Consider the following 56,009-nt stretch of genomic DNA (forward strand, 5'->3'; position numbering starts at 1 on the left):
CCCCGTGCAGTCCCACGGGGCGCGCGGCGCGTCCGGGCGTGGTTCCCGGCCACGTCCGGACCCTTCCGGCGGCGAATGTCTGATCATTGGTCCATTCCACTGACGCGCCGCAGGCCCGGACGCCACCGCCGCGAAACTCCGTCATACCCGCGCTGACGTGCGAAATCCCTTCCATGCCCGATGATTGACGGATCGTCCGGGAGCCGATACCCCTGGAGGTCCAGTCGGCCCGGCAGGCCATTCGCGCACCACCCGTCACTGGAGGCTGCATTGGAAGGTTCCGTCCCCCCACGACCGAGATTCCCGCGTGGTCGGGCGCTGCGAGCGGGGGGTGTCGTCGCTTCCGCGGCGCTGCTGCTGCCCCTGGTCTCGGCCGCTCCGTCCGCCACCGCGGAACAGCCGGGATCCGGCGCGTTGCAGCGTGAGTTCGCCGCCGCTGCCGCGCGGTATCACGTGCCGCAGAGCGTGCTGCTCGGTGTCTCGTATCTCCAGTCCCGCTGGGACACGCACAGCGGCGCCCCGAGCGTCACCGGCGGCTACGGCCCGATGCATCTGACCGACGCCAGGACCGCGCTCGCCGACGCACCGCACCACTCGGAGGGTACGGAGGACCCGCGCGGCGACACCTCGCGCGCGGTGAAGACCGTCACCGAGGCGGCGCTGCCCACGGCGTCCGAACTGCCCGCCCGGCTGCGCACCCTGGACCGCGCCGCCGAGCTGACCGGGCTGCCCGCCAAGGAGCTGCGGCGGAGCCCCGCCGCCAATGTCCTGGGTGGCGCGGCGCTGCTGGCCGAGGCCCAGCGGGAGCTGGGGCAGCCGCTGAGCGGTGATCCGGCCGACTGGTACGGAGCGGTGGCCCGGTTCTCCGGGGCGGACGACTCCGCGACCGCCGCGACGTACGCCAATGATGTGTACGACGTGATCAGGAACGGCGAGCGCCGTACGACGGACAGCGGCCAGCGGGTGGCGCTGCGCGCGGCCCCCCGGGTCTCCCCCGACACCTCGCAGACGGCGCGGCTCGGTCTGCGCACGGCCGACGCGGGACAGGCCGAGTGCCCCAGCTCGGTCGCCTGCGAGTGGATCCCGGCGCCGTACGCGGAGTTCGGCGAGGACGACTACGGCAACCACGACAAGGCCGACCGGCCGGCCTCGCAGTCGATCGACTACATCATCATTCATGACACCGAGGGCTCCTGGGACACCACCCTCAAGCTGATCCAGGACCCGAAGTATGTGTCGTGGAACTACACGCTGCGTTCGTCCGACGGGCATATCGCCCAGCATGTGGCGACCAAGGATGTCGGCTGGCACGCCGGTAACTGGTACATCAACTCCAAGTCGGTGGGGCTGGAGCACGAGGGCTTCCTCGCCGCGCCGGACGCCTGGTACACGGAGGCGATGTACCGCACCTCCGCGCGGCTGGTCGGGTATCTGGCGAAGAAGTACGACATCCCGCTGGACCGCCGACACATCCTGGGCCATGACAATGTGCCCGGCACGACCACCGCGACGATCCCCGGGATGCACACCGACCCGGGCCCCTACTGGGACTGGGCGCACTACTTCCAGCTGCTCGGCAAGCCGTTCACGGCGACCGCGGGGCCGGCCGCGTCGGTGGTCACGATCCGTCCGGACTACGCGGCCAACCAGCCGTCGTACACCGGCTGCGAGAAGCCGGGCCAGGCCTGCGCCCCGCACGGCTCGGGCGCCGTACGGCTGCACACCGCGCCGGCCGAGGACGCGCCGCTCGTGAAGGACATCGGGCTGCGGCCCGGCGGCCAGGACTCCACCATCGACGTCAACGACCTGGGCGCCCGTGCCTCGACCGGCCAGCAGTACGCGGTCGCCGGGCGCGAGGGCGAGTGGACGGCGATCTGGTACCTCGGCCAGAAGGCGTGGTTCCACAACCCGCGTACGAGCCCGACCGCCGTCGGTGCCAAGGCGGCGGTGCTGACACCCAAGGCCGGGCTGACGGAGATCCCGGTGTACGGGCGGGCCTTCCCGGAGGCCGCGGCCTATCCGGAGGGGGTCCCGGTCCAGACGGTCTCGGCGTTCCCCTACAAGCTGCTCGCGGGCCAGCGTTATGTGATGGGCGCCGAGGCACCGGGCGAGTACTACTTCGCGCCGACCTTCGCCACCGCCGGACACCGGGTGGTGCGGGGCAAGGACACGTACTACGAGATCCAGTTCGGGCACCGGGTCGCCTATGTGAAGGCGGCCGATGTGCAGGTGCTTCCGGCGCGCTGATACCGAACCGGCGGGAAAATGCCGGGCGTCACCGGTCACGGGGGAGCCGGTGACGCCCGGCTCCTGTCCGCGCGGGTACGCGTGTGTACCGGTGCCGGAGACCGGTACCGGAGCCGGGTCAGTAGCGCAGGACGGCGGCGATGCGGTCGTGGGCGGCGAGCGCGTCGTCCGGGAGGAACACCACCTCGGCGCCGCCGTCCAGGGCCGCTTCGACGAGTTCGTCGACGATGTCCTCGTGTACCTCGGGGCCCACGGCGGCCTCGCCGTCCACCGGGATCAGATGGCCGTCGCTGACCCGGACCGTACGGCGGTAGTGCTCTTCGAGCGCGACCAGGTCGGCCCGCTTCTCACGCACCGATTCCCAGACCTCGTCGAGTCCGGCGGCGAAGGTGCGCCGGCCCTTGGCGTCGTTGAGCCGGGTCAGTACCTCGGCCATCTCCCGGCGCGCGTACTCCTTGACCACGGGCTGGAGTTCCTTCAGCAGCACGGGGGCGGGACCTTCCGTCAGACCGCCCTTGACCAGCCGTCCGACGGCCGTGTGCGTGGCGTTGCCCGCCTCCTCCAGCAGGGCGAGCGCGGGGGCGAGGCCGACCAGATGGAGCGGCCGGGGCCGACGGGCCAGCACCGCGCCCATGGCCTCGTCGACGGACCGCAGAAAGCGGCGGGTCTCCTCGTCGGTGAAGGTGCTCGGGGTGTCGCCGATCCGTTCCTCGCGTTCGACGTCCCAGGTCTCCTCCGGCGGCGTCATGGGAAAGCCGTCCTCGCGGTGCTCGCGCAGGGACTCACCGGCTCCGCTCCACAGCGTCGCGCGGTCGGCGGCGATCGCCAGCGCCCAGTACGGCCGTGACTGCGCGGTGGCGGCCACGAGGTTGCGGGTCAGATAGGTATCGGAGAGAACGACGCGCTCGGGCACCTCGCGCGGCAGGTACCAGACCCGGAACTCCCCGGCGTCGGCGAGCAGCAGCAGTCCGTCGAGCAGATGGCGCAGATCGACCTCGGCGACGGCCTTGTCGAGCTGCCCTCTGACCGCGGCACGGGCCCGCTTGTCCAGATCCGGTTCGGCCTCCAGCCGCCGCCCTGCCTCGGCGAGCAGATTGCGCAGCCGTACCGCGTCCTGCTCGTGGCGGGGCCCGCGGCGGTCCGTGGGCATCGTCAGGGACACGGCCGGATAGGTGCGCTGTGCACGCAGTTCCCGCAGGACGTCGGAGTTCAGACCATTGCTGTCCATGCTGTCCCTTCGCTCGATGAAGGTCCGGCGGCGGGCGGACAGCCGCGTGCCGGCCCCCAGTCGTGCATCCATCTTGCGTGATTCCGCCCGGTTCCGCAGGAGGGACGGTCCACACGGCGCCAAGGCCCCACCGGCCGTGCGGCGGGCGGGGCCCCGGTCTGGGACGTGGACCTGAATCTGGACCTACGGGGTGAATTCGTAGGTCTGTCCCGCGGTCGCCCGGAAGATCCGCTCACCGCCCGGCAGCAGCGTGCTCCGCAGGGTCAGGTCCCCCGTACGGCTCGCGCGCAGCGTGATCCGGCTCGCCCTTCCGCCGCTCCAGCTGATGTCGAGCGTGACACCGCCGCGCGCCCGCAGCCCCGTCACCCGGCCGTTCGGCCAGGAGGCCGGCAGGGCGGGCAGGATCTCGATCGGGCCGTGCTGGCTCTGCACCAGCATCTCGGCGACCCCCGAGGTGGCGCCGAAGTTGCCGTCGATCTGGAACGGCGGATGGGTGTCCCAGAGGTTGGGCAGGGTGGAGCTCTTGAGCTGCTCCGAGAGCATCTTGTGGGCGTGGTTGCCGTCCTTCAGCCGCGCCCAGAAGTTGATCTTCCATGCCTTGCTCCAGCCGGTCCCGCCGTCACCGCGCGCGGTCAGCGAGACCTTGGCCGCCTCCGCCCAGTTACTGCCCGCGACGATCTGCCGGCCCGGGTGGAGCCCGAAGAGATGCGAGACATGGCGGTGGTCGTCGGTCCGGCTGTCCACGTCGGTCTTCCACTCCTGGAGCTGGCCCCAGGAACCGATGCGGAGCCCGGGGTCGAGGCTGCCGAGGGCGGTCTCCAGCCGGGCGCGGAAGTCGGGCGCGTCCCCCAGGGTTCTGGCGGCCTCCAGGGTGTTGGTGAACAGATCGTGCACGATCTGCTGGGACATCGCCGCGCCCACCGTGAAGTCCCCGTGCTCCGGTGAGTAGCTGGGCGTGACGACGAGCTTCCCGTCGCGCGGGTCGGTGCGGAGATTGGCGAGCCAGAACTCCGCGGCCTCCTTCATCACCGGGTAGGCGGTGGAGCGCAGATAGTCGGTGGAGCCGTTGAACCGGTAGTGGTCGTAGAGCTGCTGGGTGAGCCAGGCCGCGGCCTCCGGGAACCAGAACGAGGTGGCCCAGTTGTGCACGCCGGTGAAGCCGAACGGGTTGGTCTCGTTCTGTACGACCCAGCCGGCCGAGCCGAAGATCTCCCGCGCGCTCACCCGGCCGGGCGCGCGCATCGCCTCGACGTAGCGGTCGTAGGGCGCCGTGGTCTCGGCGAGGTTGGTGACCTCGGCGAGCCAGTAGTTCATCTGGAGGTTGATGTTGACGTGATAGTCCGCCGACCAGGGCGGGTTGGTGACGTTGTTCCATACGCCCTGGAGGTTCGCGGGCAGGGAGCCGGCCCGCGAGGAGGCGATGAGCAGGTAGCGGCCGTACTGGAAGAACAGCGCTTCGAGCGCCCGGTCGGCGGCGCCGGAGCCTCCCGTGTACTGCGTCAGCAGCTGGTTGGTGGGCAGGTCGGGGAGTTGCTGGCCGATGTCGAGCGAGACGCGGCCGAAGAGGGCGCCGTGGTCGTTCACATGGTCGGTGCGCAGGGCGTCGTACGAGCGGGCGGCGGCCGCGTCGACGGCGCCGGTGACGGCGCCGTGCGGGTCGGCGCCCCGGTAGCGCGGATAGGTGTCGGCGTAGTCCGTACCGGCGGCGAGGACGAACCAGGCGCTGTTGGCGCCGGTGACGGTGAGGGTGCCGTTCGACCCCGCGCTGACCCGGCCACCGTCGGTCCGTACCCGGATCTGGGTCTCGAACCGCATCCCGTTGTCCTGGAGCGCGCCCCTGACGGTGAGCCGGTCGCCGCTCGCCGTGGCGGTGAAGTCGGCGCGCGGCGAGGTGTAGCGCAGGGTGAAACCGATCTTCCCCGGCTGGTTGGCGGAGAACCGGCCCACGATGACCTTGCCGGGGTAGGAGGCGAAGAACTCCCTTGTGTACGCGACGCCTTGGTGGGTGTACGTGACGGCGGCGAGCGCGGACGCGAGGTTGAGCGTACGGCGATAGGAGCCGTCGGGGGCCGACGGGGCGCCCGGTACGGCCAGTTCGAGATCGCCCAGTACCTGGTACGCGCCGAAGCCGCGCTTGGGCTGGCCGAGTTCGGAGGCGACGGCCTCCGGGGTGAGCTTGCCCTCGGTGTCGAGGCGGCGCTGTACGGAGGCGAGCACTCCGGGCCGGGGCTGGGTCCAGTTGCCGTGGTCGTATCCGCCGGAGGCCCCGGGGCCGCCGGTCCACAGGGTCTTCTCGTTGAGGGTGAGGCGTTCGGTGGCGAGGGTGCCGAGCACGCTCGCACCGAGCGCACCACTGCCGATGGGCAGCGACTCGCGCTCCCAGTCGGCGGCGGGTGTGTGATACCTGAGCGTCAATTCATCGGAGGGGTTAACGGCGGCTGCGGCTCCGGATATCGCCGGAATGCCCAGCGTCAGTGCGCCCGTTACCCCGAGCGCGGACTTGATCGTGGTTCTGCGGCTCATCCCAGGGGTCATGGCAGGCACGGTAAAAGTCCGATGACTGAAATGGCAAGGGACATGACAAATTCGCTCCCGCCGGTACGGACCTGGCCGATACCGGCCGTTCGTCCTTACCGTGCGGGAGCGATCGGCTCCTGATTCGGCGCTGCCGTACCCCCGACTCAGCCCTGCTGGAACAGCTCCGCGGGCAGCGGCTTCAGCAGCGCGTAGAGATCGTCCGTGATCGGCCGGTCCCAGCTGGCGATGGTCACCAGCACATCGTCGCTGCGGTCGAACTGGACGCAGGAGATCCGGCTCTCCGAGAGCTTGAGGCGGCGCACGATCAGGAGGTTGTCCCCCTGCATCACCGGGATGTCCTCGGCGCCGGTCACCTCGACCGGCTCCTCGTTCTCCAGCGCCAGCAGCAGCTGTGCCACCTCGAACGGAATCTGCCCGTCGGCCAGCTCGCGGGCGGGCGACCCCGCGGGCAGATTGCCGATGATCATCGCGGGGCCGCGGCCACCGAACAGGTCGTACCGGAGGAAGACACCCTGGCAGCTGCCATCGGGCGCGGGCAGCAGCCCCGCCCCCAGATTGCCGGGCCAGTCACCCGGGTCCATGGCCAGGACATCGAAGTCCGGGCCCGCGGGGGTGGCGGCGCTGCGGCGGCGGAGAAAGGACATCCCACCATGGTACGGGTTCGCGCCACTTCACCGGAGCCGGCCGCCCACGCTCCGCCGGCCGGGACGCGCTCCGTCCGTTTCGCCCGCCGCGTCGGGTCCGTTCCGTCAGGTGAGGTCGAACTCCCCGTCCCGCGCGTTGATCACGAAGGCCCGCCATTCGGCCGGGCTGAAGATCAGCGACGGGCTCTCCGGCCGGCCGCTGTTGCGCATGGCGATGAACCCCTCGACGAAGGCGATCTGGACGTCACCCGTACCCCGGCTGCTCGACTGCCAGTCCGCGTTGCTCAGATCGAGTTCCGGCTTGTCCCAGCCCGAAAGCGGCTTATGGGTGGTGGTGCTCTCAGCCACGTCCTGCTCCTCCCGCTGCGTCGTCCCTGGGTCACCCTATCGACCGGCGCCGGTCCCGGACAGGCCGCGACGGCAGGCGCGGGCGGCACGGGTCATGGCCGGCGGACGGAGCCGGGCGAGCGGGGCGACGCCGCCATATGCGCCGCGACCAGCGGCAGTTCGCCACCCGCCGGAACCGCCGGGGCACGGGCCGTGCGGTTTCCGGGCGCGGGGCGGCGGGGCGGCCGGTGTGCGGAGAGTCGCCACGTGGGCCCTGTCGTGGCTCTTGACGCTCGTCGGCACTCCTGAATTACTGATCCCGGGACGATCAACCGAATGATCGGTCGATCGGATGACCGCACTGTCCGAAGGACCGGGAGAGCGCCCATGACACCTCTGCTGGACGCGGCGGAACAGCTCAGCCGCGAGGAGCTGGCCGCCCTGCAACTGGAGCGGCTGCGCGCCACACTGCGGCACGCCTACGAGAACGTCGGCCACTACCGGCTGGCCTTCGACCGGGCGGGGCTGCGTCCCGAGGACTGCCGTTCGCTCGCCGATCTGGCGCGCTTCCCGTTCACCGCCAAGGCCGATCTGCGGGACAACTATCCGTTCGGGATGTTCGCCGTGGACCAGTCGGAGGTGCGGCGCGTCCACGCCTCCAGCGGCACCACGGGCCGGCCGACCGTCGTCGGCTACACCCAGCGGGATCTGGACACCTGGGCCGATGTGGTGGCCCGCTCGATCCGCGCGGCCGGCGGGCGCCCCGGGCACAAGGTCCATGTGGCGTACGGCTATGGGCTCTTCACCGGCGGGCTCGGCGCGCACTACGGCGCGGAACGGCTCGGCTGTACGGTGATCCCCGCGTCCGGGGGCATGACAGCCCGCCAGGTCCAGCTGATCCAGGACTTCCGCCCCGAGATCATCATGGTGACGCCGTCGTACATGCTGACGCTGCTCGACGAGTTCGAGCGCCAGGGCGTGGACCCGCGTACGACCTCCCTCCAGGTGGGCATCTTCGGCGCCGAGCCGTGGACGGAGGAGATGCGGCGCGAGATCGAGGAGCGGTTCGCGATCGACGCGGTCGACATCTACGGGCTGTCGGAGGTGATGGGTCCGGGGGTCGCCCAGGAGTGCGTGGAGACCAAGGACGGTCTGCACATCTGGGAGGACCACTTCTATCCGGAAGTGGTCGATCCGTTCACCGGGGAGGTCCTGCCGGACGGCACGGAGGGCGAGTTGGTCTTCACCTCGCTCACCAAGGAGGCCATGCCGGTGATCCGCTACCGGACCCGGGACCTCACCCGGCTGCTGCCCGGTACGGCCCGGGTCTTCCGCCGGATGGAGAAGATCACGGGCCGCTCCGACGACATGGTCATCCTGCGCGGGGTGAACCTCTTCCCCACTCAGATCGAGGAGATCGTGCTGCGTACGCCGGGGGTGGCCCCGCACTTCCAGCTCCGGCTGACCCGCGAGGGCAGGATGGACGCGCTGACGGTACGGGCCGAGGCGCGCGCGAACGCGACCTCCGCGCAGCGCGCGGACGCGGTGCGGGCGATCGCCGCGGCGGTCAAGGACGGGGTCGGGGTCTCGGTGGGGGTGGAGGTCGTGGATCCGGAGACCCTGGAGCGCTCGGTGGGCAAGATCAAGCGGATCGTGGACCTCAGACCGCGCTGAGCCCGGCGGACGCCACGGAGCCCCGGCGGATGCCACTGAGCCCCGGTCCACGGCTCAGGGCCCGCCGAGGCTGTCCCGCAGCTCGCGCTTGAGGATCTTCCCGCTGGCGTTGCGCGGCAGGGCCGTCACGAACACGATCCGCTTCGGGGCCTTGAAGTGGGCGAGCTTCTCGCGTGCGTGGGCGAGGAGTTCGGCCTCGGTGACCTCGCCGCGCGGGACGACGACGGCCGTGACGGCCTCGATCCAGCGGTCGTCGGGCAGCCCGACGACCGCGGCCTCGGCGACACCGGGATGGGTGTAGAGAGCGTCCTCGACCTGCCGGGACGCGACCAGCACCCCACCGGAGTTGATGACGTCCTTCACCCGGTCCACCACCGTGTAGTAGCCCTCGGCGTCCCGCACGGCGAGATCCCCGGAGTGGAACCAGCCGCCGTGGAACGCCTCCGCCGTCTCCTCCGGCTTGTCCCAGTACCCGGCGCAGAGCTGCGGCGACCGGTAGACGACCTCGCCCGCCGTACCGTCCGGGACCTCTTCGCCGCCCTCGTCGACGACCCGTGCCTCGACGTGCCGGACAGTTCTGCCGCAGGAGTCCATCCGGCCCTCGTGCTCGTCGGGTCCGAGGACCGTGGCGAGAGGGCCGATCTCGCTCTGGCCGAAGCAGTTGTAGAAGGCGAGGGAGGGCAGTCGCGCGCGCAGCCGTTCCAGTACGGGCACCGGCATGACCGAGGCGCCGTAGTACGCCTTGCGCAGCGCGGTCAGATCGCGCGTGGTGAACTCGGGGTGCTGCGAGAGGCCGATCCATACGGTGGGCGGCGCGAAGAGGCTGTCCGCGCGGCCCGCGCCGATGAGATCGAAGATCGTCCCCGGATCCGGTGCGTCCAGGATGGTGTTCTCCGCGCCGACCGCGAGATACGGCAGCAGGAAGACATGCGTCTGGGCGGAGTGGTAGAGCGGCAGCGAGTGCACCGGCCGGTCGCTCTCCCGCAGGTCCAGGGCGGTGATGGCGCTGGCGTACGCGTGCACCTGGGCGCGGTGCGTCATCATGGCGCCCTTGGGCAGCGCGGTGGTGCCCGAGGTGTAGAGCAGCTGGGACAGCTCGCCCGGGTCGCCGGCGCGTTCGTACGGCCTCGGTGTGGCCAGCGCGGCGAGCAGCGAGCCGTCGGCGTCGCGCAGCGGACGGACCGGCACGCCCCCGGGGACCCGTCCGGCGAGGCCCGGATCCGCGAGGACGAGCGCGCTGCCCGACTGCTTCACGAGATAGCCGAGGTCGTCGCCGGTGAGGTGCTGATTGACCGGTACGTGGACGAGCCCGGCCCGCGCGCAGGCGAGATAGGCGATCAGATAGACGTCCGAGTTATGGCCGTAGGACGCCACCCGGTCGCCGTCCTCAAGGCCGTGACCGCGCAGTTCGGCGGCGGCGGTGGAGACGGCCGCGTCCAGCTCCGCGTAGGTCCAGGTGCGGTCCGCGTACCGTACGGCCACGCGGTCGGGCACCCGGGCCGCGGTCCGGCGCACCACGCCGTCGACGGTGCTGTCGAGCAACTCCCGGAGGAAATCGCCGGACTCGGGCGCGGTCTGGTCCTCGGCGGTCATGGCGCGATCCTCCGGGCAGCCGCGCGGCGGGTCAATCCCCCCGGACGCTCTCGTCCGGGTCATGGGCTGATGGCCAGAAAGACGAACGCGGCGAAGATCCCCAGATGCACCCCGCCCTGGAGCAGCGTGGCCCGGCCCGGGGCGACGGTCAGGGCGCCCACCACCACGGTCAGCGCGAGCAGCACCATATGGATGGCCCCCAGCCCGAGCACCAGCGGCCCGCTCAGCCAGATCGAGGCGAGCGCGATGGCCGGGATCGTCAGACCGATGCTGGCTATGGCGGAGCCGAGCGCCAGATTGAGGCTCGTCTGCACGCGCTCGCGGCGGGCCGCGCGTACGGCGGCGAGGGTCTCGGGGAGCAGCACCAGCAGGGCGATGACCACACCGACCACGGCCTGGGGCAGCCCGGCCGCCGCCACCCCCGACTCGATGGTCGAGGACACCGCCTTCGCGTCCCCGACGACGGCGACCAGCGCCACGATCAGCAGCACCAGGCTCAGGACGGTCGCCCGGCGGGTGGGCAGCGGGGCGTGCGAGTCCTCCTCCAGCACGCCCCCCTCCGGGGTGACGGGCAGGAAGTAGTCGCGGTGACGCACGGTCTGTACGGCGACGAAGAGCCCGTACAGGACGAGCGAGGCGACCGCGGCGAAGCCCAGCTGCGCGGGGGAGAACTCGGGGCCCGGCTTGCTGGTGGTGAACGTCGGGATCACGAGCGTGAGCGTGGCCAGGGTGGCGACGGTGGCCAGCGCGGCGCCCGTGCCCTCGGCGTTGAACACGGCGACCCTGGCGCGCACCGCCCCGACCAGCAGACAGAGGCCGAGAATGCCATTGCAGGTGATCATGACGGCGGCGAAGACCGTGTCACGGGCGAGCGAGGCGGTCTTGTCGCCGCCGTCGATCATCAGCGTGACGATGAGCGCCACTTCGATGACCGTGACCGCGACGGCGAGGACGAGTGAGCCGAAGGGCTCCCCCACTCTGTGGGCGACGACCTCGGCGTGGTGCACGGCCGCGAGCACGGCGCCCGCGAGACAGAGGGCGACGAGCGCGACCGCGAAGCCCGGCAGGCTGCGCCCCCAGCTGAGCACCAGCGCGACCAGCGCGATCAGCGGCACCACCACGGCCCACTGGGACACCAGTGACCTGATGCCGACGCTCGTCCTCATGCGCCACACGCTGCCAGAGGTGCAGATGGCGCGCGCGGCGGCGACGCCGGACGGGCGGGTCCGTCGCGTCGCCCGTGATGCGGTGTCAGTTCCGCTGTGGTAAGAGGTCCTGACGGTGAGTACCCGGGAGACACGACGTTCAGGGGAGGGCTGCCGCATGGCGCAGGACCGGGCGGACGGACGGGGAGCGGACGGACGGGAAGCGGACGGTACGGAGGGCGGCGCGGGGGACGGCGCGCGGGGCGGCTCGCGCGCCGGCGGGGCCGGTAGGACCGGTGGGGCCGGTAGGACCGGTGGGGCCAGTCGGACCGGTGGGGCCAGTCGGACCGGTGGGGCCGGTGGGATAAGCCGGCGCAGGCTGGGCGGCGGCGTGCTGGCCCTGGGCGGGGCGCTGGCCGTGGCACCGATCCCGTTCGCCGAGGGCTCGGCCCGCGCCACCACGGCAGGCCCACGTGGCGGGTCCGGTGGCGCGAGACGGACGACGCTGCGGCACGGTTCCGCCGAGCGGGCCGGCCTCCTGCCCGGCGAGCTGGACCGGCTGGTCGACGAAGCGACGGCCTTCCTCGGCCCTTCCCCCGCGCACCCCTGGTACGCGGGCGCCGTCCTGCTCGCCGGGCGCGGGGGGACGGTCGCGCTGCACCGGCCGCTCGGTGCGGCCGTGCGCTACGCGGCGTACGACGAGAAGACCGACACCGGTGTGGAGCTGCCTCCGGAGCGGCGGATCGCGATGTCCGAGGACACGGTCTTCGATCTCGCCTCCCTCTCCAAGCTGTTCACCTCGATCCTCGCCGTCCAGCAGATCGAGCGGGGAGCTCTGGAGCTGGCGGCGCGCGTCACCACGTATCTCCCGGAGTTCGGGCGGGCGGGCAAGCAGGACATGACCGTGCGCCAGTTGCTGACGCACACCTCCGGCTTCCGCGCCTGGGTCCCGCTCTATACGGCGCCGACGTACGAGGGCAAGCTCCAGCTGCTGTGGAACGAGGCGCCGGTGAGTCCGCCCGGCACGGCCTATCTGTACTCGGACCTCAATCTGATCTCGCTCCAGCTGATCCTGGAGCGGATCACCGGTCGCACCTTGGACACCCTGCTCCACGACGAGATCACCGCTCCACTCGCGATGCACCGCACGCGCTTCAACCCGCCCGCCTCCTGGAAGCCGGAGATCGCCGCCACCGAGGACGCGCGCCGGCCGTGGTCGGGGCTGGACCGGGGGCTGGTGTGGGGCGAGGTGCACGACGAGAACGCCTACAGCCTCGGCGGGGTCGCGGGCCACGCCGGGGTCTTCTCCCGCGCCTGGGACCTGGCGATCCTCGCCCGTACGCTGCTCAACGGCGGCGCGTACGGCCGGGCCCGGATCCTGCGGCCCGAGTCCGTGGAGCTGATGTTCACCGACTTCAACTCCGGCTTCCCCGGCGACGCCCACGGACTGGGCTTCGAGCTCTACCAGCACTGGTACATGGGCGCGATGGCCACCCCGAGCACGGCGGGCCACACCGGGTTCACCGGCACGAGTCTCGTCCTCGACCCGACGACCGACTCCTTCCTGATCGTGCTCGGCAACTCGGTGCACCCCGTACGGAGCTGGCGGTCCGGCAGCGCGCCGCGCGTCGCGGCGGCGAACCGGATGGCGCGGGCCGTCGCGGTGCGGCCCGCCCACGGCCGTACCGCGTGGTTCTCCGGCATGGCGAGCGCCACCACGGCCACGCTGACGCTGCCGCCGGTCACGGCCCGCGCCGGGGTGCTGCGCTGTTCGCTGTGGTGGGACACCGAGCCGGACGCGGACGCGCTGTTCCTGGAGGCGTCGGCCGACGCCGGGAGCGGCTGGCGGCCGGTGCCCTTCACGACCGTACGCACCGGGCAGGAGCCGCTGGCGCATCCGGCGGGTTCGGCCACGGGCTGGTCGGGACGCGACTGGCACCGGCTGACCGCGGACCTGGCGGCCTGGCGCGATACGGAGGTACGGCTGCGCTGGCGGTACACGACGGACCGGCTGTACGTGGGAAGGGGCGCGTACGTGGACGGGCTGCGGGTCGAGGACGGCGGGCGCCCGGTCTTCGACGAGGCACGGCGGAAGGACGCGGCGCGTATCGAGGCGGTCGGCTGGGTGGTATCGCGGAACTGACCCGCGCCGCCCGGGGGTGGTATCGCGGAGCTGCCCTGCGCCGCCCCGGGGTGGTATCGCGGGGCTGACCCCGCGTCCCCGGGGCGGCGGTGCCGGACCGACCTCGTCGCCCCGGGCGGCGGTGCGGGACCGATCCGCGCCACCCCGGGCGGCGCACCCGCACGCGCGCGCCGCGGGGCGATGACCGGTACGCGCTCAGCGGCCCCGGGTGCCGTGCTGCTGGCGCAGCGCCGCGACCTGGCGGTACAGCTCCACCGCCTCGGCTCCCCGGCCCAGCTGCTCCAGGCAGTGCGCCTCGTCGTTCCTGGCCGCCAGGGTGTCCGGGTGGACGGGTCCCAGGACCCGGTGCCGGGCCTCGGCGACCCTGCGGTAGACGGTCAGGGCCTCGGGCCAGCGGTCCAGCCAGCCCAGGCCGACGGCGATCTCCCGGCGGCTGACGAGCGTGTCGGGGTGGTCGGGGCCCAGGACCTGTTCCCGGGCCGCGCACACCTCACCGGCCTCCGCCAGCGCCTCGTCCCAGCGGGCGAGGCGGCCCAGGTTGACCCCGAAGCCGTGCCGGGCCCGCAGGGTCTCCGGATGCAGCGGCCCCTGGACACGGACGCGGTCGGCGACGAGCCCGCGGTACAGATCGAGCGCCTCCTCGCTGCGGCCCAGCCGACCCAGGCTGATGCCGATCTCGTAGCGGGCGGAGAGCGTGTCGGGGTGGTCGGGGCCCAGCGCGCGGGCGCGCACCGCGGCCACCTCACGGTAGGCGCCCAGCGCCTCCGGCCAGCGGCCGAGCCGCCCCAGCCCGTAGGCCACCTCGTACTGGCTGACCAGCGTGTCGGGATGGTCGGTGCCGAGCACCCGGGCGCGGGCCACGGCGACCGTGTGGGCCAGCCGGTACGCGTCCTCCAGCCGTCCGAGCCGGCTGAGGTTGTACGCCAGGTTGTGGCGGCAGCGCAGGGTGTCCGGATGGTCGGGGCCCATCGTGCGTTCACGCGAGGCGAGCACCGAGGCGAACACGTCGTGGGCCTCGAAGTGCCGGCCGAGCTGCCCCAGTACATACGCCACCTCCTGGCGGGCGGCGAGCGTGTCCGGATGGTCCGGGCCCAGCGCGCGGGCGCGCCCCTCCGCGACGCGGGTGAACTCGCGCAGCGCGTCGGCCGTACGCCCGGTCCTGCCGAGCGTGAACCCGACCTCGTACCGGCTGGCGAGGGTGTCGGGGTGGTCGGGGCCGAGGGCGTGCTCACGTTCCGCGGCGACCGCGCGGTGCACCTCGCCCGCCTCCTCCCAGCGGCCGAGCCGGCCGAGGCTCAGACCGGCGTTGTGCCGGCTGACGAGGACCGCGAGCTGCTCGGGGGACGGGGTGGGCCGCGCGGCGGCCGGATACGTTCCGGTGGTGGCGCGCGGATCGGCCGGGCGGGTCCACTCGCCGGTGAGGCCCGCGGTGTGGTCGGGCGGGGTGGGCCGCAGCCCGGACACGCCGGTCGCCTTGTGTCCGGTGGTCATGGAGCGGGCCCAGGACGGCAGCCGGGAACCGTCCGACGGTGGTGCCGAGCCGTCCGGGTGGTAGGGAGCGGATCCCCCGTCCCGCGCGGGTCCCCCGTCCCGCGCGGGGAACGCCGGGGGTGGCTGCGGACCGGTTGCCAAGGGACCCGGGCTCCCCAGCCCCGTACCCCCCGGGAACGTGCCCGCCCGGCCCGGGGCGGTGCGCGCCGCGCCGATCCTGCGCCGCATGTCCCCCGCGTCGGCGGGCCGCTCCTCCGGTGTCTTGGCGAGCAGATCGAGGACGAGCCGGTCGAAGAACTCCGGCAGCTCCGACCGGTGCTTGCGCGGCGGCTCCGGGATCGTGTCGCGGTGGCCGACCAGTACCGCCCAGGTGTCACCCAGGTCGAACGGCGGGGCACCGGTGGCGATCTCGTACAGCACGCACCCCAGCGAGTAGAGATCGCTGCGGTGATCGACATGGCCGGCGCCGATCTGCTCGGGCGACATGTAGTGCGGGGTGCCCATCGCGATCCCCGTGCCGGTCAGCCGTGAGGTGAAGCCGATGTCATGGCCGAGCCGCGCGATGCCGAAGTCGCAGATCTTCACCGTGCCGTCGGTGAGCCGCATGATGTTGGCGGGCTTCAGGTCGCGGTGGATGATGCCCTGGCCGTGGGTGTACGCGAGGGCATCCGCGACCTGCTCGGCGATGTCGACGACATGGGGCACCGGCAGCGGATGCTGCTCGTTGTCCTCCAGCAGCTGGCTGAGGTTGCGTCCGTCGAGCAGCTCCATCACGAGATAGAGCACGCCGTTGTCCTCGCCGAAGTCATGGACGACGGTGACGCCCCGGTGCTGGAGCGCGGCGGCGACCCGCGCCTCCCTGCGGAACCGCTCCCGCATGATCCGGGTGAAGGACTGGTCCTGCTGCGGGCCCAGCGGCTTGAGGCACTTGACCGCGACCTGCCTGCCGAGCGACTCGTCGCGGGCCCGCCACACCTCGCCCATCCCACCGCGCCCGATCAGATCCAGCAGCCGGTAGCGACCCTGGATCAGCCTGGTGTCCGCCATCGCGTGCTGTCGCCCCCGTCACCTCGCTACGCCCTCCCCCGGCCCGTCCAGTATGGCCGTACCGTCCCGGAGTGTGTACGGGGCGGGACGGGTGTCGGGGGCGAGCCGCGCCATCGCCCGGAGAACGCGCCGGGGCGGCAACCGCCACCGCACCCGGGCGGCATCGGGCCCCGTCCCCGCCAGGACGGGCAAACCCGCGCGCGGCGTAGCACGATGGCAGCATGCTGTTGGCACCGCTCGCGCATGTCTCCCGGGAGGTCGCCGAGACATCGGCCCGCTCCCGGAAGATCTCCCTGCTGGCCGGACTCTTCCGTACGGCGGGACCCGAGGACGTGCCGGTCGTCATTCCGTATCTGGCCGGACGGCTGCCGCAGGGCAGGATCGGGGTCGGCTGGAACGCGCTGAAGGACCCGCCCCCGCCCGCGGACCGCGCCACGCTGACCGTGCACCGGGTCGATGCCACCTTCACCACCCTCGCGGCCGTGGCGGGCCGCGGTGCGCAGGGCGAGCGCCGGCGGCTGGTCCAGGAGCTGCTGGGGGCGGCCACCGACGAGGAGCAGCGCTTCCTGGTGGGGCTGATCTCCGGCGAGGTACGCCAGGGCGCGCTGGACGCCGTCGCCGTCGAGGCGCTGGCGGAGACCGCGGGGGCGCGGGCCGCCGCGGTGCGCCGGGCGGTCATGCTGGCCGGCTCCCTCCAGCAGGTGGCGGAGCGGCTGCTGGCGGAGGGTCCGCGGGTGCTGGAGGAGTTCCTGCTGACGGTCGGGCGGCCGGTACTGCCCATGCTCGCGCAGAGCGCGACGAGCGTCGCGGAGGCCATCGGCCGGCTCGGGGAGTGCGCCGTCGAGGAGAAGCTGGACGGCATCCGGGTGCAGGTGCACCGCGACGGGCCGACGGTACGGATCTTCACCCGCACGCTGGACGACATCACGGACCGGCTGCCCGAGGTGACGGCGATCGCCCTGGAACTGCCGGGCGAACGGTTCGTACTGGACGGGGAGGTCATCGCGCTGGACGCGGAGGGCAGACCGAGGCCGTTCCAGGAGATCGCGAGCCGGGTCGGCTCGCGGATGGACGTACAGTCCGCGGCGGCGGCCGTCCCGCTGTCACCCGTCTTCTTCGATGTCCTCGCCTCAGGGGGCGACGACCTGCTGGAACTGCCGTGCGCGGAGCGGCACGAGGCACTCGCGCTGCTGGTTCCCGAGCCGATGCGGGTACGGCGGATCGTGGTCACCGGTGCGGCCGGGGAAGAGGCGCGGGCCGCCGAGGCGTTCCTGCGCGACACTCTGGCCCGGGGCCATGAGGGCGTGGTGATCAAGGCGCTCGACACCCCCTACAGCGCGGGCCGGCGCGGGGCGGGCTGGCTGAAGGTGAAACCGGTGCACACCCTGGATCTCGTGGTGCTCGCCGCGGAGTGGGGGCACGGCAGGCGCACCGGAAGGCTCTCCAATCTGCATCTGGGCGCGCGGCGGCAGGACGGCTCGTTCGCGATGCTCGGCAAGACGTTCAAGGGACTGACGGACCAGATGCTGGAGTGGCAGACGGAACGCCTGCGGGAACTGGCGGTCCGTGACGACGGCTTCACCGTGACCGTACGTCCTGAACTGGTGGTCGAGATCGCGTACGACGGGCTCCAGCGCTCGTCCCGCTATCCGGCGGGCGTGACACTGCGCTTCGCCCGGGTGGTCCGCTACCGCGAGGACAAGCCCGCGACGGAGGCGGACACGGTCGAGACGGTTCTCGCGGCGCACGGCCGGGAGGCGGCGGAGCGGGGGTGAAGGAACCGTACGGACGGGAGGCACCGTACGGACAGAGCGCACCGTATGGACAGAGCGCACCGTACGGACGGGACGGGTGGACCCGCGAGCCCCGGGGCCGGTGAGCGGTACCGGCCCCGGGACGTGTGCGGCTTCCCGCGAAGGGCCCGGCTCAGCCGCGCGGGACGACGGTCGCGAGCACCGTCGGCAGCCCGCGCCAGTCCGCCGAGATGAGGCTGGCGTTCCGCTGGGCCAGCAGCGTCAGCCGGTCGCGGGCCTGCTGCTCGGTGGGGTTGGTGCCGTCGATGGCCGGCGGGACGTTGTGCGCGTCCGTCATGAGCAGGAAGTAGTTCCGCTGCGCGTACCAGGCGGTGTCGATCGTGCCGGCCGCGTACGCGGAGGCGTCACCGTCGAAGAACACGAACCAGGGCCTGATCGTCGTGTCCGGGTAGCGGGTGCGCGGATCGCCGGCGGCGGCCTTGTGGACAGCGGGGAAGGCCGCGGCCTCGCTCAGCCGGCCCGCCGCCTTGAGGTCCCGCAGATGGAGGGCGTACTCGCGGTCGGTCCACAGCGTGTCGAGCGGGTTCTGCTCCTCCACCGTGCCGGGGATCAGCTCGACGATGAACTTGCCGGTCATCTGCGCGCGCGTCGGCCAGGCGCCGGCCTGGGCCGCCTGGTCGAGGTCGGCGCGGTCGCCCACCAGGTCGGCGGGGCGGTAGAGCGCGTCGCCGAGCTTGCTGTTGAGCAGCGCGTCCAGGGCGGCGGGGCCGCGGCCGGCCTGCCCCTGGAAGCCGTCCTTCATCTCGATCTTGATGACGATGGGCCGGTGGTCCGGGTTCGCGTCGTGCCAGGTTCTGAGGTCGGTCAGGCAGCCGGCCAGATCGCGGTTCTTCGCGTTGGTGCGCAGCTGGCTCACCGTGGTGGCATTGGCGCAGTTGTTGTCATTGCCCAGCGGGTTGCTGTGGGACACGCGCCAGGAGGCGCCGAACACATTGGTCCATACGTCGAGTTCGAGCATCCCGGCTCCGGAGTCCAGCGCGTCCGCGAAGTACGGGAAGGTGGCCTTCTCGTACGCGTTGTGGACACCGACCCCGGTGGTGGAGGGGTACGGCAGCCCGCCCGGGTCGGCGGCGCCGGCCGACGTGGTGGCGAAGGCGAGCACGGCCACCGCGCCGGCCGCCACCGTGGTGCGAAGGAGCTTTGCCATGTCGCTTGTTCCTCCCGGTGTGCATGTCTCGGGCATGTCAACCGAGGGGGAGCGTAGGCGAGTTGGGTGACGAGCGGGAGGCCGCGAGCTTACGGATGCGATCAGCGGGACCACGGCAGCGGGAAGCGCGCCCCCGCCACTCGGTGGCGTGGGGGCGCGCTTCGGTGCGCGGGGGGGCGCCCCGTGAAGGACCGCGGTGCGGCCGAGGGAACGTCAGCCGCTGGCCGCGGCCTCGAAGGCTTCGCGTGCCTGGGCGAGCCGGTACCAGCGGTCGGCGAGGGCGTCCGGGTCGCCCTCGCCCGAGCCGGGCACGATCGGCACGCCGATGGACAGATGGCCGACATAGACGCCCTCACCGGCGAGGTCGTCGTGCAGGCCACGGGCCCAGGAGCGCAGGCCGGCCAGGGCGATGCCGGAATTGCTCATCCCCGGGATGGGGGTGAGGGCGGTCGTGCCGGTGGTGAAGAGCAGCGCGCCGTCGCGGGCCTCACGCATGGCCGGCAGGACCGCGGCGGCGGCGGTGAGGGCGCCGCCGACGAGCATGTCGAACAGGGGGCGCACGGAGTCCGCGGTGGTCTCGGCCGCGGAGGTGAACCCCAGAGCCTTGAGGTCGGGCACCTGGCCGGGCACGTTCGGGAAGGTGGGGGCCGGGCTGTAGGAGAGCACGCCGATCCGCCCGAGTTCTTCGGCGGCCCTGTTCAGCGCACTGGTCAGGCCCTTCTCGTCGGTGACGTCGGCCGGGTAGGCGCGGGCGGCGACGCCCTCGGCGGCCAGGGAGTCCGCGAGCCCCCGCAGCTTCTCGCCGTCGCGGGAGATCAGGGCGACGGAGTGCCCGGCGGCGCCGAAGCGGCGGGCGATGGCGCGGCCCAGCCCCGGACCGGCGCCGACGACCGCGATCGTGGAAGGCGTAGAAGGCGTGGAAGGCGTAGAAGGCGTGGAGGACCTGGAAGGCGTGGAGGACATGCCGCTACCTCGCTTGGTTACGATGGGTAAGTAGCCCCACCGTAATGACGTATTGAGGACCTCACAAAAGGCACATTCATGTTCGCGGAGCACACCGCTGACCCTGATGACGTCGCCCCGGTCGTCGCCCCGGTCCCGCACCCGTGCGAGACATGGCCGGACAACGGCCGCGGTTTCCGGAGGACCCTCGACAGGATCGGCGACAAGTGGTCGGTCCTCGTCATCGGCATCCTCAGCCACGGCCCCCTGCGGTTCGGCGCCCTGCACCAGCGGGTTCCCGGCATCTCCCAGCGCATGCTGACGCTCACCCTGCGCCACCTGGAACGCGACGGTCTCGTCTCCCGCACCGCCTACGCCGAAGTGCCGCCACGCGTCGAGTACGAGCTGACCGCTCTCGGGGAGAGTCTGCGCGCCACGGTCCACGCCCTCGCCCAGTGGGTCACCGACCACAACGGCGAGATCGAAACCGCGCGCCACCGCTACGACACGGCGTGAGACCCCCTGCGCGTCGGCACCACAGGAGAGAGCGGCCCCGCCACAGACGGGGCCGCTCTCTCCTGTTCGGTCACGGAAATCTTGTCAGTCCGGGAAAGCGCTACGACCGTCGCGGTGCGGCTACGGCAACTGCTCCTCGATGGCCGCGCGACCCCTCTCGGCCAGCCGGCGCCTGGCCCACTCGATGTTCTCCGGGGTGAGGTCGCGGCCGGAGGCGAGCGCGAGATCTTCGGGCGTGACCTGCTCGTACGCGCCGGTGTGCAGCAGCCGGTCGGGGGTCACGCTCTCGGGCTCCGGTTGCGCCGTGGACTCTGCGTTCATGCCGCCTCCTCGTTCATCCGGTGTTCGCCATTCTCGTGCCCGCCGGGCCCCGCCGCATCCCCGGTATGCCGCCGCTGATCACCCCGCGGGGCGGGTCCGGGAGGCGGACTGCCGTCCGAGGAGTTCCGCCAGCCCCCTGCGGGTCGCCGCCAGCACCACCCGGTCGCTGGGATGCAGCACATAGCCGGGGTGCAGATCCCACACCAGCCCCGCCGGCCGGCGCTCCTCATGATCGAGCCGGGTGTCGGCGAGATCGGGCACCCGGTCCCCCGGTGCGGCGGTGTCCAGGGCGATGACCCGCCAGGCGCCCGGCCGGAACACCTCCGCGACCGTGCGGCCCTCCAGCCGCGGATGACCCGCCACATCGATGGCGGCCATCAGCAGCACCTTGCGCTCCACCGGGATGGCTCCGAGGATCTGGCGCCCCATCATGGCGATGGCGAAGGCCGGGGCCGCCAGGGTGGAGACGCTGCGGCTGCGGGTGAGCGCCCCGGGATGCGCCGCGCGCAGGGTGCGGTAGACGGCCGTCGCGAAGTCGTCGTCGTACAGCCGCAGTGCCACCCGCAGATCCGGTGCGACGGAGCGGGCGTACAGCGCGGCTTCGAGATTGGTGGTGTCGACGCTGGTCAGCGCGAGCAGGGCGTGGGCGCGCTCGATCTTGGCCGCCTCCAGCACCCCCTCCTGGGTCACATCGCCCAGGACGGTCGGCACGCGCAGGCTGCGGGCGAGCGCGATCCCCCGCGCGTCGGGGTCATCCTCCACGCACACCACGGGGATGCCCAGCTCACGCAGGCTGACGAGCACCCGGCTGCCGATCTTGCCGAGTCCGAGGAGTACGACATGACCGGAGATGCCGCGCGGCGGCCGGCGCAGCGCCGATGCCGTACGGAACGTACCGAGCGCCTCCAGGACCGCCGCGAGCACCACGGGCAGCAGCAGGATTCCGGTGACCATCGCGAGAAGCTGCATGATCTGCCGGGGCGCGGGCTCGCCGACGGCGGGATCGCCGATGGCGAAGAGATCGAGCAGCGTGAGGTACATAGCGCCCAGCGGATGGGCTCCGGTGACCAGCGACGAGATGACCGCGAGGGCGAGTACGGCGGCGATGATCCCGGCGAAGGACCACCGCAGCCGGCGGGAGAACAGCGAGGCGAGCGGGGCGCCCCGGCCCGCGAGCCGGCGCGGCGGCAGATCGGGAGCGGCGTGCGAGACGGCTTCCAGTACGACGGTGCCGCGTCCGGTGGCGGCGGCGGCGCTCGCGTCGTCGGGCAGCAGCCGCGGGCCGTCCTGGCCGCTGTTGTCCGAACCCTCCGCCCCCGCCGGGTCGTTGGTGGTGGCGGAGAGCAGGGCGAGGGTGCACAGCCCCGGGTCGGCGACCTCGCCGGGACCCGGTGGGTTGCGCTCCACGGCTCGCAGCAGCAGGCCGTCGGCCCGTACCACCTTGCGGGTCCCCGCGACGGCGGTGGCGGCCAGCGCGGGGGCGGCGGTGTCGGCGTCGGAGAGGACGGTGGTGGTGGCGTCCAGGGCCGCCCGGTCGAGCCCGGGGACGGCGACGGCCGCCGCCTGGTCGAGCAGTTCCTCCAGATGCTGGCCGAGCTTGCGGTTGTAGAGGCGGATGACCAGCCGCAGTTGAGGGTTGAGCCGGCGGGCGGCGAGCGCGATCCGGATATTGATCTCGTCGTCGTCATGGACGAGGGCGAGCGCCGCCGCCTCGTCCACCCCGGCGTCCACGAGGACGTCCTCGTCGAGTTCCGCCGCCTCCAGGACCCGCGGACCGTCCGGTCTCCTGGTCCCCTCCCCCACCGGGTCGGGGAGCGTCGCGGCCGTACGGGCCATGGCCGCGGACATCCGTCCGAAGAAGGCCGAGGCTCTGCCGAGTCCGGCCAGCGGTGCGGGCGGGAGGCGGGAGGGGCGTACCGGCGGGATGACGAGCGTGACCCGCTCGCCGTAGACGTCGCGCAGCTCGCCCGCCAGCCGGTGGGCCAGTGTGTCGTCGCCGCAGACGACCATATGGCCTACCGGTAGGCCCTGTTGTACCTGGTGAGGAAGTGTGGACACGACACCAGTGTGCCGAACGCGCGAGCGGACGCGACACAGCCGCCCCGGCCAGGAGCGTGGCCCGGAGCGGCTGGATCGAGATCAGATCCTCATGCCCAGAGGATTTATGACGGTTGATCAGTTAACTCGGTCAGGTGTTCTTCACGGAGTACGAGTGGGCGCCGACGCCGGCCAGCGCCCCCTTGTCGACGATCAGATACTCGTCGCGCAGCGGGGTGCCCGCGAACCAGGACTCCAGGATCTCCCGGGTTCCCGCGGCATAGCGGGCCTGGGCGGAGAGCGAGGAGCCGGAGATGTGCGGGGTCATGCCGTGGTGCGGCATGGTCCGCCAGGGGTGGTCGGCCGGCGCGGGCTGCGGATACCACACGTCGCCCGCGTACCCGGCGAGCTGTCCGCTGCGCAGCGCGCGGTCGATGGCGTCGCGGTCGGCGATCTTCGCGCGTGCGGTGTTGATGAGATAGGCGCCGCGCTTCATCGTGGCGAGCAGTTCGTCGCCGAAGAGTCCCTCCGTCTCGGGGTGGAGGGGCGCGTTGATGGTGACCACGTCGCAGTGCGGGACCATCTCGGCGGCGCTGGCGTGCCAGGTGAGCCCCAGCTCCTGCTCGACGGACTCGGGGAGCCGGTGGCGGTCGGTGTAGTGCAGCCCGACATCGAAGGGCGCCAGCCGGCGCAGGACGGCGAGCCCGATCCGGCCCGCGGCGACGGTGCCGACCTGCATGCCCTCCAGATCGTACGAACGGGCCACGCAGTCCGCGATGTTCCAGCCGCCGTCCAGGACCCACTGGTGCGAGGGCAGGTAGTTGCGTACGAGCGAGAGCGTCATCATCACGACATGCTCGGCGACGCTGATGCTGTTGCAGTACGTGACCTCAGCGACGGTGACGCCCTTGGCGATGGCGGCGTCGAGGTCGACATGGTCGGAGCCGATGCCCGCCGTGATGGCGAGCTTCAGGTTCTCGGCCTTCGCGATGCGCTCCGCCGTCAGATAGGCGGGCCAGAACGGCTGCGAGATGACCACATCGGCGTCGACCAGCTCCTGGTCGAAGACGGACCCGTCCCGGTCCTTGTCCGAGGTGACGACGAGGCTGTGGCCGCGTGACTCCAGGAACGTACGCAGCCCCAGCTCACCGGAGACACTGCCGAGGAGCTGCCCGGGGGTGAAGTCGATGCCCTGCGGGGTGGGGGTGGTCTGGCCGCCCGGGTAGTGGTCGATACGCGGAAGGTCGTCGCGGGCGTAGGTCTTGGGGTATCCGTCGACCGGGTCGTCGTACAGCACGCACAGCACCTTTGCCATGACTGCGGCTCCTCATTCGTCGCTGCGGGAAGGTGTCACCACACTCCTCGCGCCGCCGGGTCATGGTCAAAATGAACCTTTCTATGTCGGGATAGGAAGCGGCTATCCCGCATCGCCCGACGGGGTCCCCGGGCGCAGATAGGTGTCCAGGAGCCGGTCCAGCGCCTCCCGTACGCCCGCCTCCCTGGCGACCTCCAACAGGGCTCTGGCCAGCACGGGTTCGGGGCTGCGGTCGGCGATGACCAGGCCCACACGCGGGCCGTGCGCCGGGTGTTCCAGCGGGATCACCCGCATCCCGTCGGGAACCCCGAACATATGCAGCCAGGCATGGGAGATGACGCTCGACCAGTGGCCGGCCGTGAGATGCGTGTACAGACCGGCGACGGAGTCCGTCTCGATCGCCGGGGTCACGGCGCTCACGCCCTCGGCGGCGAAGTACTCGTCCATGATGCGGCGGTTGCGCATCTGCGGGGAGAGCAGACAGAGCGGCAGCCCGGCGATCTCCGCCCAGCGGGCGGCCGGGCGGCCGGTCAGCGGTCCGTCGTGCGGGGTGAGCAGCAGATAGCGCTCCTCGTAGAGCGGACTCCTGCGGACATGGCCGAGGCTGTCGTCGTCGAGATAGGTGAGCGCGATGTCCAGCTCGAAATCGGCCAGCCGCTGGGCGATCTCGCGGGAGGAGAGCGAGTCGAGCGAGACCCGGGTCCGCGGATGGCGTTCCACGAAGGGGGTGGTGAGCAGCGAGGCGGCGGTCAGCGCGGTGGGGATGGCGCCCAGCCGCAGGGTACCGGCCAGACCGTCGCGCATCGCGGAGAGTTCATGGCGCAGGGCGTCGCGTTCGGCGAGGATGCGGTGCGCCCAGAGCAGCACCCGTTCGCCCTCGGGGGTCAGCCCCTCGAAGCGGCGGCCCCGCCGGACGATGGGCACGTCCAGTTCGTGTTCCAGTTTGCGGATCGCGGCGGACAGCGAGGGCTGCGACACATAGCAGGCCGCCGCGGCACGGGCGAAGTGCCGTTCCCTGGCGAGTGCCACCAGATACTCCAGCTGACGCAGCAACATCGCTCGCTCCCCTGCTCGGTCCGCTTCCGCACCCTGTCAGGCCCGCGCCGCCGGCGGGACCTCCCCGGCGGGCCCGGTTTCACAGCGCGACGAGGGTGACCTCGGTGGCCTTGACACTGGTCCATACGGATACGCCGTCGGCCAGGCCGAGTTCGGCGGCGGACTGCGGCGTGATCTCGGCGACCAGATCGGGGGCCTCGTCCGAGGTGATCAGTACGCGCAGCCGGCTGCCGAGTGCGGTGATCTCGCGTACCGTTCCCCGCCAGACGTTGCGCGGGCTGCCGCCGGGGCGCTCACGGTGTACGGAGACGGCCTCCGGGGCGATGATCGCGAGGGCCGACGCGTCCTCGGCGGGCGGCTCGGCGACGATCAGCCGTCCTCCGGCGGTGAGTTCGAACCCGGCGGGCCCGGATCTGCCGGGCCAGGCGTTGCGCCCGAGCATCCGGGCCACCCATGGCGAACGCGGATTACGGGTCACCTCGGCGGGCGGGGCGTCCTGGAGGACCCTGCCGTCGTCGAGTACGAGAACCCGGTCGGCCAGCGAGACGGCCTCGACCGGGTCATGGGTGACGATCAGACAGACCCCGCCGAAGCCGTCGAGATGGCGGCGCAGGGTGTGCCGTACCCGCGCCCGGGTGGTCTGGTCGAGCGCGGCGAGCGGTTCGTCGAGGAGCAGCAGCCGGGGCCGGGCGGCGAGCGCGCGGGCCAGTGCGACGCGCTGCGCCTGGCCGCCGGAGAGCTGGTGCGGCCTGCGGTGGGCGAGCTGCCCGACGCCGAGCCGGTCGAGCCATTCCCGCGCGGTACGGCGGGCCTCGGCGCGGCGGACGCCATGGGCGCGCAGCCCGTACGCGGTGTTGGCGAGGGCGCTCAGATGAGGGAGGAGCGCGCCGTCCTGCGGGACCCAGGCGACACCGCGGAGGTGCGGCGGGAGCGAGGTGACATCCCGGTCGCCGAGGCGGAGTTCGGCGTGGGCGCGCGGGGTGAGACCGAGGAGGGCGCGCAGCAGTGTGGTCTTGCCGGCGCCGTTGGGTCCGACGACCGCGATGGTCGTCCCCGGCTCGGCGTCCAGGACGAGCCGGTTGAAGCCGGTGACCTCCGCGTGCAGTGGCCAACGCCCGGCCGGGGCAGGGGACATGTCCGCCGTGAGGACCGTCTCGTCCGGGTCTGGCGCGTCCGTGTCGTCCGGCAGCGGGGCACGCCCCGGTACGCGGTCGGCCGTCACGCCCGTCCAGCGTCCGCGCAGGGCGATCAGTACGGCCATGGCGATGGCGAGCAGCAGCAGGGAGACCGAGGTCGCGGCCTCCGGCGAGTCCTGGAGCAGCAGATAGACCTGGAGCGGAAGGGTCTGGGTGGTGCCGGGGAGATTGCCGGCGAAGGTGATCGTGGCGCCGAACTCGCCGAGGGCGCGCGCCCAGGTCAGCGCGGCGCCCGCGGCGAGCCCCGGGGCGACCATGGGCAGGGTGACGGTGAGGAACACCCGTACCGGCGAGGCCCCCAGGGACGCGGCGGTCTCCTCGTAGGCGGGCCGCATTCCGGCGAGGGTGCCTTCGAGGCTGATGACGAGGAACGGCATCGCCACGAACGTCGCGGCGATCACCGCGCCCGACGTGTGGAAGGGCAGGGTGATGCCGAAGGAGTCCTCCAGCCAGGGCCCGAGCAGCCCGCGCCGCCCGAAGCCGAGCAGCAGCGCGACCCCGCCGACCGTGGGCGGCAGCACCATCGGCAGCAGGACCAGCGCGCGCACCAGCGTCTTGCCGGGGAACCTCACCCGTGCCAGCAGCCATGCCAGCGGCACCCCGAGCACCAGGGAGAGACCGAGCGCCCAGAAGGAGACCAGCAGCGAGAGCCGCAGCGCCTGGAGCACACCGGGTGTGGTGAGATGCGTCCCGAGATCGCCCCAGGGGGTACGGACGAGAACGCCGATCAGGGGCAGCAGCAGAAACGCGATCGCGAGCAGCGCGGGCAGCGCCAGGGCGACCGGAGCCCCCGGGCCGCGGGTGCGTATGCGTCTCATCGGGGGTCCTGGGAAGGGGAGTTACCGGTCACCGGGTCGGTGTCACGGCTTCTGGAACCCGGCGTCCTGGAGGATCTTCTGCGCCTCGGGCCCGCTGAGCCAGCTGACGAACGCGGCGGCGGCGTCGGCGTGCTCGGAGGTCTTGAGGGTGGCGGCCGGGTAGTCGGCGATCGCGTTCTGCGCGTCGGGGATCTCGATGGCGTCGACCTTGTCGGTCGCGGTCGCGGCGTCCGTCTTGTAGACGATGCCCGCGTCGGCCTCGCCGAGCTCGACCTTGCTCAGTACGGCGCGCACGTTCGGCTCCTGCGAGACCGGCTTGACCACGATCTTCTGGGCGTCCAGCACCTGCTTGCTGTAGCGGCCGACCGGCACCTCGGGCGCGGCCAGCACGACCTTCAGCTTGGTGTCGGCGAGGTCCTTCAGGCCCTCGATCCGGTCCGGGTTGCCCTCGCCGGTGGCGATCACCAGCCGGTTCTTGGCGATGATCTCCGGGGAGCCGGTGTCGCCCCGGAGGCCGTCCATGGTCTTGGTGTCGGCGGTGACCAGCGCGTCGGCCGGAGCGCCCTGCTTGACCTGCGCGGCCAGCTCCTGCGAACCGGCGAAGGAGAACGTCACCTTCGTACCCGGGTTCGCCTTCTCGTAGGCGGCGCCCGCCGTCTTGAACACATCGGTCAGCGAAGCGGCGGCCAGCACGGTCAGATCCGCCGCGGGAGCACCGCTCGCCGACTCCTCGGCGCCGGAGCCCGCGTCGGCGTTCTTCTCGCTGTCGCTTCCGCCGCCGCAGGCGGCCAGCGGCACGAGCAGGGCGGCGGTCATGAGCGCGGTCACCGCGCGGCGCCGGGTGAGAGCGAGAGACATGAGGCTGGACTCCTTGGCTAGGACGGCGCGGGACACGGCGGCGCGGCGCACCGCGACGCTCCGGGGGCCGCGCGGGTCACGTGCGGTCGATATGCACACTGGTGGACTTCACACGGGCGGTGGCCTGCATGCCGACCTCAAGCCCCAGTTCCTCGACGGCTTCCCGGGTCAGCAGGGAGACCAGCCGGTGCGGACCGGCCTGGATCTCCACCTGAGCGGCGACATCACCGAGCTTCACGGCGGTGACGATGCCGGGAAACGCGTTACGGGCCGAGGTGTACGGGACTTCTTCCTCGCCCGTGTCGTTCTGCGCGAGCTCGATGGAGAACGCCGCGAGCGCGCGGCCGTCGATGAGGCGGCGCCCGCCCGCGTCGCGATGGGTCGCGACCCGGCCGGCGTCGGCCCAGCGGCGCGCGGTGTCGGGGCTCACTCCGAGAAGCCGGGCCGCCTGACCGATCGTGTAGGACTGCATGTGCGACAAGATAGGCCGTATTCGCTCGCACATACAATTCTTGAGGCGATCATCCACCGCAGTTGCGAGACCGCCTGGAGGAAGCCCCAAGAGCCCGCCACCTGTCGGCCTCCGGCGGCCGGTTCAGCGCTTGACGGCCCGCAGGATGACGAACTTCGGATCGCTGGTCACGGTCTCGCAGTTGCCGAAGAGACGTCGCAGCTTGATGTGGTAGCCGAGGTGGCGATTGCCGATGACCCACAGTTCGCCCCCGGGCCGCAGCGCGGCGCGCGAGCCGGTGAACATCCGCCAGGCCGTCGCGTCGGTCGTCGCCTGATGGGTGTGGAACGGCGGGTTGTTCAGTACGAGATCGACCGTCCCCGCCGGTACGTCCGTCATGCTGTCGCCGAGGACGAACTCCGCCGCGGTCCCGGCGTCGACGTTCTTGCGGAAGGTGGCCTCGGCCGAGGCCACCGCCGAGAAGGACTCGTCGATGAAGGTCACCCTGGCCGCCGGGTTCTCCAGCGCCATGGCCGTGCCGACCACGCCATTGCCGCAGCCGAGGTCGACCACATGCTCGGGGCCGTGGCGCCGGGGCAGATTGCGCAGCAGGAAGCGCGTACCGATATCGAGCCGCTCGGCGCAGAAGATCCCCGCGTGGTTGACGACCGTGCGCCCCGATACGGTCCCGAGTCCTTCCGGCAGCGTGTAGCTGTGCGGCCAGGGGCCGGCGGTACGTGTGCGCCCCGGCGCGGCCGTACCGAAGATCAGCCGCGCCTTTCTGACCGCGAGCGAGGTCCTGGTCGGGCCGAGGATCTGCTCGAACAGTTTGAGCGTGGAGGTATGGATCTCGGTGACCCGCCCCGTACCGATGACCACGGTCCCGGGATGTACCGCAGGGGCGAGACGGTGCAGCTGGTCCTCCAGCAGCGCGAGGCTCTTGGGGACGCGGATCAGCAGCACGTCGACGCGTTCCGGCGGGGTGTCCCTGGCCGAGAGCAGCCGTACGGAATCGCCGCCGACGCCGGCCCGGCGCAGATTGGCGCGGGTCGCCTGCTGGGTGAGATACGAGTCGGTGATCTGGACGAGCGGGTCCGTGCCGAGCTGTTCGAGCCGGCGCGCGGCGAGCACCGTGGTCAGCGCGCCCCAGCGGTCCCCGACGACGACCACCGTGCCCGACAGGTCCGTCGGTTCGGCGCCTGCCCGCGCGTCGCCCGCCGCCTCCCTGTCCGTCGGCGCGTCACCCGGCCGGCGGGCGTCCCCCCGCACCGCCTCGGCTCCCGCGAGGTGCCGCAGCAGATACTCGTCGGCGGAGTCCCACGCGCGCAGCGTGTCGCGGGGATGCTCGGGGAATCGGGTGAGGCCGAACTCGCCCCAGGGTGTCGTCAAACGGTTCATCGTGGTCACAGGCTATCCGTCCGGAGGCACGGCGTACGCGCCGAGGCGCGCGCCGTGCCTGTTCAGCGCGGTTCCGGTGCGCTCCGTGACCACCGCGCTCACCTCCGGCCGCACTGGTCACTCACCGGGCCGGTCCGCCTTTCGACATCCGGCGCGCGCGGTCCAGGGCCGCCCGCGCCTGCCCGACCGTGAGGACGGCGGCGAACTCATTGCGGGCGATCTCCAGCACCACCTGCGCGTCGGGGGGCGGCTGGGGATGCTCGCGCAGCGCGATGTCCGCCGCCGCCTGGGCCAGCAGATCGTCGTCGGGGGACGCGCCCGGCTGGGACATGGTGCGCAGAACCTGGTGCCAGAGTCCGGTCATCGCGTCATTTCCCTTCGTCCACGAGGCCGCCGCGCGCGCCGTCCGCGGGGGCCACGCCGTCCACGGGGGCCACGCCGTCCACGGGGGCCACGCCGTCCACCTCCACGGAAACGCCCGAGCCTCCGGGGCCGGCGGAGAGGCCGAGAACGGCGAGCGCGTGGTGGACGAGCTCGTCGGCCAGCATCAGCGGCGAGAACGCGCTGGTGTTACGGGCCCAGTGCCCGACCAGTTCGTTGACCGCCCCGATGAGGGCGACCATCGCGAGCGCGTAGTCGCGCCGTACGGCCTCGCCGCGCTCCACGGCACGCGCCGCCTCCCCGATCAGGAAGTCGGTCCACAGGCCGCGCCAGAGCAGCCGGTGGTCCTCCACCGCGCGGCCCGCGCCGATGACCTCGATAAAGGCGATCCGGGTGGCCGCCGGGTCGGCGGTGACGGCGTCCACATAGGCGCGGGCCAGGGCGGAGATCCTGTCGCGGGTGTCCGCGGACTCCGTCGCGGGATCGCTGAGGACCGTCAGCGCGGCCTCCATGCCCGAACGGGCTACATCGTTGTGCAGCGCGATCAGCAGCGCCTCACGCCCCTCGAACTCCTCGTAGAACGCGCGGATGGAGACCCGAGCGGTGACACAGATCCGCTCGATGGACGTGGCCGGATAACCGCGGGTGAGGAACAGTTCGGTGGCGGTCGTGAGCAGCCGCTCGCGGCGCCGTGCCCTGCGCGTCTGGCCCGTGCGGTCCTGCGCCGGGGCCGTATCCCCGGCGGTCGGGCCCGAACCGGCGGACGGGCCCGAACCCGTTGACTGGCCCGAAGCGGCGGACGGCGGGCCCGGACGCGAGGGAGACGGGCGCGCACCGGCGGATGATGGTCCCGTACGCGCGGGCGACCGGCCCGAACCGGCGGGCGATGTGTCTGTGGATTTCCGGACCGGATCCATCCGACCTCCCCGAATCGCCCTGTGAACGTGCGGTGTTGCGATGTCGCGTGGGGTAAGGGCGCTTATCGAGCATGGCACGCGCCGCGGGCCGACACGCCGTAATCCGAGAATGCTCCGCTGTCCGCCGTCGCGGTGCATTCCCGTATGAAAACCACCCGAATGGCCGTCACGCCGGGCTCGCCGGGCACCGGAACGCGATGCTCGTGCTCACCGGCGATACCGCGTCACCGACCAGCGGAGGGAGAGGCACTGTGATGACCACTCCCGCCGACCGCGCGGAGCGCGGCCGGGCCGCACGCAAACAGGCGTCCCGGTCCTCGCACGGTCTGTGGATACCCGCGGCCGACCGGCTCGATCCGCTCACCGTACTGGCGCGCCAGACCGCCAACCGCGTCCCCGAGTTGCTGCCCTTGCGCTACGAGCGGATGGCCGCCTCTCCGTTCGCCTTTCTGCGCGGCGCCGCCGCCGTGATGGCCGCCGATCTGGCCACCCAGCCCCGCACGGGACTGACCGTCCAACTCTGCGGGGACGCCCATCTGCTGAACTTCGGTGTGTTCGCCTCGCCCGAGCGCGCGCTGCTCTTCGACCTCAATGACTTCGACGAGACCTTGCCCGGCCCCTTCGAGTGGGACGTGAAGCGGCTCGCCGCGAGCATCGCGGTCGCCGCGGGCGAGAACGGCCACGCAGAGGTCCACACACGGCAGGCCGTACACGCCGCGTCCGCCGCCTACCGGACCTCGATGCGGCGGCTGTCCGCCCGGGGTGAGCTGGACGTCTGGTACGAGCGTCTCAACGCCGAGGAAGTCCTTCCCCTCATACGCTCGGAACATCGCAAGCGCGTCGAATCACAGCTGGCGCGCGCCAGGGAGCGCATCGGGCTGCGGACGCTGGACATGCTCACCGACGCGCCGGACGGACAGCGCAGGATCACCCCCGACCCGCCCCTGCTGGAACCGGTGAGCCGGCTCGACATGGCCGTGCTCCGCCGGATCTTCATCGGCTACCGGAGCACACTCCCCGAGGAGCGGCGCACACTCCTCGACCGGTTCCGCTTCATCGACGCGGCCCGCAAGGTCGTGGGCGTCAGCAGTGTCGGAACGCGCTGCTACATCGTGCTGCTGGAGGGCCGGCACGCCGGGGATCCGCTGTTCCTCCAGATCAGGGAGGCCGAACGGTCCGTACTCGAACCCCATCTCCAGCAAAGCGCCTACCCGCACCAGGGCCACCGGGTGGTGGCGGGGCAGCGGCTGCTCCAGGCGGCGAGCGACATCTTCCTCGGGTGGGTGACCGGGCCGGAGGGCCGGCACTTCTACTGGCGTCAGCTGCGGGACATGAAGAGCTCCCTCGTCGTCGAGGACATGTCGCCGCCGCTGCTGCACGACTACGCGCGGCTGTGCGGCGCGGCCCTGGCCCGCGCGCACGCCCGGTCCGGTGACCGGATCGCCATCGCGCACTACCTCGGCGGCTCCGACGCCTTCGACCGCGCCATGGCCGACTTCGCGCTGCGGTACGCCGACCGGAACGCGGCCGACCACGCGGCGCTCGCCGCGGCCGTCGCGGCGGGCCGGCTGCCGGAGGAGCGCACCAGGCCGGCGGGCCGCCGGTAGCGCTCCGGAATCACCCCAGGCGGGGCCGCGGCCCCAGGGGCGGCGTCTCGTCAGCGCGCGGCCCGCATCAGCGGGGCGGCGGCCTCCCACGCCAGGAGGGCCGGTTCCGCCGCTCGCGCGGAGCTGCCGCGCCTCAGCCGGTGTCCAGGGCCGGGCCCACGGTGTCGAGCGCGGCCCCGGCGTCATCGGCGAGCGTCACGGCGACCAGCCGCACCTGCTTGGACGGTACGAGACCGGGGTTGGGCCGGAGCATGAACCGCCCCACGTAATGCCCGCCGCCCGAGGCCCGGAGCTCGATCGCACCCTCCGGCCAGCCGAACTGCTCGATGTCCCACGGCTTGCGGTCCACCGTCACCGTGCCGTCCTGCTCCAGCCGGGCCGGATGGCCGAGCAGGCTGCCGTACTCGAACCGGCAGCCGCGCAGCCGCAGGATCTCGACGAGATGCCGGCTCACCTGGTCGACCACGGCGTCAGGAGAGCCGGTGGACTGCGCGAGCTGAGCGGTGTCATGGATCCGGGCGAGCAGCCCGGCGTCCACCACCGTCATCACACGCAGCCGCCGGGCGTGGGCGGCCAGTTGCGACACGGCGAGCCCCACCGCCAGCAGCAGCACCGCGGTCACGATGTCGTTCGCGCTGGTGATACTGAACCGCTCGAACGGCCGGGCCAGGAAGAAGTCGAACCAGACGGCCGCCGACAGCGCGGCCAGCGCGCCCGCGAGACGGTTGCCCATGGCGGCGACCGCCACGACGACCACGACGAGGATCAGCGCCAGGTCGGCGCTCGCCAGGCCCGAACGGAGCGGCAGCAGCACCAGGGCGACCGCGAGAGGCGCGATCAGCGCCGCGCCGAGTGCGATGCGGTCGCGAAGCGGGAATCTCATGGTCCACCTCGCAGTACCTCGTACGCCGGACCGAACCGTCCGGCCGCCGGATCCAGGCCGCTCAGCGGCCCTCACCTCATCAATGCCCCCGGCCACCGCCGGGGATTCGGACCGCCGGGTGTCTTGACGCGGCCCTGCCGTCGGCCGTGCGGACCTTGACGCGATCTTGACGCCAGGGACCGGCCGTCCGGGCCGGACGCGACCGCGAACGCGTCGGCGGACGGGCCGGCGGACGGGTCATGCACATCGGATGAAACGCCTGTGGTGCCGCCACGGCGCGTGATACGTCTCCCTGTCATGGACGATCTTGTGACTGAGCGGCTCGTGCTTCATCCGTTGAGCGTGCTGGAGGCCGAGCGGGTGGCCGCGGCCGAGCCGGCGGACGGGGACCGCTGGGCGCCCGGCTATCCCGCCGACGGCGACATGGTGGGGGCCAGACGCTATCTGACGACCTGTGCGATCACCGGGGATCCCCAGCCCTTCGGCCCGTACGAGATCCGCCGTCGCGAGGACGGGTACGCCATAGGCGGTCTCGGCTTCCACGGCGCCCCGGACGAGAACCTCACCGTCACGATCGGCTACGGACTGATCCCGTCGGCACACGGCAGGGGATACGCCTCCGAGGCCCTGCGCGAACTGCTGCGGTTCGCGCGGGCCAGCGGTATCACCCGTGTCCAGGGCGACGCCGATCACGAGAACACCGCGTCCCAGCGCGTGATGACGGCGGTGGGCATGCGGCTCGTCGCGGAGGACGAACAGCTGAGGTACTACGGGATTGTCTGGGCGGAGGACCGCCGGGCCGGGTGATGATCCGGTGTCACCCGGCCCGTACGGGCGGGCCGCCGTGCCGCGTCCCCGGCTATCCGCGGCGCGCGGTGGGCGTACGGCGGCGGGCCGGCGGACGGTCGAACACGCTGTCCATGAAGGGCTCTTCCTCGCCCTCGCCGTCGGGCAGCGGTGGCAGTTCCACGGTGTAGCGCGGTTCGAGGAAGATGTCGTGATGCTGCGGACGCGCGTTCGGCGCGGCCCCCGTGCTCGGTTCCCGCGACGGATCCTGACGGGACGGTGAAGAAGGCATGCACAACCGTTCGGAGAGTGGAGCGGCCGCGCGGCCCGAATGCCGATCGACCCGCTGGAAAGGTGTCTACCTCATCATTCCCCGTCCCGCATCACCGCGGGTGACCGGAGCCTGGCGCCACCGGTCCCGGCTGTTGCTCCGGCGTACCGTGCCGGCCGGTTCCACCGGGCGCGGGCCGGGGTGGTGAGAGCGTCCGGCCGCGCACCACTCACCGGTCGGTGAGCATGCCCGTACGGAGCGGATTCAGGGTACGCGAGAGCGGCGGCGGGACATGCATCCGGGCCTGGACGGGGCCAGTTCGCGAAACGGCCCGGGTGGCTCCCCTGGCCGACGGCGGGTCAGGGCGTCAGCGCCTGCTGCCCGCGGCGCTCGGCAGGCGCTCCAGCAGTCCGCGCAGATCGTCGGCGTGCTCCTCCTCCTGCGCGAGCAGGTCCTCGAAGACCCGGCGGGTGGTCGGATCGCCCTCCCCCAGCCAGTGTGCGATCTCCGTGTACGCCGCGATGGCCACGCGCTCGGCCACCAGATCTTCCTTGATCATCTCGATCAGGTCCGCACTCGCGTCGTACTCGGAGTGGGACCGCTTCGTCAGTGTGTCCGGGTTGAAATCGGGCTCCCCGCCGAGCTGGACGATGCGCTGCGCCAGCCGGTCCGCGTGCACTTGCTCCTCCTGGGCGTGCTCCAGGAACTCGGCGGCGACCGGCTCGGAGTACAGCCCCGTCGCGGTGTAGTAGTGCCGCTTGTACCGCAGTGTGCAGACGATCTCCGTGGCCAGCGCCTCGTTCAGCACCTGGACGACACGGCCGACATCGGCACCGTACGCGTCCGTCACCGGGCCCTTGTCGATCTCCTGGCGCGCCCGCGCGCGGATGGTCTCGATGTCGGTGAGGAACTCGGCCATGGCCGTGCACTTCCTTTCGTACCCAACGAGCATTGCGTGTGTGAACCTTCGCCTGCCCCGTCCCTTCCCCGTACGCGCCCGGACCGCTGTCGTTCGCGTACCCGCTCATCCACACGGCCCTATCGGACCCGCGGGCGGGGTCCGGGCGGGCCGGGCGCGGGAAGTGTGAGGTCGTGCGCCGTGTCCGTAAGGCCGTGAAGGAGCCGGTGGCCGAGCTGGTGAAGGGGCGGCGCTCGCAGCCGGTCCTGGTACAGACGATGCGCTCGGCCGCCGCCGCGACGATCGCGTATGTCGTCGCCCTGTGGCTGAGCAGCGAGCCCGCGCCGCTGACCGCTCCCCTGACGGCGCTGCTCGTCGTACAGGTCACGCTCTACTCGACCCTGACCACCGGGATCCGCCGGGTGAACGCCGTGGTCGCGGGGGTGCTGGTCGCCAGCGGTTTCAGTGTGCTGGTCGGGCTGACCTGGTGGAGCCTGGGGCTCATCATCGTGGCCTCGCTGATCGTCGGGCGGCTGGTCCGGGTGGACGAGTTCGTGCCGGAGGTCGCGATCAGCGCGATGCTCGTCCTCGGTGTGACACGGGTGGCGTCCACCGCCTGGGACCGGGTGCTGGAGACGCTGATCGGCGCGGTGGTGGGGCTGCTCTTCAACTTCCTGTTCGTGCCGCCGGTGTGGGTCCGTACCGCAGGCCAGTCCATCGAGGATCTGTCGCGCCGTATGCGCCAGTTGCTGCTGCGCATCGGAGAAGGACTGACGGAACCCACCCCGGTCGAGCGCGCCGCCGACCGGCTGCACGAGGCGCGCCGGCTCGACCACGACATCAGCGAGGTGGACGCGGATCTCCGGCAGGCCGAGGACAGCGTCCGGCTCAACCCCCGGGTCAAGGAGGGGCTGCTGCACCGCGTGGTGCTGCGTACCGGTCTCGACACCCTGGAGATCTGCACGGTGGTGTTGCGCGTCCTGGCCAGGACGCTCACCGATCTCGCCAAGGAACGTACGGAGGAGCCGCTGTTCCCGCAGGAGGTCGGGATCGCGCTGAAGGAGCTGCTGGCCCGTGTCGCCGACGCCGTCGTGAGCTTCGCCGTACTGGTCACCACGGAGGCCAGCCAGAGCGCCGAGACCGCGGAGGCACGGCTCGCCGAGGATCTGGAGGCGGCGCACGTGAGCCGGGAGCGGCTGGCGGGGCTGTTGTTGGAGGGCGTCCAGCGGCACCCGCGTCAGTGGCAGCTCCATGGCGCGCTGCTCGCGGAGATCGACCGGATCCTGGACGAGCTGGACATGGAGAACCGCTCCAAGCGGCTGATGGAGGAGCTGGACCGCGCTTCTCGCGAAACGCGTGAGCGATACCCGCGGCTGGCCGCCGTGTGGCAATGGGTACGGGAAGCGCTGTCGCGGCTGCGCGGATAAAGGCCGGCCGATACACCGCTTCTCCCGGCCATCGCCGTGGCGTGAATCGCTCGTTCGCGGAGCAACGGGAAACTCCCGCCGAATTATTGACGGAGTTTTTGCCCAGAACACAGGGAGGCGAGGTGTATTCGGGCGGGGAAGCCGTCGGCCGCCCCCTGCGGATCCCGCAATCATGGGCGTCATCAGCGAGGACGACGGGAACCGGACGCGCGGCCGGATGTGATCGGGGACTTCGCTCCCGCCGCCCGCGCGCGCCGCGCGGACCGTTTTCCGGCGTCTCAGCAGGTCCACGGGGTGTGCGGAGAGGCTGAGTTGGGCGGGGCGGTTGATGGGGCCGGTGCGAATGGCGGTACTGTGCGCGCGCGCCGTCATCGTGGGCGGCGCGGTTAACGCGGAGGATTTCGTGACTCTATTCAGCGGATCATGGCGGCGCAGAAGCGCCCTCATAACCGTCGCTACGGCAAGTGCGCTCGGGGTGGGCCTGTCGGCCGTTCCCGCCGTCGCGCACACGCCGACGTGGTCGGTGACCTGCTCCGAGGTCAGCCTCGACCTGACCGCCTACGGCAACAGCGACAAGAACACGGTGACGGTCACCGTGGACGGCAAGGACCTGCTGCCCACTCAGAATTTCAAGAACGAATTCCACAAGAAGCTCGATCTTCCCGAGCACAAGAGCGAGCTGAGCGTTCGTCTCATCGTGGTGGCCGCCGACGGCGACCAGTTCTCCAGGGACGAGACGAAGACCGCTCCGGTCTGCGAGGAGTCCACCCCGCCGCCGTCCTCGGAGGCCCCGACGCCGACTCCGACGCCTTCGGAGGAGACGCCGAGCACCGAGGCGCCCAAGCCGACGCCTTCGGCGACGGTCACGCCGTCGGACGAGGCCAGCAGCGCGGCGCCCGCGGTTCCCTCGTCGCAGCCGAGCCCGGCCGGGGACAACCTCGCCGAGACGGGTTCCTCCAGCGCCACCCCGCTGATCGCCGGTGCGGCCGCCGTCGTACTGGTCGCCGGTGCGGGCATCATGTGGGCCGCGCGCAAGCGTCGTACCGCGAACTGACCGACCGCTCCCCACACCGCCCCGCCGCCACGTCGGACGCCGTCCGGACTTCCACCGCCAACACTCGGCGGCCCGGACAGTGGTGACCCGGCCATGAGGCATGGACCGGACGACTGCTCGCCCCCCAGGGGCGCGTCGGCCGGACTCCCCGCGGCAGAGGTGGTGTGAAAAAGCCGAGGAGGTACGGAACGGGCGGGCGGCCCCGGTGGGGCGCCATCCCGACGTACTCCTCGCACCGTGTGAGGCCCCGCGGCATCCCCCGTTCGCGGGGCCTCGCCATGCGCGGTGTGACCCCGGCGCGGACAATGAACCGGACCACCCGTCGGCGGAGCGAAACCCCGGCCGCGGACAGGGACCTGGGCCCTGTCCGACCGCACGCCCGCCGACAGGCCACCGACACACTGGGGGCGCCATGGATCCGGTGGAGGCTCTCGACAGGATCGCCTTTCTGCTGGAGCGCTCGCGGGCCGAGACGTACCGGGTACGGGCGTTCCGTACCGCCGCCGCCGTGGTGGCGGACATGCCCGCCGACGAGGTGGCGCGGCGCGCCGAGGCGGGCACCCTCGGCCGGGTGCGCGGCATCGGTCCCAAGACGTCGCAGGTCGTCGAAGCCGTGGTGAAGGGCTCCGTTCCGGAGTATCTGGCGCGGCTGGAGCGGGAGGCCGCAGGCCCGCTCGCGGAGGGTGGACACACACTGCGCGCGGCGCTGCGCGGCGACTGCCATCTGCACTCGGACTGGTCGGACGGCGGCAGCCCCATCGAGGAGATGGGACGGACGGCCGCCGCGCTCGGCCATGAATGGGCCGTGCTCACGGACCACTCCCCCACCCTGACCGTGGCCCGGGGCCTGACGGCAGGGCGGCTGCGCGAGCAGCTCGATGTGATCGCCGAACTCAACGAGCGGTGGGCGCCGTTCCGGCTGCTGACCGGGATCGAGTGCGACATCCTGCCGGACGGCTCGCTCGACCAGGAGCCGGAACTGCTCGACCGGCTCGACCTGGTGGTGGCGTCCGTCCACTCGAAGCTGCGCATGGACGCCGCCCCGATGACACGGCGCATGATCGCCGCCGTACGCAATCCGCTCACCGATGTGCTGGGTCACTGCACGGGACGGCTGGTCATCGGACGGAGCCGGCGGGACCGCGGCGGGTCGGGCGGCAGCCGGCCGGAGTCGGTGTTCGACGCGGACGCGGTGTTCGAGGCGTGCGCCGCGTCGGGCACCGCGGTGGAGATCAACAGCAGGCCCGAGCGGCTCGACCCGCCCCACCGGCTGCTGCGCCGGGCGGTGGCCGCCGGGGTCTTCTTCGCCATCGACACGGACGCGCACGCGCCGGGGCAGCTCGACTGGCAAATCCTGGGCTGCGCGCGGGCGGAGGAGTGTGACGTGCCCGCCGGCCGGGTCATCAACACCTGGCCGGCCGAGGGGCTGCGGGAGTGGACGCGGACCCGGCGGGCACCGGCGTCGGACTGACCTGCGAGCCCGGCCCGTACGGGGTGTACGGGGCCCGCGGCCGAGCGAGGTTCAGCGGCCGTCCAGCACAGCGGCCGTCCAGTTCGCGCCCGTCCAGTTCAGCGGCCGTCCAGCACGGCGGCCGTCCAGTTCGGGCCCGCCCGGTTCAGCGGCCGTCCATCTCGGCGAACAGACTGGTGTCAAGGCGAGCCAGCAGATCGGTCGGATCCTCGTACACCTCCACCGCTCCGGTGGACTCCAGGGCGGCGCGCGGAATGCCGCCCGACAGCAGGGCGACGGGGCGGACACCCGCACGTGTCGCCGCCTCCATGTCCCACACCGAGTCGCCGACGAACACCGCCAGCTCCGCGGGCACCCCCGCCAGTTCCAGGGCCCGGCCGACCGGGTCGGGGGCCGGCCCGCCCGCCGGTACGCCGTCCGCGACCGCCGTCGCCAGGATGACATCGTCGGCGTCGATCGCCGCGCGCAGCGCGCTGCTCTCGGCCTCGCCCGCCGAGGTGGCGAGCACGATCCGCCAGCCGCGGTCGGCCAGCGCCCGCAGAAGATCGGCCGCCCCCTCGAAGGCGGGCAGCCGGTCCAGCCAGGGCCCGTAGAGCGAGGTGTGCGCGGCGCTGATCCGCGCGTCCTGGCCGCGGTCGCGCTCGTCGCCGAGCAGATGCGCGATCAGCTCGCCGGATCCGAGGCCGATCGCCCGGTGGATCGCCGACATCGGGACCGTGTGCCCGGCCTGGCGGAACGCCTCCCACCAGGCGGTCACATGGAGGTGATTGGTGTCGACGAGCGTTCCGTCGATGTCGAACAGTGCCGCGCGCGTCGCCATGTGTGTCCCGTTCCCGTTCGGGCCGGGCCCCGGGGACACGCCCCGGCGCCCCGGATGCCTGGAGCAACGTCTTGATCATGCCGTCTTCTCCCGGCCCGGAACGGGTTGAGCGGGGCCGTACGGGTGAGCCGGGACCGGGCCTACGCGTACAGCCCGTCGAGCCAGGTGCGCCACGCGCCCTCGATCGCCCTGGAGTCGGCGCCGGGCGCGAAGTCGTGCACGCTGATCCCCACCGGCGCGCCGAAGTGGTTCCTGCCGAACAGCCGGTACATCGCGGTGTCGGTGCGCAGCCCGACGAAGTACGGATTGCGGTAGTCGACAACGGCCTCGACGGGCCCGGCGCCGGGCGCCTCGATCCGTACGGTCGCGCCCTCCGCCACCTCGTCCGGCAGCCCGAGCCCGCGGCTCGCGACGTCGAGCGCGCCCGCGGCCTGCGAGGCGGCGGGGCCGTCCACGGTGGCGAACACGGCCGTGCGTCCGGTGAAGTGCAGCAGGTACTGGCGCAGTGTGTGCAGATAGAAGTCGGTGTGCTTGGAGGCACCGTCGTACTGGTTCTCCCAGTCCTCGACGAGGATGCCGCTGTGGACGTACCGCACCCACGAACCGCCGCCCTCGCGCGGCTCGATGACATGGTCGAGCTGGTTCAGGGTCTGCTGCGACATCCCTTCGACGTTCTCGACCCGGCCGGTCAGCCGCTTCGGCGGGTCCCAGGCCGTGACGGTGCCGCCGAACGGCGCCGCGCCGCCCTCGCGGGGCTCGTACTCCATGGGCCACAGCCAGCCCGCCGTACCGGTGGTGATCGCGTCCCAGACCTGCTCGGGACTCGCGTCCACCTCGAACTCGCGGACGATCTCGAACTCGAATTCCTTGGACATGACGACCTATTCCTGTGCGTGTGAGGGTGATGGGGTGGGGGACGCCGGCTCGGGCAGCCGCGCGTCGGTGTCATCGGGCTTGACCGTCTCGGGCTTGACAGTGGGATGGAGCGCCACGACGATCCGGTGATCGCGGCCGTTGTCGGCGTGTTCGTCGTGGTATTTCGCGATCAAGGCGCTGACGCCGCGGGTCAGTTCCTCGACGAAGGCGGCCCGGTCCGCCGCGGAGGCGAACCGCACCTCCCCGTCGAGCGCGTAGGTGGCGAGCCGCTTGCGGGCCTTCGTCGCGCCGGTGATCAGCGCGCCCACGTCGCGTACGAGCCGCGCGGCCACCGCGAGCAGCCAACGCGCGGAGAGCTGGTCACGGAAGCGGGCCGGGTCGGGCTGTACGGCGGCCAGCGCGAGCGGCGAGATGACATACGAAGCGGCGGTGGCCCGCATCAGCCGTTCGGTGACATTGCCCTTTCTGCGCTCGCCCGCCAGCTCCACCAGGCCGTGCCGCTCCAGGGCCTTGAGGTGGTAGTTCACCTTCTGGCGGGGCAGCCCGACCCGTCCGGCGAGCATCGTCGCCGACGCGGGCCCGACCGCCAGCTCGGCGAGCAGCCGGGCTCTCATGGGGTCCAGCGAGACGGCCGCCGCCGCCGGGTTCTCGATCACGGTCACGTCCAACATGGCTCCACCCTCTCACCGACAACTTTTTTTGTCCAGAACCCGTTGCTTGTCGGCAAAAGCACCGCCGGTGGCGGTCACGCGTCCGTACGACCGCCGCCCCGCCCGTCGTCCGGCCCGCCCGGCCCGTCCGCTCCGCTCTTCGCGCGCACCGCGTGCCGGGCGAGCTCGGGGAACACGCCCCAGCACAGGACGAACCACGCCACCATGACGCCGACCAGCCACAACGCGAGAGTGTGGCCCACCGCCAGCCGCAGGATGAGCAGCAGGGCCGAGGCCATCGTGCAGAAGAGCAGCACCAGCCCCACGACGGTCAGCCGGGAGGCCCAGACGACCAGACGCGGCTTCAACCGCAGCCCCGTCAGCAGACGGTGGAACGACACCGGCCCGATCAGCGCGCCGACCGCCCCCGCGCCGAGCATGACCGTGACGGTGTAGATGACCCTGTCGGCGTCCGACAGTTCGGTGAACCGCGCCTGGAAGACGACCGTGAGCAGGAATCCGAACAGGATCTGCACGCCGGTCTGCGCCACCCGCAGTTCCTGGAGCAGCTCGCCCCACAGGCGGTCCGCCCGCTCCTCCACGGTCTCGTGCCGGCCGTGGCCGTCCGTGTCCTGTCCCGTCACGCCGTCGTCACCCGGCTTCCTTCCGCTCGCCCCTCGACGCTCGCCACTCAGCGCTCACCGTCGATGTCGGTCCGCGGCGGCGGTGGCAGGCGCAGATGGGCCAGGTCGTCCGGGACCGGGGTGTTGGGGCGGAACAGCGGGGCCGACTCGCCGTCGGCGGCCGTCGCGGGTGCGTCGGTGAGCCGGAAGCGGGAGCGCAGCCGGGTGTAGAAGTCGGTGGGCCCCATCCGCACCAGCCGCAGCCGGTACTTGGCGCCGTACACCCCGACCCAGTCGCCGGGCCCGAGCACCCCGCGCATCTGCCCGTCGATGCTGAGCGCCACCTCGCCGGAGTGGGGCAGTACGCGCAGGGCCACCGGTTCGTCGGGCGCCGCCACGACCGTGCGGTCGAAGGTCATGTGCGCGGCCACGGGCGTGAAGACCACCGCGTCCATGTGCGGGGAGAGCACCGGTCCCCCGGCCGCGAAGCTGTACGCGGTCGAGCCCGTCGGGGAGGCGACGATGACCGCGTCCGCGGAGTACGCGGCGAGAAGGCGGCCGGCGATATAGACCCCCAGGGCGACCTGCCGGTCCCGGACGAGCTTCTCCAGGACGACATCGTTGACCGCGACGATGTCCAGCGCCACCCCCCAGCCGTCGCCCGCCTCGGTGTCCGGCCGTACATGGGGCGGTGGCAGCGTCGGTACGCGGCCGGAGCGCAGCAGCGCCTCCATGACGGACGGCATCTGCGGAACGCGGGACGCCCGCATGGTGAGCGTCATCCGCTCCTCGATCTCGGCGCGCCCCTCGTGCACCGTGTCCAGCGCCTTGGTGACCTTCTCCGCCGGGACCTCGGTCAGGAAGCCGACCCGGCCGAGATCGACCCCGAGCACCGCGGCGTCGCTCTTGGCGGCGATCCGGGCTCCGCGCAGGAAGGTGCCGTCGCCGCCGAGGGTCAGAACGAGGTCGGGATGGCCCGCCGCGGAGGCCTCCTCCTGACCTCCGTGGCGTGGTTCGTGGCCCTTCCACACATCGATTTCCGTGCAGGGGATCCCCTGCGCGCGGCACCAGGCGTGGACGGCGGTCGCCGCCTCGACAGCCTCGTGGCGGCCCCGGTGAACCACGAGGCCGATGCGTTCGACAGTCATGCTCGCGCTCTCCGTACGTCCGGTCCCTCGGAATCCGTCCGCTCCCGCGGTCGGGATCCGCCGCGCACTTTCCAGGATCACCGATCATCCGGCGGCACGTCCGGGGCCGGTCGGCCCCCGATTGGATTCACCCGAATGGCGGACAGCTTCGGATGACCCCGTCATGGCGACGACCACCGTGAGCGCTGGCCCGGGAGGCACCCGGGGCCAGGTCGCGGCGGTGCCGGCACGCTGCCCCGGTTGCCCCGGGTCCCGGACAGATGCGCGATGGAGTCGTGCGCGCCTGACCGTGAGGGGCCTGATCCCGCAGACGCGCTTCCCCCACGCGAGGAGTGATCGCTGATGTCAGCCGATGGCGTGTTCGACAGCCCCAGCAGGCTCAACGGTTTGGCCATATACGACAAGGACGGCGACAAGATCGGCAACGTCGGCCAGGTCTATGTGGGCGACCGCTCGGGCCGCCCGGAGTGGGTCACCGTGAAGACCGGTCTGTTCGGCATGAAGGAAAGCCTCGTCCCGCTGTCCGGCGCCCGCCGTGCGGGTGAGGACATCCACGTCCCGTACGCGAAGGAGACCGTCAAAGAGGCTCCGCGGCTGGACGCGGACGAGCATCTGGACCCCAGTCAGGAGAAGCAGCTCTACAAGCACTACGGTCTGACCGCCACGGGCGCGGGTCTGGGCATGGCCTCGGGCACCGCCGCGGGTACGGGCACGACCTCCGGCACGGCCACGGGCGCGGCCTCCGGCACGGGACGTACGGGAGCCGGGACAGCCACCGGCGGGCGGGCCGGCGCGGCCTCCACCGCGGGCGCGGGGCGGCCCATGGCCGGGGTGCGCGGCTCGATGCCCGAAGAGGGCAAGGAACGGCACGGCGAGGAGCTGATCCGCTCCGAGGAGCAGCTGTACGTCAGCACCGAGGAACACGAAGTGGGCCACGCCCGGCTGCGCAAGGTCGTGGTGACCGAGAACGTGACCACCTCCGTACCGCTCAGCCATGAGGAGGTGCGGGTCATCCATGAGGCGATCGCGCCCGAGGAGCGGACCGGAATCCGTGGCTCCGTCATCGGGGAGGCCCAGACCGAAGTGACCCTGCACGCCGAAGAGCCGATCATCCGCAAGGAGTCCGTCCCGGTCGAGCGCGTGCGCATGGAGACGGAGAAGGTGACCGAGCAGAAGGAGGTCTCGGCCGAGGTCCGCAAGGAGCAGATCGAGTACGACACCGATCAGTCCGGCACGGGCATGGGCGGCAGGCGCGGCTCCGGCCGCTGACCCCGCCGACCGGCCGCATCCACACGCCCCCGCCCACCACGTCCGCGTGGCCGGCGGGGGCAGGCCATACGCACTCACGCCGTCGTGCCGGTGAGGGTGTCCGGCCTTCCGGGGCCGAGGGTGCCCGGTGGCACGGTCTGCCCGGCGCGTAGCGTGCGTGAGTGGCATGGCCTCTCCGAGCGTTCGGGAGCGTTCGGACCGGTGGACCGGATCGCTGAACGGAGCCGGTGATCGGAGCGTCAGCTCGCGCTCGGGCTGGCGCTCGCGCTCGGGCTGGTGGTCGACGTCGGGCTCGCGCTCTGCGGCGGGGTGGTGATGGCCTTGCCCTCGGGGCTGACGACGAACCACTTGGCGCCGAACTGCGTCAGGTCCTGGCCCTTGGTCTCGCCGGGCTTGGTGTCTTCCCTGAACGTGTACAGCGGGTGGCCGTTGTACATGGCCTGCTTGGTCCCGTCACTGCGGGTGGTGGTGGTCAGCAGGTCCGCCTTGACACCGGTGCCCGCCTGCGGCGTGCCCTTGACGAGCGCGGGAGGCCAGTCGACGATGCAGTCCCCGGTGCACGTGGACTTCTTCGCCTTGTCCGCCTCGAAGAGGTAGAGCGTATGGCCCTTGCCGTTGACCAGGATCTTTCCGAAGGGCCCGGTCTTGACGGATACCTTGCCGACTTCCTCGGACGGGTTCACCGACGGGGAGGTCGTCGGGGACGAGGTCGGAGAGGTGGTGGGTGAGGCCGCCACGAAGTCCGCGGGCTCCTCCTTGGACGCCGATCCGCTCCCGCTGTCGGAGCATCCGGCCAGCACCCCGGCGCAGAGTGCCGCCGCGGCTAGCGCGGCGGCCGTCCTGGTGTTGATCCTCATGCACGTCTCCTCAAGCTCAGGGCCGCCCTGGGGGCAGCACAGCGCCCGCCCGATCGCAGGCACAGCACCCACTACACGACAGGGTCCGAAAGCGGGCCACCGGACAGGGCCGTTCGGAGTACACGGCCCCGGAGGTGGCACACCTACGGTCGGCACCGGTCGCCGCCCGCGGGCCTGGCATGGACCGGCCTGGGCTCTTCCGTACGAGTGAGGTACTGTTGGCCGCTGCGAAGGGGAGTAGCCCCGCGAACCGGTCGTCGACACACTGGAACCCCCGGGTTCCCGGTGGCCGGGCCCACGGATCAGTGGGCGGGCGAGACCTTCGGTCAGGCATTGACGGTGTCCGCGCCTCGCGGGCACCACCGTCGTGCCGGGCCGAGTGTCCTCCTGGCTCCGTACGGGGCTTCGCGAAGATCCGGGCCCGGCCCTCAGAGAAAGCCACCCGGAATGCATCTCGACCCCCTGGCGATCGTCACCGCCTTCGGGCTGATCTTCCTTGCGGAGCTACCCGACAAGACCATGTTCGCCTCGCTGGCCATGGGTACGCGCATGCGCCCGCTCTACGTATGGTTCGGCACGTCGACGGCGTTCCTCGTGCATGTCGCCATCGCTGTCAGCGCGGGCGGTCTGATCGGGCTCCTGCCCGGCTGGATCGTCAAGCTCATCTCCGCTCTGCTCTTCGCGTTCGGCGCGTTCATGCTGCTGCGCGGCGGAGGCGGCGACGGGGACGAGGAGACCGAGACGAAGACGGTCACCGGTTTCTGGCCCGTCTACTCCACCGCCTTCATGGCCGTCTTCATCAGCGAGTGGGGCGATCTCACCCAGATCACCACCGCCAACCTCGCGGCCAGCAACGGCACATGGTCCACCGCCATCGGTTCGGCCGCGGCGCTCATGTCCGTATCCGCGCTGGCCCTGCTCGCCGGCCGGTTCATCGCCACCCGCGTCCCCCTCAAGACCGTCCAGCGCATCGGCGGTCTGTGCATGCTGGGGCTCGCGATCTGGTCCGTGACCGAGATCTTCGTGGGCTGACGGCCCGCCACGCGCGGGGCCGGCGAATACGGATAGCCCTGCCCACCGGTGAAGGCCGGTGGGCAGGGCTTCGGACAGGCTTCGGACAGGATTCGGGCAGGGTTCGGACGGGATTCGGACGGGACAGCGGCTCTCAGGCGGCCGGGGCCAGGTGCTTGTCGAGCACCGCGAGGACATCGCGGGCCGCCGCGGGCCCGGTGTTGAGATAGAAGACATCGTCATCGACGGGGATCGCCGTCCTGCCCGCGACGGCGGACAGCGTCGGCCAGAGCGGCGCCTTCGTCAGCTCCGACGCCTTGGACTCGGCGCCCTGGACCCCGTAGAACAGCCAGTCGGCGTCGGCGCGGTCCAGCTGCTCGTTGCTGATGTTCTGTGAGGTCTTGTCGAACCGCTGGCTCTCGGGACGGCCGAGCCCGGCGTCCTCGGCGATGCTCCCGGTGAACGAGGGCACGCCGAAGACCCGCAGCCGGTCGCCGTTCAGCCGCAGGAAGGACACGGTCACCGGCTTGTCGAGACGCTTGCCGAGCTTTTCGGCGTCGGCGTGGAAGGTGTCGAGGTACGTCCGCGCCTGTTCGGTCTTGCCGAGTCCGTCGGCGACGAGCAGGAAGTCCTGCTTCCAGTACAGCCCCGTGCCCTGGGTGGCGATGGTGGGCGCCAGCTCGGTCAGCGCGGTGTAGAGGGTCTTGGCGTTCTTGCCCGCGATGTTCATCAGGATCAGATCGGGCTTGATGTTGGCGATGGTCTCCAGATTCGGGTCGACCCGCGAGCCCACATCCACGACCTTCGCCAGCTGGGCGGCGTCCTTCGGGAAGTCGTCCTTCAGATACTGGGGGACGAGATCCGCCCCGTCCCCCCGGGTCGAGCCCGCCGGCACCGTACCGAGCGTGAGCAGCGCGTCGGCCTGACCGGTGGAGATGACCACGACCTTCTTCGGTGCGGCGTCGAGAGTCGTCCGGCCTTCGAAGTGGCCGACGGTACGCGGGAATTGGCCGTCCGGTTTGCCGCTTCCCATGCCCTTGGGCACGGAGCGGGGCGCCGTGTGGGCCGACGCGGCCGAGGTGGCCGACGGTGCGGACGTTCCGCCGTCGCCCGACGAGCCGGTCGAGTCGGTCGAGTCGGTGGAACAGCCGCTGAGCAGCAGGGCGCCGGCGATGGCGACGCCGCTGACGAGACGGGTGAGAGGGAGATCACGGAAGCGGTACACGAGGCGTTAGCTTAGGCTTCCCTAAGTGCGGATGAGTAGGGATGACAGTCATGCGATGGATCACATATCCGGAGGTGCGGGTTCCGGGAAGGCGGGGTTCGTGGAGGCGGTTCCCGCAGCAGCGGAGGCGGTTCCCGTAGCAGCGGAGCCACCGGGCGCGGTCGGCGACGGGCGGCGAACCGACGGTCCGCCGGGCGCCCGGCCACGGAGCGGCGGGCTCCGGCGTGGACAACACCTCGCCGCGCTGGTCGTCTGTCTCGCCCTCGTCGTCCTGCTCGTACTGACCAGCCTGGGCGTCGGCGCGCGGGGCATCCCCCTGGGGACCGTGGCGCGAGTGCTGCTGCAGGACGACGGAAGCCCGGAGGCCATCATCGTCCGGCAGTTGAGGATGCCCCGTACCGTCCTCGCGGTCGTCGTCGGTGCCGCGCTGGCCCTGGCCGGGGTCGTCATGCAGGCCATCACCCGTAATCCGCTCGCCGAGCCGGGCATCGTCGGTGTCAACGCGGGCGCCTCCTTCGCGGTCGTGGTCGCGATCGCCGCGTTCCATGTCACCGGCGTCTCCGGCTACATCTGGTTCGCCTTCGCCGGGGCGGTCCTGGCCGCGCTGGTCGTCCACACGCTCACTTCGGGCGCCGCCCGGGGTCACCACCACACCCGGCTCGTCCTGGCGGGGGCGGCGCTGTCGGCGAGTCTCGGGGCCTGTACGGGCATCATCACCATGTTCAACACCACGGCCTTCGACTCCTACCGCTTCTGGGTGGTGGGGGCGCTGGAGAACCGGGGTACGGAAGCGCTCACCGCCGCGGTCCCCTTCATCCTGGTCGGCACGCTGGTCGCGCTGGCGCTCGGCCCGTCCCTGAACGCGCTCGCGCTGGGTGACGAGACCGGGGCGGCGCTCGGGCTCAGGGTCCCCTGGGTGCGCGCGGCCGGCTTCCTCTCGATCATGCTGCTCTGCGGCGCGTCGACCGCCGCCGCGGGGCCGATCGCCTTTGTCGGGCTGGTCGTTCCGCACGTGCTGCGGCTGGTCCTCGGCCCCGACCTGCGCCCGCTGCTGGCCTTCGCGCTGCCCGGCGGCGCCGTCCTGCTGCTCGTCAGTGATATCGCCGGACGGGTGCTCGCCCCGCCGGGCGAGATCGAGGCCGGTATCGTCACGGCGTTCATCGGGGCCCCCGCGCTGCTCTGGCTCGTCGTCAGGCGCAAGGAGACCGCGGCGTGAAGACCCCGCACCGGACCGCCGCCCCGACCCGCGTACTGCGGCTTCCCGGAGAACTCACCCTGCGCTACTCGGGCCGGGCCGCCGCCGTGGCGGCCGTTCTGCTGCTGGGATGCGCCGCTGTGTGGACGCTGAGCGTGTTCACCGGTACGTACCGGATCGACACGGGCCGGATCCTCGACGTGCTCGCCGGCGGCGGATCGGGGACGGACCGGTTCATCATCGTCGGCCAGCGGCTGCCGCGCGTCTGTGCCGCGCTGCTCGTCGGCGCGGCCCTCGGGCTGTCCGGGGCGCTCTTCCAGAGCCTGTCGCGCAATCCACTCGGCAGTCCGGACGTCATCGGGTTCACCACCGGCTCCACCAGCGGCGCGCTCGTGGTGATCCTGGCCGGCGGCGGTACGGCCGGACTCGGCGTCGGCGCGGGCTCGGTGCTCGGCGGGCTGGTGACCGCGGTGGCCGTGTACGCGTTCACCGCGTCGCGCGGTGTCTCGGGCAACCGGCTGGTGCTCGCCGGTATCGCCGTCGGTGCGATGCTCGCGTCGGTCAACGACTTCCTCATCACCCGCGCGGATCTGGAGTCCGCGGAAAGCGCCAAGGCGTGGACGTTCGGCAGCCTCAACGCCGTCTCCTGGCCGCAGGTCACCCCGCTGGCGCTCGCGCTGCCCGTACTCGCCGTGGCGACGCTGGCCGTGGGCCGGCCGCTGCGGCTCATGGAGATGGGGGACGACGCGGCCGGCGCCCTCGGGGTGAACATCGCGCGGGTCCGGGCACTCGGTCTGCTGCTGGGTGTCGCGCTGGCGGGCGCGGCCATCGCCGTCGCGGGTCCGATCGGCTTCCTCGCGCTGGCGGCGCCGCAACTGGCCCGGAGAATCACCCGGGCCCCGGGCGCCCCGATCGGTTCGGCCATGCTCACGGGCGCGCTGATCCTCGCCGCCGCGGATCTGCTGGCCCAGCGTGTCCTGTCCCCCTTCCAGATCCCGGTGGGGCTGGTTACCGGGGCGCTCGGCGGTCTCTATCTGCTGTGGCTGCTGTCCAGGGAGAAGAGGAGTGCCCGGCCCCGGTGAGCGACGTCGCCGGGCAGGCGGCACTCTGAAGACAGGCCCTGGCGAACGGTCCGGGAGAAGAGGTCGCTCCCGGACGGCCGGGCCGCGTCATCTCGAACGCCCTACGTTGTTTACGATGATCAGATGAGGCGACGGTCATCACGCAGCAGGACCCGGCCCGCGGGGCCGCGGGTTCTTCTTCTGTTGCTCGTGGCTTCGGTGATGACCGGACTGCTGGCGATGCACGGGCTGTCGCCCGCTCCCTCGATGGCAGCCCACACCGCCTCGTCCCCGGCCCCGGCGGCTTCGACGGCCGCCATGGGACCGGGGTCGTCCCCCGTACCCCCGCCCTCCGGTCATGTCATGGCCGCCGGCGCGGTGAACGGGGACTGCGTACATCAGGGTGATGGCGGCGGCGGGCATCTGGACCACGCGGATGCCACCTGCGCCGCCGCCGGTGTCAGCGCCGGTCCCGCGCTGCCGACCTCCCTCGCCTCCGCACTGCCCGCCGGCACGCTCGACGTACCCGCCGCGCTACGCCAGGCCCCCGGGACAACGGCGGGTGACCGGGCTCCCCCCTCATTGAGCGAACTCCAACTCCTGCGTATATAGGCGCCGCTCCCGCGGCCGTCCCCGCTGCCGAGCCGATCGAGACGATCACATCGGTCACATCGATCGGTTCGCCGCGCCGGTGGCCGCGATCGGCATGCCCTTCTCTCCCCCACCACGCACAGGAGTCGTTCCACCATGACCTCGTACCGTCACACGGCCCGCAGGGCCGCCATCGCCGCGGCCGTGACCACCGCCGCGCTCACCCTCGCCGCCTGCGGCGGGGCCGGCGGAAACCCGTCCTCCACCGCTTCGGCATCCGCGTCCGCCCCGGCGCCGGCGGCGGGATCGGCGCACAACGCCGCGGACGTGTCCTTCGCGCAGGGCATGATCCCGCATCACCGGCAGGCGGTGGAGATGGCCGATCTCGCCGCCACCCGGGCCTCCTCACCGGAGGTGAAGAAGCTCGCCGCCGAGATCAAGAAGGCCCAGGACCCGGAGATCAAGACCCTGTCCGGCTGGCTCACCTCCTGGGACGCGCAGGTGCCGACGCAGGGCAGCATGGATCACTCGGGGCACTCGATGCCCGGGATGATGGCTGACGACGACATGTCCACGCTGGAGAAGGCGTCGGGCCCGGCGTTCGACACCGCCTTCCTGAAGCTGATGATCAAGCACCACGAAGGCGCGGTCGAGATGGCCAGGACGCAGAAGTCGGCCGGCGCCGACCAGAGCGCCAAGGACATGGCCGACGCCATCATCACGTCCCAGAGCGCCGAGATCACCCGGATGAACGCCCTGCTCAACAAGTAGTACCGAGGACCCCCGGGCCCGGGGCGGAGCACCGCACCTCTACGAGAGCGGTGCTCCGCTTCCCCTCGTACGCACGGCGGCGGCCGGTACGGGGATGACCAGTTCGGGCCGGTCCCACATCACAGCCGGCGGGTTCGCGGCCACCGTGCCCGTACGACGCGCGCCCACGCTGCGGTAGAAACCCTCGGCGGGCGGATGGGAGACGACACGGACGGCGTCGAGTCCGGCGCCGCGCGCCTCGTCCGTCATGTGTTCGACGAGCCGGCGGCCGATACCGAGCCCCTGGGCGGCGTTCGCGACGAACATCAGATCGAGCTCGGGTGGTTCGAGGACGAGCGCGTAGAAGCCGAGCAGCCGCTCGTCGCCGCGTACGGCGTCGGCGGCGCCCCCCGCCTCTCCGGTCGCCACGGCCAGGAAGACCCGGTGAGTCTCGATGTAGTCGGGGCCGACCCGGTACCCCGCGATCATCGGCGCGTACGGGCCCTCGTAGGCGCGGGAGACCCGGACGAGCCGGGTGAGCCGCCGGGAGTCCCGCGCGGTCGCCCGCCTGATCGAGACCGTCGTACCGGCCGGGCCTTCGTCCACCCGTGCCCGTGACCCTTCACCCACACGCGTAACTCGCGACACCATGGAGGGAGTATTACACCCGCGTCACACCGGACGCGCGGCAACCTTTCCATGGATCCGGGCGGCCGACAGGATGAGAAACGCCAGAGGTCCAGACCGAGAGCCGTTTTCTTTCTTTGCCCGACAGTGATTGGCATGGTCATGCCGACGGTCCAGCATGGAAGCGCACTACGCGCGTCACCCCTTCCAGGCAATGGATTACGGGAGACCCCATGGAAGCCCACACCCCCACACCGTCCCGCCGCGCCTTACTCCGCTCCGGTGCCGGCCTCGGCGCCGCCGCGCTGGGACTCGCCACGATCTCCGCCTCCACCGCCCAGGCCGCCGGCGCCCGGCGCGCCCCCGAGGAACGCGGCGCCCCCGGCGCCGGACCACGCGCCTCCGCCGCGTATCCGCCCACCCACTGGATCCCGGCCAGCACCTCCAACTACACGGTGTCCAGCCGTCCGACGACCTATCAGGTCGGCTTCGTCGTCATCCATGTGACGCAGGAGACCTTCCCCGACGCGCGGAAGATCTTCCAGGACCCGGCCAAGAAGGTCTCCGCGCACTACATGATCGCCTCGGCCGACGGCTATATCGGGCAGTTCGTACGGGAGAAGGATGTCGCCTGGCACGCGGGCAACTGGGACTACAACACCCGCAGCATCGGCATCGAGCACGAGGGGTGGGTGGACAGGCCGGAGTACTTCACGGACGCGATGTACGCGTCGTCCGCCGCGCTGACCGCCGCCGTCTGCGCCAGGTACGGCATCCCCAGGACACGCGAACACATCATCGCCCACAGCGAGGTTCCCGGCGCCACGCACACCGACCCGGGCCGGCTCTGGGACTGGGACCGGTACATCGCGCTGGTCAACGGCTGACCGGTCCGGCGTTCCATCACGGGCGCGGTCGGGGGCCGTTGCCGACCGCGCCACCGAACACAGCGAGCGGGCCGACCCGTTCGGGTGAGGATTCCCCACCGGTCTGGCGATCCTCCCGTCCCACATGCCATAAGAAGGGGGCAACGTCCCATAAGGGAAAGGGAACACCGTGTACACATCGCGCACCGGGCGCCGCGTCGCCTCGGCTCTCGCCGTACTCGTGATCGCCTGCTCCGCCGCGCTGACCGCCGCACCCGCCGGCGCCGCCCAGGCCGCCGGGGCCCCCGCCGCCTCACCCATGGCGGGCGGTCCCCCGGCCTCGCGGTCCGCGAAGGCGCCCCGGGGAGAGCCCAAGGGCAAGGTCGTCTCGCGGATCACCCTGAGCATCCGTGAGGAGCCGACCTCCCGTTCCGCCTATCTGGGCGGCCTGCGGCCCGGTACGGTCATCCCCCTCTTCTGCAAGGTCAGGGGCGAGAACGTGGACGGCAACGACCTCTGGTACCTGCTCGGGGACGCGCGGCCCGGCTATGTCGCGGCCCGTTACGTCGAGAACCAGTCGCCGGTGCCGTACTGCCGGCGGTAATCCCCCCGCGACGAGCGAACATGCCCTGAAGACTGCCGGGTGGCGGCGGACGTGAGCCCGCCGCCGCCACCCGGCCCGCCGCGTTACGCGAACGGCGTCAGGAAGTCCTTGGGCGCGAGTGCCCGGCTCACGATGCGGGTGTCACCGATCCAGCCGTAGAAGCCCTGGCCGAACCGCTCGTCGAACTGGGTGGCACCCAGGACGAAGGGCTTGCCCAGCGTGGCGATACCGGTCGATTTCTGGGCCGGGTTGCGCGCGATCTTCGAGCCGTCGACGTACATCACCGTACGGCGGCCGTCGTTGACGAGGGCGATATGCATCCAGCGGCCCACCGGGACGGCATGGCTCCAGGAGGTGGGGTCGGCGTCCTGGCGCTGCGGGTAGACGACGAACTGGAGGAATCGCTCCGGGGAGAGATTGAGGCTGCACGTCGGCTCGTCGGGCGACCAGCCGGTCGTCTTGCCCGCGTCGCCGTTGCGCCCTTCCCAGCTGAGGATCCCCATCCAGGCGTGATCGCCGGAGAACGGCTCCGGCAGCTTGATGAACGTCTCGATGGTGTAACCCGAGGTGAAGGTGGCGCTGTTGAGCGGGGCGCCGGCCGCGGTGGTGAGGACCGCGCCGCGGTCCGGGGCCTTCCCTCCGTCGAAGCGCAGGCTCGCGTGGGCCGGCTGGCCGAGGTGGTGCTCGGCCGACCAGGTCAGCGCGTCGGCGCCGCTCGTGTGGAGCCGGCGCACCGTCAGATCGTTGCCGTTGCCGGTCAGGTCACGGGCGACCCTGCCGTCCGTCACGGGCTCGCCCGCGCGGCCGGCGTCCGGCAGTCCGGAGGGGTCGAACCGCCAGTACGCGACGGTGCCGCGCGGCATCACGGCGGAGGCGGGCCGCGGGGCGGGCGGGGTGGCCGGGGCGAAGCCCGCGAACCGTTCGGTGAAGTCGATCTCCAGGCTGAACCGGTCGACGGGGCCGGTCAGTTCGATGGTCTCGGCCTCCAGGGGCGTCCGCTTCGCCGGATCGCGGGCGAGGAACCACGGCGAGAACGTCTCGACGTCGATGACCCCGCGGGCGAGATCGAAACCGTACAGCCGGATCATCCCGGCGCCGCCGTAGTAGCGGTCCTGGTAGTTGGTGATCTGGACGTGTACGTCATGACCGGCGTCGTTGGTCAGTACGGTGCGGCCCGGCGGCCAGTAGTGACCGCCCAGGGCCAGGAAGATCTGGTCGTTGCCGCGGACGAGGCCGTCCCACAGCCGCTTGCCGTTGTCCGAGAGCTCGGCCGCGCCGTCGTCGTCCGACCACGCGAGATCGTGGGTGGTCAGCACGGCGGGCAGCGACGGGTGCGCGTCGAGCACGCCCTGCGCCCAGCGCAGTCCCCCGTCCGACACCCGCCAGTCCAGCGCCAGGACCAGCCACTCGCGGCCCGCCGCGCGCAGCACGTGGTAGCTGTTGTAGCCGTCGGGCGAGGCACCGCCGAAGGTCGGCATGGAGGAGTAGCGCTTCGGCCCGAAGGCCCTGAGATACGCGCTGTCGCCACGCTGATCGTCCGTCGACCCGTTGATGTCGTGATTGCCCGCCAGGACGCTGTAGGGCACCTTGCCGTGCAGGGTACGGAAGGTGTCGGCGGCGAGCTCGATCTCGTCGCCGGTGCCGTGTTCCGTCACATCACCGAGGTGCGTCATAAAGGCGATGTTGGACGCGCCGCGCTCCGAGACGAGATACCGGAAGGTCTCGCGCAGCGGCGCCGGGTCGGAGCTGTCGGCGTCGAAGAGGTACTGGGTGTCCGGAAGGACGGCCAGCGCGAACCGGGGGCTGTCGGTGTCGAACCGGTCTCCGCCGCCCCCTGCCGTGGCTGCCGCCGCCGTCGCCGCCCGCGCCGGTACGGTGTCGAGCGCGGTCGCGGCGGCGCCCGCGGCCGGTACGACCAGCGCGGCCTGAAGCAGCGCCCGTCTGTCCAGATTCCTACTGCTGTCTGCCGTACTCATGCGCACTCCAGGTACTGGATGTCCGTGTCCGCTGCACTGTGCTGATCGGCCGTGTCCGCTCGATGGCAGAGAGCTGAACGGTGGCCGCCGTCCGCCGCACGAATCGGCCCACACGTCATGAAGGAGCCCACTCGGCATCAAGTGGGCCCGCTGACGCCGGCCGGAGTGATGCACGAAGATCTTCGCAACGGCCGCGCGACAGCGCGTGCGCCCGAGTGG

At 71.8% G+C, this 56,009-nt stretch carries 49 protein-coding genes; 18 read left to right on the forward strand and 31 right to left on the reverse strand.

Translation table 11 applies throughout. From position 1 onward, the window contains the following. The first annotated feature begins 270 nt into the window (after positions 1-270). Positions 271-2,247, forward strand: a complete 1,977-nt coding sequence (locus ACFRKB_RS18555; RefSeq protein WP_383106974.1) for an N-acetylmuramoyl-L-alanine amidase — start codon at positions 271-273, stop codon at positions 2,245-2,247. 118 nt (positions 2,248-2,365) lie between these two features. Here the strand turns inward: ACFRKB_RS18555 and ACFRKB_RS18560 are convergent, their stop codons facing one another. The 4 genes from ACFRKB_RS18560 to ACFRKB_RS18575 form a co-directional block, all read right to left on the reverse strand. Further along, a complete protein-coding gene (locus ACFRKB_RS18560) occupies positions 2,366-3,475 on the reverse strand; it encodes a baeRF3 domain-containing protein (RefSeq protein WP_383107327.1) in 1,110 nt (369 codons plus the stop codon). 183 nt (positions 3,476-3,658) lie between these two features. Continuing rightward, positions 3,659-6,010 (reverse strand): glycoside hydrolase family 95 protein, encoded by a 2,352-nt coding sequence (locus ACFRKB_RS18565; RefSeq protein ID WP_383106976.1) that lies wholly within the window; start codon positions 6,008-6,010, stop codon positions 3,659-3,661. A gap of 146 nt (positions 6,011-6,156) precedes the next feature. Next, the gene (locus tag ACFRKB_RS18570) at positions 6,157-6,657 is read right to left on the reverse strand and encodes a hypothetical protein (RefSeq protein WP_030353882.1); all 501 of its coding nucleotides are present in this window, start codon (positions 6,655-6,657) and stop codon (positions 6,157-6,159) included. A 105-nt stretch (positions 6,658-6,762) separates the two neighbouring features. Next, entirely contained in the window at positions 6,763-7,005 is a 243-nt protein-coding gene (locus tag ACFRKB_RS18575; RefSeq protein ID WP_129767557.1) for a DUF397 domain-containing protein, read from the reverse strand. A 366-nt stretch (positions 7,006-7,371) separates the two neighbouring features. On the opposite strand from ACFRKB_RS18575, the gene paaK reads away from it, so the two are divergent. Further along, positions 7,372-8,658, forward strand: coding sequence for a phenylacetate--CoA ligase PaaK (paaK, locus tag ACFRKB_RS18580; RefSeq protein ID WP_383106977.1), 1,287 nt, complete (start codon positions 7,372-7,374; stop codon positions 8,656-8,658). A gap of 54 nt (positions 8,659-8,712) precedes the next feature. Here paaK and ACFRKB_RS18585 read toward each other — a convergent pair whose 3' ends face one another. Both ACFRKB_RS18585 and ACFRKB_RS18590 read right to left on the reverse strand, forming a co-directional pair. Further along, complete coding sequence (locus ACFRKB_RS18585; RefSeq protein WP_383106979.1) at positions 8,713-10,251, reverse strand: fatty acyl-CoA synthetase; 1,539 nt, start codon at positions 10,249-10,251, stop codon at positions 8,713-8,715. 59 nt (positions 10,252-10,310) lie between these two features. Next, a complete protein-coding gene (locus ACFRKB_RS18590; RefSeq protein ID WP_383106980.1) occupies positions 10,311-11,417 on the reverse strand; it encodes a calcium:cation antiporter in 1,107 nt (368 codons plus the stop codon). A gap of 157 nt (positions 11,418-11,574) precedes the next feature. Here ACFRKB_RS18590 and ACFRKB_RS18595 point away from each other — a divergent pair, with 157 nt between their 5' ends. Continuing rightward, complete coding sequence (locus tag ACFRKB_RS18595) at positions 11,575-13,539, forward strand: serine hydrolase (protein ID WP_383106981.1); 1,965 nt, start codon at positions 11,575-11,577, stop codon at positions 13,537-13,539. Positions 13,540-13,734: 195 nt separating this feature from the next. On the opposite strand, the gene ACFRKB_RS18600 is transcribed toward ACFRKB_RS18595, so the two are convergent. Next, positions 13,735-16,077 carry a serine/threonine-protein kinase gene (locus ACFRKB_RS18600; protein ID WP_383106983.1) on the reverse strand — a complete coding sequence of 781 codons (2,343 nt, stop codon included), beginning with the start codon at positions 16,075-16,077 and terminating at the stop codon, positions 13,735-13,737. A gap of 221 nt (positions 16,078-16,298) precedes the next feature. Between ACFRKB_RS18600 and ACFRKB_RS18605 the strand changes: the two genes are divergently transcribed. Next, positions 16,299-17,852 (forward strand): ATP-dependent DNA ligase, encoded by a 1,554-nt coding sequence (locus tag ACFRKB_RS18605; protein ID WP_383106984.1) that lies wholly within the window; start codon positions 16,299-16,301, stop codon positions 17,850-17,852. Positions 17,853-18,003: 151 nt separating this feature from the next. Here ACFRKB_RS18605 and ACFRKB_RS18610 read toward each other — a convergent pair whose 3' ends face one another. Next, positions 18,004-19,038, reverse strand: coding sequence for a phosphatidylinositol-specific phospholipase C domain-containing protein (locus tag ACFRKB_RS18610; protein ID WP_383106986.1), 1,035 nt, complete (start codon positions 19,036-19,038; stop codon positions 18,004-18,006). A gap of 213 nt (positions 19,039-19,251) precedes the next feature. Then, positions 19,252-20,001: an SDR family NAD(P)-dependent oxidoreductase gene (locus ACFRKB_RS18615; protein ID WP_383106987.1), complete on the reverse strand. Its 750-nt coding sequence runs from the start codon at positions 19,999-20,001 to the stop codon at positions 19,252-19,254. Positions 20,002-20,079: 78 nt separating this feature from the next. On the opposite strand from ACFRKB_RS18615, the gene ACFRKB_RS18620 reads away from it, so the two are divergent. After that, entirely contained in the window at positions 20,080-20,496 is a 417-nt protein-coding gene (locus ACFRKB_RS18620; protein WP_383106988.1) for a winged helix-turn-helix transcriptional regulator, read from the forward strand. Between the two features lie 120 nt (positions 20,497-20,616). On the opposite strand, the gene ACFRKB_RS18625 is transcribed toward ACFRKB_RS18620, so the two are convergent. From ACFRKB_RS18625 to ACFRKB_RS18670, 10 genes are all read right to left on the reverse strand, one after another. Next, entirely contained in the window at positions 20,617-20,817 is a 201-nt protein-coding gene (locus tag ACFRKB_RS18625) for a hypothetical protein (RefSeq protein WP_383106989.1), read from the reverse strand. Positions 20,818-20,895: 78 nt separating this feature from the next. After that, positions 20,896-22,827, reverse strand: a complete 1,932-nt coding sequence (locus tag ACFRKB_RS18630) for a potassium channel family protein (RefSeq protein ID WP_383107328.1) — start codon at positions 22,825-22,827, stop codon at positions 20,896-20,898. A 178-nt stretch (positions 22,828-23,005) separates the two neighbouring features. Continuing rightward, positions 23,006-24,169 carry an NAD-dependent formate dehydrogenase gene (locus ACFRKB_RS18635; protein ID WP_326609405.1) on the reverse strand — a complete coding sequence of 388 codons (1,164 nt, stop codon included), beginning with the start codon at positions 24,167-24,169 and terminating at the stop codon, positions 23,006-23,008. 102 nt (positions 24,170-24,271) lie between these two features. Further along, positions 24,272-25,225 carry a LysR family transcriptional regulator gene (locus tag ACFRKB_RS18640; protein WP_383106990.1) on the reverse strand — a complete coding sequence of 318 codons (954 nt, stop codon included), beginning with the start codon at positions 25,223-25,225 and terminating at the stop codon, positions 24,272-24,274. Positions 25,226-25,304: 79 nt separating this feature from the next. Next, positions 25,305-27,239, reverse strand: a complete 1,935-nt coding sequence (locus ACFRKB_RS18645) for an ABC transporter permease (protein ID WP_383106991.1) — start codon at positions 27,237-27,239, stop codon at positions 25,305-25,307. 42 nt (positions 27,240-27,281) lie between these two features. Further along, positions 27,282-28,097 carry a molybdate ABC transporter substrate-binding protein gene (gene modA, locus ACFRKB_RS18650; protein ID WP_383106993.1) on the reverse strand — a complete coding sequence of 272 codons (816 nt, stop codon included), beginning with the start codon at positions 28,095-28,097 and terminating at the stop codon, positions 27,282-27,284. Between the two features lie 76 nt (positions 28,098-28,173). Then, positions 28,174-28,569 (reverse strand): TOBE domain-containing protein, encoded by a 396-nt coding sequence (locus tag ACFRKB_RS18655; RefSeq protein ID WP_383106994.1) that lies wholly within the window; start codon positions 28,567-28,569, stop codon positions 28,174-28,176. Between the two features lie 123 nt (positions 28,570-28,692). Beyond that, positions 28,693-29,946, reverse strand: coding sequence for a methyltransferase (locus ACFRKB_RS18660; RefSeq protein ID WP_383106996.1), 1,254 nt, complete (start codon positions 29,944-29,946; stop codon positions 28,693-28,695). A gap of 121 nt (positions 29,947-30,067) precedes the next feature. Beyond that, a complete protein-coding gene (locus ACFRKB_RS18665) occupies positions 30,068-30,310 on the reverse strand; it encodes a hypothetical protein (protein ID WP_383106998.1) in 243 nt (80 codons plus the stop codon). Positions 30,311-30,314: 4 nt separating this feature from the next. Next, a complete protein-coding gene (locus tag ACFRKB_RS18670; protein ID WP_383106999.1) occupies positions 30,315-31,244 on the reverse strand; it encodes a TetR/AcrR family transcriptional regulator in 930 nt (309 codons plus the stop codon). A gap of 254 nt (positions 31,245-31,498) precedes the next feature. On the opposite strand from ACFRKB_RS18670, the gene ACFRKB_RS18675 reads away from it, so the two are divergent. Continuing rightward, positions 31,499-32,851 (forward strand): DUF2252 domain-containing protein, encoded by a 1,353-nt coding sequence (locus ACFRKB_RS18675; RefSeq protein ID WP_383107001.1) that lies wholly within the window; start codon positions 31,499-31,501, stop codon positions 32,849-32,851. Between the two features lie 133 nt (positions 32,852-32,984). Here ACFRKB_RS18675 and ACFRKB_RS18680 read toward each other — a convergent pair whose 3' ends face one another. After that, positions 32,985-33,734 (reverse strand): DUF4118 domain-containing protein, encoded by a 750-nt coding sequence (locus ACFRKB_RS18680; RefSeq protein ID WP_383107003.1) that lies wholly within the window; start codon positions 33,732-33,734, stop codon positions 32,985-32,987. Between the two features lie 297 nt (positions 33,735-34,031). Here ACFRKB_RS18680 and ACFRKB_RS18685 point away from each other — a divergent pair, with 297 nt between their 5' ends. Continuing rightward, the gene (locus ACFRKB_RS18685) at positions 34,032-34,541 is read left to right on the forward strand and encodes a GNAT family N-acetyltransferase (RefSeq protein ID WP_383107004.1); all 510 of its coding nucleotides are present in this window, start codon (positions 34,032-34,034) and stop codon (positions 34,539-34,541) included. Between the two features lie 52 nt (positions 34,542-34,593). On the opposite strand, the gene ACFRKB_RS18690 is transcribed toward ACFRKB_RS18685, so the two are convergent. Next, a complete protein-coding gene (locus ACFRKB_RS18690; RefSeq protein WP_383107005.1) occupies positions 34,594-34,812 on the reverse strand; it encodes a hypothetical protein in 219 nt (72 codons plus the stop codon). Positions 34,813-35,158: 346 nt separating this feature from the next. Then, positions 35,159-35,710, reverse strand: coding sequence for a ferritin-like domain-containing protein (locus ACFRKB_RS18695; RefSeq protein WP_383107007.1), 552 nt, complete (start codon positions 35,708-35,710; stop codon positions 35,159-35,161). A 257-nt stretch (positions 35,711-35,967) separates the two neighbouring features. On the opposite strand from ACFRKB_RS18695, the gene ACFRKB_RS18700 reads away from it, so the two are divergent. The 3 genes from ACFRKB_RS18700 to ACFRKB_RS18710 all read left to right on the forward strand — a co-directional run bounded on the left by ACFRKB_RS18700 (position 35,968) and on the right by ACFRKB_RS18710 (position 39,641). Beyond that, positions 35,968-37,116 carry an aromatic acid exporter family protein gene (locus ACFRKB_RS18700; protein WP_383107330.1) on the forward strand — a complete coding sequence of 383 codons (1,149 nt, stop codon included), beginning with the start codon at positions 35,968-35,970 and terminating at the stop codon, positions 37,114-37,116. Positions 37,117-37,519: 403 nt separating this feature from the next. Continuing rightward, complete coding sequence (locus ACFRKB_RS18705) at positions 37,520-38,170, forward strand: LAETG motif-containing sortase-dependent surface protein (RefSeq protein WP_383107331.1); 651 nt, start codon at positions 37,520-37,522, stop codon at positions 38,168-38,170. Positions 38,171-38,582: 412 nt separating this feature from the next. After that, positions 38,583-39,641, forward strand: coding sequence for a PHP domain-containing protein (locus ACFRKB_RS18710; RefSeq protein ID WP_383107008.1), 1,059 nt, complete (start codon positions 38,583-38,585; stop codon positions 39,639-39,641). A gap of 145 nt (positions 39,642-39,786) precedes the next feature. On the opposite strand, the gene ACFRKB_RS18715 is transcribed toward ACFRKB_RS18710, so the two are convergent. From ACFRKB_RS18715 to ACFRKB_RS18735, 5 genes are all read right to left on the reverse strand, one after another. Beyond that, positions 39,787-40,461 (reverse strand): HAD family hydrolase, encoded by a 675-nt coding sequence (locus ACFRKB_RS18715; protein WP_383107009.1) that lies wholly within the window; start codon positions 40,459-40,461, stop codon positions 39,787-39,789. A 140-nt stretch (positions 40,462-40,601) separates the two neighbouring features. Then, positions 40,602-41,336 carry an SRPBCC family protein gene (locus ACFRKB_RS18720; RefSeq protein ID WP_383107011.1) on the reverse strand — a complete coding sequence of 245 codons (735 nt, stop codon included), beginning with the start codon at positions 41,334-41,336 and terminating at the stop codon, positions 40,602-40,604. 6 nt (positions 41,337-41,342) lie between these two features. Then, positions 41,343-42,008 (reverse strand): ArsR/SmtB family transcription factor, encoded by a 666-nt coding sequence (locus ACFRKB_RS18725; protein ID WP_383107013.1) that lies wholly within the window; start codon positions 42,006-42,008, stop codon positions 41,343-41,345. Positions 42,009-42,082: 74 nt separating this feature from the next. After that, positions 42,083-42,631 carry a DUF6328 family protein gene (locus ACFRKB_RS18730; protein WP_383107015.1) on the reverse strand — a complete coding sequence of 183 codons (549 nt, stop codon included), beginning with the start codon at positions 42,629-42,631 and terminating at the stop codon, positions 42,083-42,085. Positions 42,632-42,678: 47 nt separating this feature from the next. Next, a complete protein-coding gene (locus tag ACFRKB_RS18735) occupies positions 42,679-43,758 on the reverse strand; it encodes an NAD(+)/NADH kinase (RefSeq protein WP_383107016.1) in 1,080 nt (359 codons plus the stop codon). 339 nt (positions 43,759-44,097) lie between these two features. Between ACFRKB_RS18735 and ACFRKB_RS18740 the strand changes: the two genes are divergently transcribed. After that, a complete protein-coding gene (locus ACFRKB_RS18740; protein ID WP_383107333.1) occupies positions 44,098-45,027 on the forward strand; it encodes a DUF2382 domain-containing protein in 930 nt (309 codons plus the stop codon). Between the two features lie 239 nt (positions 45,028-45,266). Here the strand turns inward: ACFRKB_RS18740 and ACFRKB_RS18745 are convergent, their stop codons facing one another. Then, positions 45,267-45,884 (reverse strand): COG4315 family predicted lipoprotein, encoded by a 618-nt coding sequence (locus ACFRKB_RS18745; protein WP_383107018.1) that lies wholly within the window; start codon positions 45,882-45,884, stop codon positions 45,267-45,269. Between the two features lie 447 nt (positions 45,885-46,331). On the opposite strand from ACFRKB_RS18745, the gene ACFRKB_RS18750 reads away from it, so the two are divergent. Beyond that, complete coding sequence (locus tag ACFRKB_RS18750) at positions 46,332-46,916, forward strand: TMEM165/GDT1 family protein (protein WP_383107019.1); 585 nt, start codon at positions 46,332-46,334, stop codon at positions 46,914-46,916. 133 nt (positions 46,917-47,049) lie between these two features. Here the strand turns inward: ACFRKB_RS18750 and ACFRKB_RS18755 are convergent, their stop codons facing one another. Then, complete coding sequence (locus ACFRKB_RS18755; RefSeq protein ID WP_383107021.1) at positions 47,050-48,120, reverse strand: ABC transporter substrate-binding protein; 1,071 nt, start codon at positions 48,118-48,120, stop codon at positions 47,050-47,052. A gap of 55 nt (positions 48,121-48,175) precedes the next feature. Between ACFRKB_RS18755 and ACFRKB_RS18760 the strand changes: the two genes are divergently transcribed. The 4 genes from ACFRKB_RS18760 to ACFRKB_RS18775 all read left to right on the forward strand — a co-directional run bounded on the left by ACFRKB_RS18760 (position 48,176) and on the right by ACFRKB_RS18775 (position 51,738). Further along, entirely contained in the window at positions 48,176-49,336 is a 1,161-nt protein-coding gene (locus ACFRKB_RS18760) for a FecCD family ABC transporter permease (protein ID WP_383107023.1), read from the forward strand. After that, a complete protein-coding gene (locus ACFRKB_RS18765; RefSeq protein ID WP_383107024.1) occupies positions 49,333-50,397 on the forward strand; it encodes a FecCD family ABC transporter permease in 1,065 nt (354 codons plus the stop codon). Before ACFRKB_RS18760 ends, ACFRKB_RS18765 begins: the two co-directional genes overlap by 4 nt. A gap of 189 nt (positions 50,398-50,586) precedes the next feature. Beyond that, positions 50,587-50,988 (forward strand): DUF6153 family protein, encoded by a 402-nt coding sequence (locus tag ACFRKB_RS18770; protein WP_383107026.1) that lies wholly within the window; start codon positions 50,587-50,589, stop codon positions 50,986-50,988. 135 nt (positions 50,989-51,123) lie between these two features. Continuing rightward, positions 51,124-51,738, forward strand: a complete 615-nt coding sequence (locus ACFRKB_RS18775) for a DUF305 domain-containing protein (protein ID WP_383107028.1) — start codon at positions 51,124-51,126, stop codon at positions 51,736-51,738. Between the two features lie 39 nt (positions 51,739-51,777). Here the strand turns inward: ACFRKB_RS18775 and ACFRKB_RS18780 are convergent, their stop codons facing one another. Next, positions 51,778-52,368, reverse strand: coding sequence for a GNAT family N-acetyltransferase (locus ACFRKB_RS18780; RefSeq protein WP_383107029.1), 591 nt, complete (start codon positions 52,366-52,368; stop codon positions 51,778-51,780). Positions 52,369-52,577: 209 nt separating this feature from the next. On the opposite strand from ACFRKB_RS18780, the gene ACFRKB_RS18785 reads away from it, so the two are divergent. Together ACFRKB_RS18785 and ACFRKB_RS18790 are read left to right on the forward strand one after the other, a co-directional pair. Next, positions 52,578-53,231 (forward strand): N-acetylmuramoyl-L-alanine amidase, encoded by a 654-nt coding sequence (locus tag ACFRKB_RS18785; protein ID WP_383107031.1) that lies wholly within the window; start codon positions 52,578-52,580, stop codon positions 53,229-53,231. A 169-nt stretch (positions 53,232-53,400) separates the two neighbouring features. After that, a complete protein-coding gene (locus tag ACFRKB_RS18790) occupies positions 53,401-53,814 on the forward strand; it encodes an SH3 domain-containing protein (protein ID WP_383107033.1) in 414 nt (137 codons plus the stop codon). Between the two features lie 83 nt (positions 53,815-53,897). On the opposite strand, the gene ACFRKB_RS18795 is transcribed toward ACFRKB_RS18790, so the two are convergent. Continuing rightward, the gene (locus tag ACFRKB_RS18795) at positions 53,898-55,790 is read right to left on the reverse strand and encodes a LamG-like jellyroll fold domain-containing protein (protein ID WP_383107034.1); all 1,893 of its coding nucleotides are present in this window, start codon (positions 55,788-55,790) and stop codon (positions 53,898-53,900) included. Between the last annotated feature and the right edge of the window lie 219 nt (positions 55,791-56,009).

It is taken from the genome of Streptomyces scopuliridis (assembly GCF_042790125.1).
Taxonomy (GTDB): domain Bacteria; phylum Actinomycetota; class Actinomycetes; order Streptomycetales; family Streptomycetaceae; genus Streptomyces; species Streptomyces scopuliridis_A.

Excerpts from the sequence above, each read along its gene's own strand:
- ACFRKB_RS18585 (WP_383106979.1), bottom strand. The coding sequence starts at position 10,251 with ATGACCGCCGAGGACCAGACCGCGCCCGAGTCCGGCGATTTCCTCCGG.
- ACFRKB_RS18625 (WP_383106989.1), bottom strand. The coding sequence starts at position 20,817 with ATGAACGCAGAGTCCACGGCGCAACCGGAGCCCGAGAGCGTGACCCCC.
- ACFRKB_RS18595 (WP_383106981.1), top strand. The coding sequence starts at position 11,575 with ATGGCGCAGGACCGGGCGGACGGACGGGGAGCGGACGGACGGGAAGCG.
- ACFRKB_RS18565 (WP_383106976.1), bottom strand. The coding sequence starts at position 6,010 with ATGACCCCTGGGATGAGCCGCAGAACCACGATCAAGTCCGCGCTCGGG.
- ACFRKB_RS18615 (WP_383106987.1), bottom strand. The coding sequence starts at position 20,001 with ATGTCCTCCACGCCTTCCAGGTCCTCCACGCCTTCTACGCCTTCCACG.
- ACFRKB_RS18600 (WP_383106983.1), bottom strand. The coding sequence starts at position 16,077 with ATGGCGGACACCAGGCTGATCCAGGGTCGCTACCGGCTGCTGGATCTG.
- ACFRKB_RS18630 (WP_383107328.1), bottom strand. The coding sequence starts at position 22,827 with ATGGTCGTCTGCGGCGACGACACACTGGCCCACCGGCTGGCGGGCGAG.
- ACFRKB_RS18725 (WP_383107013.1), bottom strand. The coding sequence starts at position 42,008 with ATGTTGGACGTGACCGTGATCGAGAACCCGGCGGCGGCGGCCGTCTCG.
- ACFRKB_RS18680 (WP_383107003.1), bottom strand. The coding sequence starts at position 33,734 with ATGAGATTCCCGCTTCGCGACCGCATCGCACTCGGCGCGGCGCTGATC.
- ACFRKB_RS18750 (WP_383107019.1), top strand. The coding sequence starts at position 46,332 with ATGCATCTCGACCCCCTGGCGATCGTCACCGCCTTCGGGCTGATCTTC.
- ACFRKB_RS18690 (WP_383107005.1), bottom strand. The coding sequence starts at position 34,812 with ATGCCTTCTTCACCGTCCCGTCAGGATCCGTCGCGGGAACCGAGCACG.
- ACFRKB_RS18695 (WP_383107007.1), bottom strand. The coding sequence starts at position 35,710 with ATGGCCGAGTTCCTCACCGACATCGAGACCATCCGCGCGCGGGCGCGC.
- ACFRKB_RS18620 (WP_383106988.1), top strand. The coding sequence starts at position 20,080 with ATGTTCGCGGAGCACACCGCTGACCCTGATGACGTCGCCCCGGTCGTC.
- modA (WP_383106993.1), bottom strand. The coding sequence starts at position 28,097 with ATGTCTCTCGCTCTCACCCGGCGCCGCGCGGTGACCGCGCTCATGACC.
- ACFRKB_RS18685 (WP_383107004.1), top strand. The coding sequence starts at position 34,032 with ATGGACGATCTTGTGACTGAGCGGCTCGTGCTTCATCCGTTGAGCGTG.
- ACFRKB_RS18700 (WP_383107330.1), top strand. The coding sequence starts at position 35,968 with ATGCGCTCGGCCGCCGCCGCGACGATCGCGTATGTCGTCGCCCTGTGG.
- ACFRKB_RS18775 (WP_383107028.1), top strand. The coding sequence starts at position 51,124 with ATGACCTCGTACCGTCACACGGCCCGCAGGGCCGCCATCGCCGCGGCC.
- ACFRKB_RS18560 (WP_383107327.1), bottom strand. The coding sequence starts at position 3,475 with ATGGACAGCAATGGTCTGAACTCCGACGTCCTGCGGGAACTGCGTGCA.
- ACFRKB_RS18610 (WP_383106986.1), bottom strand. The coding sequence starts at position 19,038 with ATGGCAAAGCTCCTTCGCACCACGGTGGCGGCCGGCGCGGTGGCCGTG.
- ACFRKB_RS18675 (WP_383107001.1), top strand. The coding sequence starts at position 31,499 with ATGACCACTCCCGCCGACCGCGCGGAGCGCGGCCGGGCCGCACGCAAA.
- ACFRKB_RS18670 (WP_383106999.1), bottom strand. The coding sequence starts at position 31,244 with ATGGATCCGGTCCGGAAATCCACAGACACATCGCCCGCCGGTTCGGGC.
- ACFRKB_RS18655 (WP_383106994.1), bottom strand. The coding sequence starts at position 28,569 with ATGCAGTCCTACACGATCGGTCAGGCGGCCCGGCTTCTCGGAGTGAGC.
- ACFRKB_RS18635 (WP_326609405.1), bottom strand. The coding sequence starts at position 24,169 with ATGGCAAAGGTGCTGTGCGTGCTGTACGACGACCCGGTCGACGGATAC.
- ACFRKB_RS18720 (WP_383107011.1), bottom strand. The coding sequence starts at position 41,336 with ATGTCCAAGGAATTCGAGTTCGAGATCGTCCGCGAGTTCGAGGTGGAC.
- ACFRKB_RS18605 (WP_383106984.1), top strand. The coding sequence starts at position 16,299 with ATGCTGTTGGCACCGCTCGCGCATGTCTCCCGGGAGGTCGCCGAGACA.
- ACFRKB_RS18795 (WP_383107034.1), bottom strand. The coding sequence starts at position 55,790 with ATGAGTACGGCAGACAGCAGTAGGAATCTGGACAGACGGGCGCTGCTT.
- ACFRKB_RS18780 (WP_383107029.1), bottom strand. The coding sequence starts at position 52,368 with ATGGTGTCGCGAGTTACGCGTGTGGGTGAAGGGTCACGGGCACGGGTG.
- ACFRKB_RS18660 (WP_383106996.1), bottom strand. The coding sequence starts at position 29,946 with ATGAACCGTTTGACGACACCCTGGGGCGAGTTCGGCCTCACCCGATTC.
- ACFRKB_RS18785 (WP_383107031.1), top strand. The coding sequence starts at position 52,578 with ATGGAAGCCCACACCCCCACACCGTCCCGCCGCGCCTTACTCCGCTCC.
- ACFRKB_RS18640 (WP_383106990.1), bottom strand. The coding sequence starts at position 25,225 with ATGTTGCTGCGTCAGCTGGAGTATCTGGTGGCACTCGCCAGGGAACGG.
- ACFRKB_RS18590 (WP_383106980.1), bottom strand. The coding sequence starts at position 11,417 with ATGAGGACGAGCGTCGGCATCAGGTCACTGGTGTCCCAGTGGGCCGTG.
- ACFRKB_RS18745 (WP_383107018.1), bottom strand. The coding sequence starts at position 45,884 with ATGAGGATCAACACCAGGACGGCCGCCGCGCTAGCCGCGGCGGCACTC.
- ACFRKB_RS18735 (WP_383107016.1), bottom strand. The coding sequence starts at position 43,758 with ATGACTGTCGAACGCATCGGCCTCGTGGTTCACCGGGGCCGCCACGAG.
- ACFRKB_RS18760 (WP_383107023.1), top strand. The coding sequence starts at position 48,176 with ATGGATCACATATCCGGAGGTGCGGGTTCCGGGAAGGCGGGGTTCGTG.
- ACFRKB_RS18710 (WP_383107008.1), top strand. The coding sequence starts at position 38,583 with ATGGATCCGGTGGAGGCTCTCGACAGGATCGCCTTTCTGCTGGAGCGC.
- ACFRKB_RS18665 (WP_383106998.1), bottom strand. The coding sequence starts at position 30,310 with ATGACCGGACTCTGGCACCAGGTTCTGCGCACCATGTCCCAGCCGGGC.
- paaK (WP_383106977.1), top strand. The coding sequence starts at position 7,372 with ATGACACCTCTGCTGGACGCGGCGGAACAGCTCAGCCGCGAGGAGCTG.
- ACFRKB_RS18645 (WP_383106991.1), bottom strand. The coding sequence starts at position 27,239 with ATGAGACGCATACGCACCCGCGGCCCGGGGGCTCCGGTCGCCCTGGCG.
- ACFRKB_RS18570 (WP_030353882.1), bottom strand. The coding sequence starts at position 6,657 with ATGTCCTTTCTCCGCCGCCGCAGCGCCGCCACCCCCGCGGGCCCGGAC.
- ACFRKB_RS18715 (WP_383107009.1), bottom strand. The coding sequence starts at position 40,461 with ATGGCGACGCGCGCGGCACTGTTCGACATCGACGGAACGCTCGTCGAC.